General features: G+C 68.1%; 37 protein-coding genes and 1 pseudogene (1 of these 38 running past the window's edge). 20 read left to right on the top strand and 18 right to left on the bottom strand.

Annotated features, from left to right (window positions below):
• Positions 1-106: 106 nt before the first annotated feature.
• Together ACFYXB_RS35025 and ACFYXB_RS35030 are read right to left on the bottom strand one after the other, a co-directional pair.
• Positions 107-923 (bottom strand): annotated as a pseudogene (locus ACFYXB_RS35025) (IS5 family transposase).
• Positions 924-968: 45 nt separating this feature from the next.
• Positions 969-1,553 carry a DinB family protein gene (locus ACFYXB_RS35030; protein ID WP_389589086.1) on the bottom strand — a complete coding sequence of 195 codons (585 nt, stop codon included), beginning with the start codon at positions 1,551-1,553 and terminating at the stop codon, positions 969-971.
• Between the two features lie 5 nt (positions 1,554-1,558).
• Here ACFYXB_RS35030 and ACFYXB_RS35035 point away from each other — a divergent pair, with 5 nt between their 5' ends.
• The gene (locus ACFYXB_RS35035; RefSeq protein WP_257548903.1) at positions 1,559-1,687 is read left to right on the top strand and encodes a hypothetical protein; all 129 of its coding nucleotides are present in this window, start codon (positions 1,559-1,561) and stop codon (positions 1,685-1,687) included.
• 85 nt (positions 1,688-1,772) lie between these two features.
• On the opposite strand, the gene ACFYXB_RS35040 is transcribed toward ACFYXB_RS35035, so the two are convergent.
• The 3 genes from ACFYXB_RS35040 to ACFYXB_RS35050 form a co-directional block, all read right to left on the bottom strand.
• The gene (locus ACFYXB_RS35040) at positions 1,773-1,937 is read right to left on the bottom strand and encodes a hypothetical protein (RefSeq protein ID WP_389589087.1); all 165 of its coding nucleotides are present in this window, start codon (positions 1,935-1,937) and stop codon (positions 1,773-1,775) included.
• 869 nt (positions 1,938-2,806) lie between these two features.
• Positions 2,807-3,403: a DUF5959 family protein gene (locus ACFYXB_RS35045; protein WP_389589088.1), complete on the bottom strand. Its 597-nt coding sequence runs from the start codon at positions 3,401-3,403 to the stop codon at positions 2,807-2,809.
• Positions 3,357-3,890, bottom strand: a complete 534-nt coding sequence (locus ACFYXB_RS35050; protein ID WP_389589089.1) for a hypothetical protein — start codon at positions 3,888-3,890, stop codon at positions 3,357-3,359. The genes ACFYXB_RS35045 and ACFYXB_RS35050 overlap by 47 nt, the downstream gene beginning before the upstream one ends.
• 1,317 nt (positions 3,891-5,207) lie before the next feature.
• Here ACFYXB_RS35050 and ACFYXB_RS35055 point away from each other — a divergent pair.
• The 6 genes from ACFYXB_RS35055 (at position 5,208) to ACFYXB_RS35080 (ending at position 16,929) form a co-directional block, all read left to right on the top strand.
• Positions 5,208-12,863, top strand: a complete 7,656-nt coding sequence (locus ACFYXB_RS35055; protein ID WP_389589129.1) for a DNRLRE domain-containing protein — start codon at positions 5,208-5,210, stop codon at positions 12,861-12,863.
• Between the two features lie 14 nt (positions 12,864-12,877).
• Positions 12,878-13,297, top strand: a complete 420-nt coding sequence (locus tag ACFYXB_RS35060; RefSeq protein ID WP_389589090.1) for a hypothetical protein — start codon at positions 12,878-12,880, stop codon at positions 13,295-13,297.
• A 196-nt stretch (positions 13,298-13,493) separates the two neighbouring features.
• A complete protein-coding gene (locus ACFYXB_RS35065; protein WP_389589091.1) occupies positions 13,494-13,883 on the top strand; it encodes a helix-turn-helix domain-containing protein in 390 nt (129 codons plus the stop codon).
• A 118-nt stretch (positions 13,884-14,001) separates the two neighbouring features.
• Positions 14,002-14,568, top strand: coding sequence for an integrase core domain-containing protein (locus ACFYXB_RS35070; protein WP_389589092.1), 567 nt, complete (start codon positions 14,002-14,004; stop codon positions 14,566-14,568).
• Between the two features lie 655 nt (positions 14,569-15,223).
• Positions 15,224-15,460 carry a DUF5302 domain-containing protein gene (locus ACFYXB_RS35075; protein WP_351367559.1) on the top strand — a complete coding sequence of 79 codons (237 nt, stop codon included), beginning with the start codon at positions 15,224-15,226 and terminating at the stop codon, positions 15,458-15,460.
• Between the two features lie 542 nt (positions 15,461-16,002).
• Positions 16,003-16,929, top strand: a complete 927-nt coding sequence (locus tag ACFYXB_RS35080; protein WP_389589130.1) for a phosphorothioated DNA-binding restriction endonuclease — start codon at positions 16,003-16,005, stop codon at positions 16,927-16,929.
• A gap of 75 nt (positions 16,930-17,004) precedes the next feature.
• Here ACFYXB_RS35080 and ACFYXB_RS35085 read toward each other — a convergent pair whose 3' ends face one another.
• Together ACFYXB_RS35085 and ACFYXB_RS35090 are read right to left on the bottom strand one after the other, a co-directional pair.
• Positions 17,005-18,153 carry a hypothetical protein gene (locus ACFYXB_RS35085; RefSeq protein WP_389589093.1) on the bottom strand — a complete coding sequence of 383 codons (1,149 nt, stop codon included), beginning with the start codon at positions 18,151-18,153 and terminating at the stop codon, positions 17,005-17,007.
• 224 nt (positions 18,154-18,377) lie between these two features.
• A complete protein-coding gene (locus tag ACFYXB_RS35090; protein ID WP_389589094.1) occupies positions 18,378-19,031 on the bottom strand; it encodes a PASTA domain-containing protein in 654 nt (217 codons plus the stop codon).
• Between the two features lie 741 nt (positions 19,032-19,772).
• Here ACFYXB_RS35090 and ACFYXB_RS35095 point away from each other — a divergent pair.
• Together ACFYXB_RS35095 and ACFYXB_RS35100 are read left to right on the top strand one after the other, a co-directional pair.
• Positions 19,773-20,141: a hypothetical protein gene (locus tag ACFYXB_RS35095; RefSeq protein WP_389589095.1), complete on the top strand. Its 369-nt coding sequence runs from the start codon at positions 19,773-19,775 to the stop codon at positions 20,139-20,141.
• 128 nt (positions 20,142-20,269) lie between these two features.
• A complete protein-coding gene (locus ACFYXB_RS35100) occupies positions 20,270-21,811 on the top strand; it encodes a hypothetical protein (protein WP_389589096.1) in 1,542 nt (513 codons plus the stop codon).
• A gap of 1,707 nt (positions 21,812-23,518) precedes the next feature.
• Here the strand turns inward: ACFYXB_RS35100 and ACFYXB_RS35105 are convergent.
• The 3 genes from ACFYXB_RS35105 to ACFYXB_RS35115 form a co-directional block, all read right to left on the bottom strand.
• Positions 23,519-25,417: a transposase domain-containing protein gene (locus ACFYXB_RS35105; RefSeq protein WP_389589131.1), complete on the bottom strand. Its 1,899-nt coding sequence runs from the start codon at positions 25,415-25,417 to the stop codon at positions 23,519-23,521.
• A gap of 93 nt (positions 25,418-25,510) precedes the next feature.
• Entirely contained in the window at positions 25,511-26,440 is a 930-nt protein-coding gene (locus tag ACFYXB_RS35110; RefSeq protein WP_389589097.1) for a transposase family protein, read from the bottom strand.
• A gap of 64 nt (positions 26,441-26,504) precedes the next feature.
• Positions 26,505-26,951: a hypothetical protein gene (locus ACFYXB_RS35115; RefSeq protein ID WP_389589098.1), complete on the bottom strand. Its 447-nt coding sequence runs from the start codon at positions 26,949-26,951 to the stop codon at positions 26,505-26,507.
• A 292-nt stretch (positions 26,952-27,243) separates the two neighbouring features.
• On the opposite strand from ACFYXB_RS35115, the gene ACFYXB_RS35120 reads away from it, so the two are divergent.
• From ACFYXB_RS35120 to ACFYXB_RS35130, 3 genes are all read left to right on the top strand, one after another.
• Positions 27,244-28,496, top strand: a protein-coding gene (locus tag ACFYXB_RS35120; protein ID WP_389589099.1) for an IS3 family transposase whose coding sequence is annotated in 2 segments (ribosomal slippage) — positions 27,244-27,526 and positions 27,526-28,496 — 1,254 coding nt in all. Because the reading frame shifts where the segments join, the coding sequence is not laid out codon by codon here.
• 92 nt (positions 28,497-28,588) lie between these two features.
• Positions 28,589-29,005, top strand: a complete 417-nt coding sequence (locus tag ACFYXB_RS35125; RefSeq protein WP_389589100.1) for a hypothetical protein — start codon at positions 28,589-28,591, stop codon at positions 29,003-29,005.
• 134 nt (positions 29,006-29,139) lie between these two features.
• Positions 29,140-30,795, top strand: a complete 1,656-nt coding sequence (locus ACFYXB_RS35130) for a class I SAM-dependent DNA methyltransferase (RefSeq protein WP_389589101.1) — start codon at positions 29,140-29,142, stop codon at positions 30,793-30,795.
• Positions 30,796-30,847: 52 nt separating this feature from the next.
• Here the strand turns inward: ACFYXB_RS35130 and ACFYXB_RS35135 are convergent, their stop codons facing one another.
• Genes ACFYXB_RS35135 through ACFYXB_RS35145 form a run of 3 tightly spaced genes read right to left on the bottom strand, consistent with a single transcriptional unit; the run spans position 30,848 to position 36,090 of the window.
• Positions 30,848-32,983: a UvrD-helicase domain-containing protein gene (locus ACFYXB_RS35135; protein WP_389589102.1), complete on the bottom strand. Its 2,136-nt coding sequence runs from the start codon at positions 32,981-32,983 to the stop codon at positions 30,848-30,850.
• A gap of 15 nt (positions 32,984-32,998) precedes the next feature.
• The gene (locus tag ACFYXB_RS35140) at positions 32,999-34,261 is read right to left on the bottom strand and encodes an McrC family protein (RefSeq protein ID WP_389589132.1); all 1,263 of its coding nucleotides are present in this window, start codon (positions 34,259-34,261) and stop codon (positions 32,999-33,001) included.
• Positions 34,262-34,263: 2 nt separating this feature from the next.
• Positions 34,264-36,090: an AAA family ATPase gene (locus ACFYXB_RS35145; RefSeq protein WP_389589103.1), complete on the bottom strand. Its 1,827-nt coding sequence runs from the start codon at positions 36,088-36,090 to the stop codon at positions 34,264-34,266.
• 881 nt (positions 36,091-36,971) lie between these two features.
• On the opposite strand from ACFYXB_RS35145, the gene ACFYXB_RS35150 reads away from it, so the two are divergent.
• The 7 genes from ACFYXB_RS35150 to ACFYXB_RS35180 all read left to right on the top strand — a co-directional run bounded on the left by ACFYXB_RS35150 (position 36,972) and on the right by ACFYXB_RS35180 (position 50,460).
• Positions 36,972-38,156, top strand: coding sequence for an RNA polymerase sigma factor RpoD/SigA (locus ACFYXB_RS35150; protein ID WP_389589104.1), 1,185 nt, complete (start codon positions 36,972-36,974; stop codon positions 38,154-38,156).
• Positions 38,157-38,193: 37 nt separating this feature from the next.
• Positions 38,194-41,340, top strand: coding sequence for a helicase-related protein (locus tag ACFYXB_RS35155; protein WP_389589105.1), 3,147 nt, complete (start codon positions 38,194-38,196; stop codon positions 41,338-41,340).
• Positions 41,337-43,220: a DrmB family protein gene (gene drmB / locus ACFYXB_RS35160; protein WP_389589106.1), complete on the top strand. Its 1,884-nt coding sequence runs from the start codon at positions 41,337-41,339 to the stop codon at positions 43,218-43,220. The genes ACFYXB_RS35155 and drmB overlap by 4 nt, the downstream gene beginning before the upstream one ends.
• Positions 43,221-43,225: 5 nt before the next feature.
• Positions 43,226-44,338 carry a hypothetical protein gene (locus tag ACFYXB_RS35165; protein ID WP_389589107.1) on the top strand — a complete coding sequence of 371 codons (1,113 nt, stop codon included), beginning with the start codon at positions 43,226-43,228 and terminating at the stop codon, positions 44,336-44,338.
• 162 nt (positions 44,339-44,500) lie between these two features.
• Positions 44,501-45,814: a hypothetical protein gene (locus tag ACFYXB_RS35170; protein ID WP_389589108.1), complete on the top strand. Its 1,314-nt coding sequence runs from the start codon at positions 44,501-44,503 to the stop codon at positions 45,812-45,814.
• Positions 45,815-46,522: 708 nt separating this feature from the next.
• Positions 46,523-47,632 carry a hypothetical protein gene (locus ACFYXB_RS35175; protein WP_389589109.1) on the top strand — a complete coding sequence of 370 codons (1,110 nt, stop codon included), beginning with the start codon at positions 46,523-46,525 and terminating at the stop codon, positions 47,630-47,632.
• A gap of 269 nt (positions 47,633-47,901) precedes the next feature.
• The gene (locus ACFYXB_RS35180) at positions 47,902-50,460 is read left to right on the top strand and encodes a hypothetical protein (protein ID WP_389589110.1); all 2,559 of its coding nucleotides are present in this window, start codon (positions 47,902-47,904) and stop codon (positions 50,458-50,460) included.
• 186 nt (positions 50,461-50,646) lie between these two features.
• Here the strand turns inward: ACFYXB_RS35180 and ACFYXB_RS35185 are convergent, their stop codons facing one another.
• From ACFYXB_RS35185 to ACFYXB_RS35200, 4 genes are all read right to left on the bottom strand, one after another.
• The gene (locus tag ACFYXB_RS35185) at positions 50,647-53,148 is read right to left on the bottom strand and encodes an Hsp70 family protein (RefSeq protein WP_389589111.1); all 2,502 of its coding nucleotides are present in this window, start codon (positions 53,146-53,148) and stop codon (positions 50,647-50,649) included.
• A gap of 68 nt (positions 53,149-53,216) precedes the next feature.
• Positions 53,217-53,852: a nucleotide exchange factor GrpE gene (locus ACFYXB_RS35190; RefSeq protein WP_389589112.1), complete on the bottom strand. Its 636-nt coding sequence runs from the start codon at positions 53,850-53,852 to the stop codon at positions 53,217-53,219.
• Positions 53,849-54,133: a hypothetical protein gene (locus tag ACFYXB_RS35195; protein WP_389589113.1), complete on the bottom strand. Its 285-nt coding sequence runs from the start codon at positions 54,131-54,133 to the stop codon at positions 53,849-53,851. The genes ACFYXB_RS35190 and ACFYXB_RS35195 overlap by 4 nt, the downstream gene beginning before the upstream one ends.
• Positions 54,130-55,965 carry a hypothetical protein gene (locus ACFYXB_RS35200; protein WP_389589114.1) on the bottom strand — a complete coding sequence of 612 codons (1,836 nt, stop codon included), beginning with the start codon at positions 55,963-55,965 and terminating at the stop codon, positions 54,130-54,132. Before ACFYXB_RS35200 ends, ACFYXB_RS35195 begins: the two co-directional genes overlap by 4 nt.
• 194 nt (positions 55,966-56,159) lie before the next feature.
• On the opposite strand from ACFYXB_RS35200, the gene ACFYXB_RS35205 reads away from it, so the two are divergent.
• A complete protein-coding gene (locus ACFYXB_RS35205; protein WP_389589115.1) occupies positions 56,160-57,341 on the top strand; it encodes a restriction endonuclease in 1,182 nt (393 codons plus the stop codon).
• A 53-nt stretch (positions 57,342-57,394) separates the two neighbouring features.
• On the opposite strand, the gene ACFYXB_RS35210 is transcribed toward ACFYXB_RS35205, so the two are convergent.
• A protein-coding gene (locus ACFYXB_RS35210) for an ATP-binding protein (RefSeq protein ID WP_389589116.1) crosses the window boundary here: on the bottom strand, positions 57,395-57,671 show its 3' portion. The gene runs 173 nt beyond the window's last position; the window shows 277 of its 450 coding nt (coding positions 174-450); its start codon lies beyond the right edge, outside the window; it ends in the stop codon at positions 57,395-57,397.

The raw sequence follows: 57,671 nt of genomic DNA on the forward strand, positions 1-57,671 counted from the left end.
CGACATCTCGAAGCGTGGAGAACGGCCGCCTCCGCTGTCCCGGGAAGAACCGCAGATCAGCAGGTCGGGTGACGTGCGAGGTTAAACGTCAAGCTAAGAGGTTGTCTCACGTGGCAAGTTTCGCGAGCTTCTTGTAGCAGGTCAGGGCGGCGGCCAGGCCGAGGAAGGCGAGGAAGTGCGAGCCCTTTCGTTCGTATCGGACGGTGAGGCGGCGGTAGCCGAAGAGCCAGGCGATCGACCGTTCGATCTTCCAGCGGTGCCGACCGAGGCGTTCGCCGGACTCGATGCCGGGCCGCGCGATGCGCGCGACGAGCCCGCGCTCGCGCAGCCAGGCCAGGTGTTCGGCGGAGAAGTACGCCTTGTCCGCGCGGAGTTTGACGGGTCGGCGCCGCCGTGGTCCCCGGCGGGACCGGACGGCGGGTATGCCGCGGATGAGCGGCTTGAGGGCGAGGCTGTCGTGCATGTTCGCGCCGGACACGGCGGCGGCGAGCGGGATGCCCGGGCATCGGACAGCACGTGCAGCTTGCTGCCCTTCTTGCCGCGATCGACCGGGTTCGGCCCGGTCAGCGATCCCCCCTTTTGGCGCGAACGGACGCCGCGTCGACGATCGCCGAGGTCCAGTCCACCTCGCCCCGAGCCCCGAGTTCGTCCAGCACCGCCCGGTGCAGCCGACGCCACAGGCCGGCCTCGGTCCATACCGTGAAGCGGCGATGCGCGGTGGCGGGCGACGTGCCGAACGTCGGCAGCAGATGCCGCCAGGCACAGCCGCTGGTCAGCGCGTACACCACTGCCGTGAACACGGCCCGCTCGTCGCACGGAGCGGTCCCACCACCTTGCGGACGAGCAGCGAACGACGGCAGCAACGGGGCGGCCAGCTCCCAGAGTTCATCAGGAACCAGACGCTTCGATAGATCAGCACCCACGACCGGCAGCATGCCGCACGAACATCAAGTCACGTGAGACACCCTCTAAGCCTTGATTGGTGCGGCCGACCTGGCGGCCTGCTCGATCTTCGCGCAGTAGGCTGCACGGGCTTCCTCGTCGATCTGCTTCTCGTGTTCGGCGCGCACCCCGGTCCGGCCGTCGAGGCCCTCGCGCAGGATATCGGCGTGCCCGGCATGCCGGATGGACTCGCCGAGGACATGGACCATGATGGCGAACAGGTTCGTGTCGGCATAAGGCTCCGGCCACCACGGCACGTGGCCGGGGGCGTCGAGGGGAAGCTCGTTGATCGTCGCGTCCGAGTGTTCCCACGTGCGCCGGTAGAACCCGATGATCTGATCGCGGGTCTCGTCCTCGGTCGCCCACAGATCGCTGCCGTTGTAGTCTTGCCACCGGGGCAGCGGTTCCGGGGAAGGGCGGTCGAAGACCTCGCCGAAGTACCTGGCCTCGACGGTGGCCACGTGTTTGACCAGGCCGAGGAGGTTGGTCCCGGTCGCTGTCAAAGGTCGGCGGGCGTCGTATTCGGACAAGCCGTCGAGTTTCCAGAGCAGCGCCTTGCGGTCCCGCCGCAGTCTCCCGTGCAGGTTGTCTTTCGCGAATTCATCGATCATGCGGCATGAGCCTGCCATGGGCTGCTCGTGGTCTCAAGATCCCGTACGTGGTCCGCAATGACTGGCAGAGCCGAGGCCTGGCCATGGCCGCCGCCCTGACCTGCTACAAGAAGCTCGCGAAACTTGCCACGTGAGACAACCTCTAAGCCGGTGCGAGGTTCTCTATGCACTGGGTGATGTCGATCCTGAGTGGCGAGTGTCGCGGGTAGACGGTCGGGCTTAACCCCGATCGGGCAGAGGCGAGGACCTGGTATCGGCGCCCACCGGGTCGCCCGGCAGGAGCCCGAGCTGGACGACCAGGTCGAGCAGGGCGGCGCGGACAGCGGCGCCGTCCAGGGTGTGCTGGTCGAAGACGTGCCGGACGGCGACCCGTCCGACGACCAAGGGCAGCTCAGACTCAGCCCAACCCGAACACGGGCGATGAAGATGAGGATGGCGACACCAGAAGCTGATGCTTGATCCACAGCGGAACGGGCGTCGTTGTACGCAAACCGGGCGTCTGATCTCGGCTCCTTGAACGTTTCGGCGAATGGTGTGCGATGCCGAGGCGGGTTGGGGTGGGTGGGTTCGGCGCTGCTGGTCGGCGTCGGCGGTGGGGTCAGTTTTGACGGTTGGGTAGGGGGGCTGGAGCAGGTGGCGCGGCCGAAGGAGCCGGTGGCGGTGGCGCTTTGGGCGTGCCGGCCGCGGATGGCGAGGGCGCAGCGGGCGGTGCCGCCGTGCTCGTCGAGGACGAGGCTGATGAGGGGGTCCTGGCCGAGGGGTACCTGGACGGTTTTGCGTCAGGGCAGGCGGGTCTTGTGGACGGTGGCGGCTTTCCCGGCCTCGCTGCGGGCCTGGTAGGTGAGGTCGGCGGTGCCGGTGCCGGTGACTTCGTAGGTCACGGCGGCGGTGGGGGTGTGCTTCTTGTGGGCGCTCTCGTTGTCGCCGTCGGTGCCGAGGACGCCGTACAGGACGAGTCCGCCGCAGGCGGCGAGGACGGCGGCGGCGACGAGGAGGCCGGCGCGGTCGGGGCGCTTCAGTTGTTGCCGGGCCGATCGGCAGGGTCGGCTTCCGCAGCGGATTCCGAGTTTCTTTTCTCCTTGCTCATGAAGCTTCCTTTTGTCTCGGACGGCCCGTAAGTGGGGGCCGTGAATTGAGATGTCCGGGTTTTCTTTCTTTGTGTGTCCGCGGCGCTCCGGGCCGGAATCGGGCCCTTATACACGACGCCATGCCGTGGTTTCCAATGCCCGGACAAATCGGACGTCGAAATTGAGTCACCGATGAAATGCCGGAATTGTGTGATCGCTTGACGTGGCGTCATCAGGGCGACCACCGAGGCGGTACGCGTCGTCGAACCAGGCATCGGCCAGCGGCACGGTCACCGTCACCGCCGTCAGGGACGACGAGGCGTCTTTGATCGTGACATGAGCCCGTTCCACCTCCGCGTCACGCTCGATGAACACCTCGGGCCCGCGTGTGCCCTCGCGCCACGCGATGTCCTGCCCGGCATCGAGCGCGTCCATGGCCTCCTGCCAGTGCCGCAGATCGTCCGGGCACACCCAGGTCCTGAGGCTTCCTCGCACGAACGGCGTCTCGACCAGAAACTCTCCGGCCCGCGCCCCGGCCGCGCCCAGGCCCTGCGGATGCTGCCTTCCACCGAGCCGGAGGACGACGCTGTTGCCCTCGCCCCTCAGGCGGATCAGATCGATCGGTCCTCGGCCACCGGTGCCCCCTCCCTCTCGTCCTTCACAGCTGATCCCCTCGAAGCTGCACGTGAGTCCGCTCGCCGTATGCGTCCGTGATGTCGACGGTGATGTTCCCCCGTCAGGGCGAGGGAGAGACCGGCGGTGCGGTGGTCGGGGCCGGGGCACTGCAGGTTGCTCGGCCGAAGGTGCCCTCGGCGACGGAGCGGGAGGCCGGTCGGCCGTGGACCCTCAGCGTGCATTCGGCGTGGCCGCCTTTCTCGCCGAGGAGGATGTCCATGGTGGGGGGCGTGCCGTCGGCCGGCATGGAGATGTGCTTGGTCCAGGGCAGTTGGGCGGGTGTGAGCGTGCCGCCGCGTAGGGCGGGGCCGCTGCCCGTGCTGACAGAGACGCTGACTTTTGCTGTGCCGGTGACGGTGTAGGTGACGTCGTAGGTTGGGATCTTCGCTGCCTTTTCCGGCTCCTCGTCCTGCCCAAAGAGCGCGACCGCCAGGATGAGGACAACCGCTGTGACGGTGAGCAGAGCGATCCCGCCGATGAGGAGGCGTCTGGGCGTTGGGCGCCACGAGCCGGTCGAGGTGTCGGCTTCGGGATGCTCGCCGGGACCTTCGCCGTCCGCTTGCGTGGATGTCGGCGTCGACTCGGTGGGGGTCATGGCTTGTTCTCTCCCAAGGGTTCTGGTGAAGAAGTCGGCTGGTTATACCGGATTGCCGGGCGGGAAATCCACCGTGGTAGCAAATCCGTCTTATTGGCATAGCTGAATATCGGGGCTTGATATGCCCGAAGGATCAGATATCCCCTATGGGCATTCGCTTGACATGGGCTCGTCCAACCTCCAAGAATCTCGGCCGTTTGGCCTGTCGATCTCTCAACATGCCTCCGATGGGTGCGTGTTGGACTTCAGGAGGCCACGTACGGAAGCCATCCGGAGCAGGTACGGGATAGCTGTTTCGTTGCGCCGTCTGGGCGCGGCGGATGAGAACTGGAGGTTCTCTTCGTGGTATCGAGACACAGACGGTTGCTGGCCGTCGTGGTGGCGGGAGCGCTGTTCGCCCCGCTGCTGCAGACCCCGGCATTCGCTGCGGCGAAAGGGTCAGGAGGCGGCGGGCCAGGAATCGTCGACACGATCGCGGGCTGGTTCTCCGACGACGGCAAAGAAGAGCATAAACCCACACACTCCAAGGACCCCGACGTCCCGCAGCGCCAGCACCTCCCCAGGGGCAAGAAGGCGCCCAAGGCCACACGGGTGAAGGAGCTGACCGGCAAGCGCACAGCCAACGCGCGCTACTGGCGGCTCTCGGACGGACGTATCGAAGCCGAGATATCGTCGCGGGCGACGGCATACCGCGCGGGCACGGAGTGGAAGCCCATCGACACCACAGTGTCGGGGACCGGACGCAAGGGCTTTGACTACGCCAACACCAGTAACGCGGGGCGCAGTTACTTCGGTTCCGATCCGCGGCGGCTGATGCGGTACGAGGCGGAGTCGGGCGAGGCTGTCACCTTCGGACTAGTGGACGGTGGCCGCGACAGCGGGAAGCTGAAGCTCCAGGCGAGGGCCGCGACGGTCAGCTACCCCGATGCGCTGGGCGGAGCCGACCTCGTCTACAACGTTCGGGCGGGTGAGGTGAAGGAGGACATCGTCCTCAACGAGCGGCCCACCGCCGCCCAGCGCTTCACCTTCCGGATCACCACGAACGGGCTCACCCCCAAGCTGCGCAAGAGCGGCGCCATCGACCTGATCGGGGAGCTGTCCAAGAAACCCGTACTGACCATCCCGGCGCCCTTCATGACCGACGCCGAGAAGGCACGCAGCGGCGCGGTCAGCCAGCGGCTGGTGAAGGACGGCAAGGGCTGGCGGCTCACCGTCACACCCGACGCGAAGTGGCTGGCCGCTTCCGAGCGCCGGTATCCGGTCGCCATCGACCCCACGGTCGTGGTCGCCACGCAGGTGCCCGGTATGCAGGACACCATGATCGCGTCGCAGGCGCCGACGTTCAACTACAACGACAACGATGGCAACGGCACACGCTATCCGCTGAACGTCGGCACCAACGCCTTCGGCACCATCCGGTCTCTGGTGAAGTTCCCGCTCGGCGCCATACCGGCAAATACCAAGATCGACAACGCGCACCTCAGCCTGTACTACGACAAGACGCACACCACCAACGCCAACAGCGTGACCATCGAGGCCCACCGGGCCACCGCGGCCTGGGACGAGACCACCGCCACGTGGAACAGCGCCAACGGCATCACCGGTGAGCTGTCGGGCACCACCGTCACCGTCGACGACGGCGACGCCGGGACGACGGCCGCGGTGGGGGTGTGGCCGGTACAGGCCACCACCGGCGGGATCAACGTCGGCAACGACTACGCGTACAACAAGAACACCGCCACGGGTGAGTCGTACACCTGGCAGCCCAAGCTGCTCGAGTCCGGCCTCTACCGGGTCGACGTGCACCACGCCGGCACCGCCGACGCGACCACCGCAGCCCCGTACACGATGATGTACAACGGCGGAACCGAGGCGTACACGGTCAACCAGACCACGGGCACCTCCGGTGTGTGGACGACGCTGGATTCGCACACCTTCGCCGTCGGTACGGCGGGCAAGGTGGTGCTCGGCGACACGGGTGACTCCACCAAGCGCACCATCGCCGACGCCGTCCGGTTCACCAAGGCCGCGATCGCGACCAAGGGCGCCAACGCCGCGAACAGCGTGCGGCACTCCTTCTCGGTCACCGACACGGTCCAGTCCTGGATCAACGGCACCTACACCAACAACGGCTTCGTGCTGAAAGCGGCCGACGAGTCCGTGCTGGGCAAGGGCGGACCGAGCTATGTCTCGTCCGAGCTCAACAACAACGAAGTACCGGCTTCGTACAATCCCGGGCGGCTTGACGAGATCGTGGTCGCCCCCAAGCTGACGGTCGTCTACGGCCGTCCGGGTGTCACGCTCGCGGCGCCGACCACGATCCATGACACCGGTGCGGAGCTGTCCTGGTCCGCGTACGCCGACCCGTCCACCGCCACCGGCGACGACATCGTCGAGTACCAGGTGCACCGTGGTACGACACCGGACTTCAAGCCGTCGGCGGCCACGCTCGTCGCGCCCGTCTCCAAGAACACCACGAAGTACACCGACTCCTCCGCGGAACCCAGCACCACCTACGCCGAGGACGGTGTCCACTCCTATTACTACATGGTCGCGGTGAAGACCCAGGACGGGCAGCTGATCACCGCGCCGACCCAACGGGCCACAGTGCCCTCCGCCACCCGGACCACGCAGATCATTCAGACTGGAACCACCGACACGACCCTGTCCTCCACCGAGTCGACCACGGCTCATGACACCGTCAGCAACAACGGCGCGGCGCAGAAGTGGCTCGCCGTCGGCAACAACTCCTCCACGCTCGGTGTCACCAGAGCCCTGCTGAAGTTCCCGACGCCCACTCCACTGCCGCCGGGCGCCCGGCTGCTCGGTGCTTCGGTCAACCTCTGGGGTGCCTCCACCACCAGCCATGCGACCGGTGCGGCCTTCGATCTGCACGGTCTGGGCAAGGATTTCGACGCGGCCGCCGCCACCTGGACCAAGGCGAATGCCACCACCAACTGGACTGCACCGGGTGGCGACTTCGGCTCGTTGCAGTCGCAGCAGTCGAACGGGGCGACGACCGATGAGTCCGGCTGGCACAGCTTTGGCGTCACCTCCCTCGCGCAAAGCTGGCTGGACGATCCGGCGAGCAACAAGGGCGTCCTGCTCAAGCTCGACAACGAGACGACCACCGGGCCGCAGGAACAGACCATGTTCCTGTCCTCCGAGGCCAACGAGGCACAACTGAGGCCCCAGCTGTCGCTGACCTACACGGACACCACCCGGACGTACTCCGCGCCTGAGACGCCGGCCCGGATGATCCCCGGTGACACCATCTCCACACCGGTGACCGTCACCAACACCACCGACTCCCGCTGGAAGACCAGCGACTACGTCCTGTCGTACCACTGGTCGCTGCCCGACGGCACCGATGTCACCAACGGCGGCAACCAGATCCAGACGACAATCCCGGAGGGCATGGAGGGCGGCTACCTCCTGGCCGGGGAGACCGGGACATTGAACGCGCAGGTGAAGGCGCCAACCAACTCGGACTCCGGCAACAAGCGCACCGAGTACGACCTGACCTGGGACGTCTACAACAAGACGACCGGCCAGTGGCTCTCCCAGTCCGCGGGCATCACGGGTATCAGCCAGCGTGTCGCGGTGGAGGACCCGACCTCGGACCAGCTCGGCCTGGAGAAGTTCTACTCCTACACCGGCAAGAACACCGGCGCCGGTTCGACGCTGATGAACAACGTCCACGCCGGCAACAACGTGTGGTCCTACAACGTCTTCAGCAACCCGGGCCGTGGTCTGTCGACCTTCGCCCGGCTGAGCTACAACTCGCTGGACACCTCCGATACGGGGCTTGGCCAGGGCTGGTCGGGTCAGGCGGCGGCTCCGCTGCGGATGGGCGGCGCACTCGACTTCCACCCGAACCCGAATCCGACCGAGGTGATGCTCCCGGACGGCGACGGTACCTCGCACATCTTCCGCTGGGACTCGGCGACCAGCACCTGGAAGGCACCCGCCGGCGTGCACTACCTGCTGGAGCAGGTCGCCGGTGTCGACTGCAACCCGGACAAGGAAGCCGCTATGCGGGCGTGGAAGATGACCCGCCCGGACCGCACGCGGTTCTGGTACGACTGCGACGGCTACCTCACCTCGGTCGTGGACAAGAACGGCAACACCCAGACGTACACATACGAGAAGCTCACGTCCGGCAACAAGCGGGCCAAGCTGCTGCGGTACATCACCGACCCGGCGGGGCGCAAGTCGCTGACCATCGACTACTACGCGAAGGGTGACAGCTACCCGTACTTCGACGCGACCGGTGCGAGGCAGACGGGGTCCAATCTCACCAACCCGGAGATCATCGACCACGTCAAGTCGATGACCGATGTCTCGGACCGCACGGTCTCCTTCGTCTACAGCGACAAGGGCCTGCTGGGCGAGGTGACCGACGGCGCCGGCTCATCGCAGCCGAAGGTCTTCGGGTTCACCTACGACGCTACGCAGGGCAACAAGAACGTCAAGCTCGTCAAGGTCACCGACCCGCGTGGCCATGCGACCTCGCTGGACTACTACTACCCCCAGACCGACGACGACCCGAAGTTCCACTGGCGGGCCAAGAAGATCACGGACCGGCTCAGCGGAGAAACGCTCTTCGAGTACACGGACCCCGATGGCACGGCCGGTTCGACGATCCAGACGAAGGTCACGGACGCCGAGAACCACGCCACCACCTATGTGACGGACGGCTTCGGCCACGCAACGCAGATCACCAATGCCAAGTCCCAGGCAACGAACTTGGGTTGGGACGCCGACAACAACGTGACGCGTCTTGAGGAGGCCAACGGCGCGGTCACGACGTACGTCTACGACCAGAAGACCGGCTATCCGCTGGAGCAGAAGGACGCCGAGGCCAACAAGAACGGCACGGCCCCCGCGACCTTCACTTACCAAACGGGCCTGGGCGGTTACACCGCCGACCTGGACCAGAAGACGTCGCCAGAAGGCCGCGGCTGGCAGTTCGGCTACGACGCCTTCGGCAACCTGAAGACGGTCACCGACCCCAAGGGCGTCGCAACCCCGACGGCGGGCGACTACACCACGAAGTACGAGTACGACTCCTACGGTGAACTGACCAAGGCCACCGACGCCAACGGCCACGCCACGACGTACAGCGGGTTCGAGCCCACGGGCTATCCGAAGACGATCACGGATGCGAAGTCGAACGCGACGACGTTCGTCTACGACGAGCGGGGTCAGGTCACCAAGGTCACCGATGCCAACAGCAAGGTGTCTACGCAGACGTACGACGCCTACGGGCGTCCGCTGGTCAACACAGTCCCCAAGGACCAAGCCGCGGGAGTCTTGATCACGACCCCGGCACCGGAGTACGACGCCAACGACAACGTCACCAAGTCGACGGCGCCCAACGGCGCAGTCTCCACGGCGGTATACGACGACGCGGACCAGGTCACCTCGGCGACGGCGCCGGCGAACAACCAGACCAGCCCGCGCACCACGTCGTACGCCTATGACAAGGTCGGCAACCTGAGTTCGACGACCGAGCCGAAGGGCACGGCGACGACGGATGCGACCGACTTCGTCACGACGAATTACTACGACGAGATCTACCAGCTGACGTCCGTGGTCAACGCCGATCAGGACAAGGTCAGTTACGAGTACGACGACGTCGGCAACGTCACCAAGGTCATTGACCCGAAGAAGAACGCGACCGCCGACACCACCGACTACACCACGAAGACTGACTACGACTTTGACCACCGGGTCACACAGGTCACGGACGCGGCCGGCAAGACCACCAGACGGGGTTACGACAAGGACTCGCTGGTCACCTCCGCCACGGACGCGGAGAACAACACCACGCTCATCACCTATGACGAGCGGGGCAAACAGTCCGAGGTGAAGGTCCCGCACGACGGCACCTCGTCGATCACGTACCGGTCGACAAAGTACGAGTACGACCAGATCGGCAACACGACCAAAGTGATCACCCCGCGGGCCGTCGCCGCCGGTACGACCACGGCGTTCACCTCGCGTACCGAGTACGACGAGCTGAACCGGCCGGTCAAGCAGTACCAGCCCTACGACCCGGCGGACAGCCGCTACAACGACCCGAACGTCTACACCGAGACCACCTACGACAAGGTCGGCCGGGTCACGAAGACCTCCCTGCCGCCGTCGGACGGTGAGACGGTCCGCAACGACACCACCTACAGCTACTTCGACAACGGCTGGGCGAGATCGTCCACCGACCCGTGGGACATCGCCACCACGTACGACTACAACGAGCTGGGTCAGCAGGCCAAGCGGACCCTGACCTCGGCGGGCGGCTCCTCGGACCGCACGATGACCTGGGACTACTACCCGGACGGCTCGCTGAAGTCCCGCGCGGACGACGGCGTCCCGGCCGGCAAGTCCGTGGTCCTGGTGGACAACTCCGACACCCAGAACACCTCGAAGACCGGCACCTGGACGAAGGGAGACATACCCGGCCAGCAGGGCTACAACCACGAGACCCACGCGGCGGGCACTGGCATGGACGCCTTCACGTGGACGCTCAACATCCCCAAGGACGGCACGTACACCGCGTACGTGAAGTTCCCGAAGGTGACGGGCGCCGCGACGACGGCCAAGTACACGCTGACGTACGACGGCGGAACGATCGACAAGACGATCGACCAGAACGCCACCGCCAACCAGAACACCTGGGTCTCGCTGGGCTCCTACGCCTTCAAGCAGGGCAACGCCGCGAAGCTGCAGCTGTTCCAGAACAGCGGCGGCACGGTCGTCGCCGATGGCGTCAAGCTCGTCCGGGACACCAGCGGCGACCCGGCCGACACGGAGAAGGACAACTTCGCCTACACCTACGACCTCAACGGCAACCTGACCAAGATCGACGACACGTCATCGACCGCGAAGATCGACAATTACGGGATCGCCTACACGGGCCTCAACCAGGTCCAGAAGGTGACCGAGTCGCTGGCCGGGACGGAGAAGAAGTCGACGTCGTACACGTACGACGCGAACAGCCTGACCGACACGGTCACGCACCCCGACCAGTTCTCCAAGTACACCTACGACCTGCGCGACCTGGTGAAGACGGTCTCGGTCGGCAAGACCGCCACGGACTCCTCACCGAAGGTGACGTCGTACACGTACACCGACCGCGGCCAGACACTGAAGGAGACCAAGGCCAACGACAACACCGTCGACTACACCTACTACCTCGACGCAGCACTGAAGACGTCGACGGAGAAGAAGCCGAACGGCACCCTCGTCTCCTCGCACACCTACGCCTACGACCCGAACGGGAACAAGTCGCAGGACGTCGCGAAGAAGATGAACGCCGACAACCACGCGGCGTACCTCGAGTCGACCACGGACTACACCTACGACCCGGCCGACCGGCTGAAGCAGTCGGTGAAGACCGGCAACGGCGCGGGCACCGAGACGTACGTCCACGACGACAACGCCAACGTCATCAGCCAGACCGTCAAGAACGTCATCACCAACTACGACTACGACCGTAACCGCCTGCTGAGTGCCACGGCCACCGGCACTTCGAAGGCGAACTACAACTACGACCCGTTCGGCCGCCAGGAATCCGTCACCTCGGACGGGAAGATCGTTTCCCGGAGCGTGTACGACGGCTTCGACCACGTCATCGAGTCCCAGCAGGCGGACTCCACAGGCGCGTTGAAGTCGACGACGTACACCTTCGACCCGCTGGACCGGACCGCCTCCAAGACCGCCGACGGCAAGACGACGGACTTCGAGTACCTGGGCCTCTCGTCCGAGGTCCTGGACGAGAAGGTCGCCGGCACGCTGACCAAGTCGTACCAGTACAGCCCGTGGGGCGAGCGACTGTCGCAGGTCACGCACAACACGGACGGCACGACCGATGACGGCTACTACGGCTACAACAGCCACACCGACGTCGAGACCCTCACCGACAGCAACGGCGACACCAAGGCGACGTACGGCTACACCGCTTACGGCTCCGACGACACGTCCGAGTTCACGGGCATCGACAAGCCCGACGCGGCCGACCCGACGAAGGACGAGTACAACCCGTACCGCTTCAACGCCAAGCGCTGGGACGCCCAATCCGGCACCTACGACATGGGCTTCCGCGACTACAACCCGGGCCTCAACCGCTTCACCACCCGGGACATGTACAACGGCGCACTCGCCGACATGGGGCTCGGGATCGATCCGTACACCGGCAACCGGTACGCCTTCGGCGGCGGCAATCCCACCAGCTTCATAGAGGTGGATGGTCACACCAGCTGCGACATCACGGGTACCTGCGGCGGAGGAAAGCAGCGTGAAACCCCGCAGGTCAAGCAGGAAAAGGCCGAGGGGCAGTGGCTAAAATCGAACCTCGTCGGCGAGATTAAGATCGGCGTCTTCGCGCCGCCCGTCGCGCCGTTGGCAGAAGGAGCAGAGGCGGCCGAGGCGTGGGCGATTCCCCGAATCATCAGTCTCCTCAAGACAGATCCCATCAAGATCCGCTGGGGTGATATCTATGAGCGGCCCGAAGAACTGACAGACCCCCAGTGGGACACAGTTGTTGACAACTGTCAGGCAACGTACGGTCTGCGCGAATCACAATGCCGCGATCTGCCGGTCTACGTGGTCGACGGAAAGCAGACACCGAAGATCGCCATCAACGATGCGTCAGCAATCGCCACCGGCCACCCCTTCCTGCTGCACTATAACGGTGGCGGAAAGGAGAAAACGCTCAACCGTGAGCTTGCGGGCTGCAGTTCCTGGTGGAAAAGAGGTGGTGGTGTCCAGAGCTGTGACGAGTACCCCTTCGCCACATCCATGGAGGGAGGGGTAGGCTCCCAGCTTATGGGTGTGCCGTGGGCGGAGCAACAAACCCAGGGCACTACAATCTCAGCGTTCTACAGAACGAACAAGATCAAACGAGGGGATCCGTACCTGGTGGCCGTGATAAACGTGCGCCAAGTCAACGGAATCTACGTGGCGCCATGAGGGATGGTGACAGCATGAGCCAGCTCCTTTGGGCTGATGGGGTCAGCACGCAGTATTCGCTGATCTCGATTCGAGACTTCGGTACTGCCGACAACCCCGTGGCGGAGACGGGCGAAGAAGAGGTGATCTACTCGCCTGGCCAGATTTTCGTCGCTTCGCGTTCCGATGTCGACGGGGATGTCCGTGTCGAAGTCTGGCTCGGCACACCAGGTCCTGATAGCGGGCGCCGCGTGATGGATTCCGTGATGAATTTTTCGTCAGGAATCATGAGTGTCACCGATCCCGGAGATTTGGACGAAGAGTCGCTTCGGCTGCCCGAGCCTGGACCGTGGTGTGTCAGCGTGTGCGTGCAGGGCGAACCGAGGCCGCACACTGTGTCCCTGTTCCTTCAACCGGGAGAGCCGACGGAAATCGGCGCATCGGTCCGGTCCTAGCTGGAACGCTTGCTGCTCTGGCGGATCCAGCGTGGGCGCAGCGCCCCTTGTGAAAACGGCCGTGCCGGGATGCTCCGGCACGGCCGTGCTCTGTTGGTACGTGAAGGCCTGGGGCTCCTGTGGGGTGCGGAAACTCACGCATGGCTTGTGACCAGGCGCTTTGTGATGGACGGCCATCCTGGCACGCTCGGACTGCATGGCACTGCGCATGCTCTACCTGATCTTCCTCCGGCTCCTCGGGCTGCTCCTGCTGCTCTCACGCAGGGACAGCACCAAGGACGTCGAGCTCCTCGCGTTGCGCCATGAGAACGCGGTGCTGCGCCGCCGGCTCGGGGTACGACCGCGGCTGACCTGGCCGGAGCGTGCCGTGCTCGCCGCCCTCGGTCGGCACCTCCCAGGCCGCTTGCGCCAGCACCGCCTGGTCACCCCGGGCACTTTGCTCACCTGGCACCACCGGCTCGTCCGCTGGAAGGGGAAACAGCAGTCGGCGCGCACCGGACGGCCGCCGATCTCCGAGGAGCTCACCGCCCTGATCCTGCGGCTGGCCCGGGAGAACCCGACGTGGGGCTCGACGCATCCAGGGTGAGCTCAAGCGCCTGGGGCACCGCGTCGCCGCCTCCACCATCCGCCGCATCCGGCGCAGCGCCGGGCTCGGCCCAGCACCCCGACGTGGCCCGGGCACCGGACCGACCTGGCGTGAATTCGTGCGCGCCCAGGCCTCCGGCATCCTGGCCGCTGACTTCTTCCACATCGACACCACCGCGTTGACCCGGCTGTACGCGTTCGCGGTCATGGAGGTCGGCACCCGGACGGTCCACATCCTCGGCGTCACCGCGCACCCGACCGCAGCCTGGGCCACCCAGCTCGCCCGTAACCTCCTTGCCGACCTCGGCGATCGAGCCTCCGGCTTCCGCTACCTGGTACGCGACCGGGACAGCCGCTACACCCAGGCCTTCGACGCCGCCTTCACCAGCGAGAACATCAAGATCCTCAAAACGGCGCCGCAGGCGCCGAAGATGAACGCCCACGCGGAGCGGTTCATCTGCAGCGTCCGAGCCGAATGCACCGACCGGATCCTGATCTACAACGAGCCCCACGCCCGGCATGTCCTCGCCCAGTACGCCGCGCACCACAACCGCGGACGACCGCACCGCGCCCTGCAACTTCGAGCCCCCGCCGACGACTCGAACGTTATGCCCTTCCCCGCGCAGCGCATCCAGCGCCACGACACCCTCGGCGGACTGATCCACGAGTACCGCGACACAGCCTGACGCACATCAGATCTGGGCACGCGAACGTACAGCTCACAAGCCGTTCGAGACTATTGGCCCCCCACAGGCATCCTCCACGAGTACGAACATGCCGCTTGACCCGCACGGACGAGGTTTTCGGCAAGGGCACCGTCGACGCGGTCGCCCAACCCCCTCTGGATACAGCCCGATTGCGGGAGATCACCGATGTACTCGCCTCCTCCTGACCCGGACACCGAACAGCGCATGCGGGCCCATCATGCCCGCGCTGCGAAGGCCCTGGCGGTCCAGACCGAGCCGGGGGGCTGGGGGTGGCCGGGCACATTCGCCGCCTCCGACGGGGTGGTAGACCTCAGGGATCCAGTCCAGCGGTCGGCACAGCTCGCTGGCGCGGGTCGGCGGGTCTCGGCCATCGTGAGCTCATGCCCGGCCCGCAGCCGAGTAGCGGTCGGTCGGACGCCTTCTTCGGCAGCCGCCGCCCCCCATCTCGCTTCCGCAGTCCTCAGAAGATCCATGGCCGCGTCCGCCAGGCCGCGCAGATCGGCGGCGGGGAGTCCTCATCCATGTTCAGCGTCAACGACCCGCGATGGCGGTTGGCGGTGTAGGAAGCGGGTGCCTCGAGCGGTGCCCGCCATGACAAGCTGTGCTTTCCACTGCCCAGTCCCAGGAGGTCACCATGGCTACAGAGTCTCCATCGCCCGAAGAGCCGGTTGACGGCGAGAGCCGTTCCCTCTCGCCCGACGATGACGGCCAGTACGACTTGAAGCGCAAGTTTCGGGAGGCTTTGGCGCGCAAGCGTGGTATGCAGGCGGACGCCACTGACCTCACTGCGAGCACCAACACGTCGAAGGTCCACGGCGCGCACGGCCCGGCCGCGAGTCAGCGGTCGTTCCGTCGAAAGAGCGGCGGCTGAGTCCCATAACGGCCTCAAGACGGGACTCGGCAGCGTCAAGCGATGTCTGGCGCTGGCCGGTTGGGCCGCGACCAACGACGACATCGAGCGGTCCGCCCTGGACAACGACTCCGAACCGGCCGCCTCGCGGAACTCCTGCGCACGCAAGGACGGAAGAGGCGATGAGGCTGTCCACCGCCGCACTCGACGCCCTGGTCGAAGAGGCGATCGTCGATGCCTACGACGAGCACGAACAGCTCGCCGCCTTCCAGGCGGTCATCGAGGACCGCCTGGCCCTGCCGTTCACCACCGTCGTGCTCGGCATCCCCGTGACCGTCACCGCCCTCCAGGACCGGCCCGGCAGCCCCATCGCCGCCTGGTGCAGATACGGCCGGCACGCTCAGGCGATCGGCCTCCTCGACCTACCGCTGCCAGGCCCACGGCGGCCGCGCAGCCCTGGCAGAGCGTCGACCGCTCGGCCGGGCGGCAAAGGCGTTGGCGGCTGCAGCCCGCCTGCACCGGCGGCACGCCTCCTCGCGGATCATGGCAGGGTGGGCGTCGTGATGACCCGGGACGAACTGATGAGCACGCTGTCGGGTCTGCGACAGGCGCGGATCGGCGCGCATCGCGCGCCGCACAAGCCGCTGCTGGTGCTGTGGCTGCTGGGCCGGTTCGTCACCTCGGGGAGTACCGCGGTCACCTACGACGAAGCCGAAGGCCCCGTCAGCCGGCTGATCAACGACTTCGGTCCGGCGATGACCAACCCGTCACAGGCCAAGCAGCGTGCCGCGATGCCCTTCGTGCACCTGGAACGCACCCTGTGGGACCTGCGTGACAGCGTCGGCCAGCCGATACGTCCGACCGATCCGGATCGGGGAGCATGGCTGCGCGCCCAAGGCGCCCACGGCCGTATGCACCCCGAAGTGGAGAGGCTGCTCGCCGACCCGGGCACCGTGGCGGCGGCTGCCGGGCTCCTGCTCCAGCAGCACTTCACCCCAGCGCTGGAAGCACCCATCTGTGACGCCGTCAGCCTCGAGCCGGCCCGCTGGGCTGCGCAAGCGATCTCCGTCCCGGGACCAAGACAGCGGCGAGCACGGCGGCCCGGTTTCGTCGAGGACGTCCTGCACGCCTACGCCTACGCATGTGCCTTTTGCGGGTTCGATGGCGCCATCGGCCGCAATCCCGTGGGCCTGGAGGCCGCCCATGTGCGCTGGCACAGCCAAGACGGGCCGGACGAAGTGAACAACGGGCTGGCGCTCTGCTCCCTGCACCACACACTCTTCGACCTCGGCGTGCTGGGACTCGGGCCGGACCTGCGGATCCAGGTCTCCCGCTGGTACGTGGCCCGAAGCACGGCCGGGCAGGCTGTTGACGCCCTGCACGGCAAACGTGTTGCGACGCCTCGGCCTGGCCACTGGGCCATCGATGCGCAGTACGTCGACTGGCACCAGCGGCAGGTCTTCAAGCGCCCCGCAGCGCATGCTGCATGACCTGTACCAAGGAAGCTCGAGCACTCGCAGACAGCCGCACCGTCTGGTGACGAGGCACCAATCACCGCGGGCCGATCAGGCGGAGGTTTCCTGGCTGTCCATGAGGTGCTGGATCGCGGCCAGGATCCCTTCCACGGCGGCGGGCTGGTCGGCGAGGGTGCTCAGGGGGATCGAGGGCCAGCCTTTGTAGCCTTTCTGTCGTTGCACCTCCAGCTTCTTCTCCAACTCGGGAACGGCCGGCAGCGACTGCGCGAACGCGGCCGCACGATCCGGGCCGAGGTGGTGGGTGACCGATCCGAAGCTGAAAGCGAGTTCTTCCTTGGGAGGGTTGTCGTACAGGGACAGCGTCCAGATCGGCACCTGGCGGCCGGCGACGGGATAGTAGACGGACATGCTCGGGTAGGTGGCGTATCCGCCCTCCAACCGCCCCCTGGCTGCCGCGTGATCGAGCAGAGCGGTCGCGATCTGCCTCGGTAGTGGGGCCAGGCGCGTGCCAAGCGCCGCGTCCATGTCGGCGCGCGTGGTCCGGTGTGTGCTGCGGCGGCCGGCAGGGGACTTTGCTGCCGTGGCGACCTCCCCGTGGATGCGCGGGACGAGGACGCGGAGGTCTCCGTTGCCCCGGTACTGGGTCAGTTCGATGGCGTACACGTCGGTCTGCCGCATCTGCCGGTTCAGGAACTCGACGATCGCCCTCAGCTCCAGCGGGATCCGGTCCGCGACGAACAGCAGCCGCATCTGGCCGGCGGTCAGCCGTTCCTCGACTGTCGCCCAGAACTCTTGGCGGGAGCGGTCGCCGAGGAACTCCCCGTATGCCTCTTCCAGCGGCCGGCCGTCCGCGGCGCAGGTCTCCTCGAAGCAACGCTGAAGCAGTGCTCCAGGCCAGTAACGTGCTCCGTTCGCCGCGTAGTCCAGCATCTGGCCCACCACCTCGCGCCGGATACGTGTATCGCTTGCCCGCTTCACCTCCACCAGCGTCGGCACCCCGTCGGCGTCGACGAAGAGGTGGTCCAGCCAGTACGCCGGAGCACCATCCGCACTCGTTGCGACCCCCATCTCCCGCGCCACCAGCACGAGCCTGAGCGGCTGGCCGTCAGCCAGTGAGCCGAAATCCAGCATCCTCGGATGGCGCGCGAGAAGTTCTTGGAACTCCGCCTCGGTCTCGAACGCGGCCGGCTCCAGGGCCTGCAGATCCGCACCCAGAACAAATACCGGCTGATCACTCACTTGCTGCTCCCACCCGTGATCTCGCGGTCGTGGTCAATGATCGTTTCCGCATGGCCGCCCCCGGTGAGGAAAGCGGCAAGGGCCTGATCGTAGAGTCGGCTCCCGCCACAGACAGACGCATCCGGAAAGTTGGCAGGCGGTTCGTCCCGGCCATCGCCGCTGACCTCGTACAGCACCGTGCAGCAGGTCGGGACCGCAGGCGGCGGGCGCCGCGGGAATCGCCGCTAGGGACAGGATTCGCCGAATTTGACGGCCGTGAACGTCACGGGCTGTCCCTTCAGCTCGGCGCCGGCGCTCGGGGTTTGGCTACACACGTGCCAGTTGCTCTCCACCAGCACCCAACGATCCTCTGCCGAGGCGTCCTTGACGCTAATCGACGTGCTGCTGTCGAGGGCAGCGCGCGCCGCCTTTACCGACTTTCCCTTGAAGTTCGGCATCTTGCCTCCGGCCGCCGACGACACCGTCTGGTCCTTGGCCGGGCACGTCTCCTCCAGTTTGACCGCGCCGAAGTCCAGGGTGGTGTCGGTCGGCACTACCCTGCCGGTAGCGACGTTCTGGCTGCAGACCTTCCAGTTCCGGTCGAAGGCCTGCATCCGGCCGCGGCCCAGAGCATCGTGCGACGTCAGCGAGTAGAAGCCTTGGCTCTGGGCGGCATCCTGCGCGGACTGCAGTCCCATGCCGACGAAGTTCGGGACGGTCTTGGGAGTGGTGGCGGTCGGCTTGCTGTCCTGCGTGGGCTTGCCGGCGTCCGCAGCTGCGGTGGCCGAAGCCGACGGGGTGGTGCCGTGGGAGGCCGTGGTGCTGTTTGCCGGGTCGCAGGCCACGAGTACGCCGGTTGCGGCGCACGCGAGGACAACGCTGATGATGCGGGTGTGCATGGATTCCCCCGATTGGTGCCGGTACAGGCGGAACACGGTAGATCATCTGTGAAGAAGATGTGAACTACCGTCATCCGACCGTTACCTGGTGTGCATGTCGCTGAAGCGGCAGTGACCGGCGCTGCTGGGCGAGGGCGTTGCGGGGCGTCCCGGTGTTGACGGAGTGCGGCCCGGCGAGGGTACGGCTTCGACGCGTGTGATGTCCTCTTGATTGCCTGTCAGGCAAGATCACCGGTTGTGGTACGAGTGTCGATTATGTGCGGGCGGCATGGATAATCTGTGTTCCCCGGTCCCTTCTGCTGTGTGGTGCCGGTCAGCACCAGGAGGAGGCTGCCGTGGGGAACACCCCTGACGTCCTGCCGGACCAAAGACTCGACGAACCGGGGGACCCCGACGAAGCAGGAGTGGCAACGGAAGAAGCCGCTGCGGCTCATGTTCCTGTCCGCCGTCGCTTGCGCGCATGGTCTCGTTTCGCCACTTGGGGCTCCTTAGCCGTGGATGAGCCTCGCAATATCCTTTTTGTGTATCGACGGAGACCCAGTACGTGGCAAGCAAGAGTGGTAGTGAATCGGCGAAGAGCTGTGGCGGCCTGGTCGTCATTGCGGTGATCGCCGCCCTGATGACGCAGTGTGGGGCAAGGACGGCAACTCCCACACGAGTTCGAACTCTCCGGCCAGCCCGGCCGCGAGTGCGGCGAGTCATGCGGCGAAGCCCGCCGCGAGTCGGCCAAAGAAGGTGACGATGTCGCTTGCCGAGATCGTCACCACGCCTGGAACGCTCCAGCAGTTCAAGAAGTTCGTCGCCGAGTACGGCAACGCTGATCAGAAACAGGCGGTCCAGCACCTGACGAAATGGCGCGGGTACGGTCGCAAGGCCTACCCGGCCATCGAGGTGGACTCCGACTATCCGACGGTCGACTACGAGGCTTCGGACGCCACAAACGAGACTCTCGCTCTCGAAGAGCAGTCCCAGTACATCGCCGAGGCATTCGCCGCATGGTGGCAGACGGATGAAACATCGGTCATCCAGGTCTTCGACCGTGGCGGCAATACACCGCAGGTACGTCCTGCATCCGGCCCGACAGCGTCGAAGCGCACGGGTCGTGCCTGAACAGCTGACGTGAGCAGACCCTGAGCCCTGCCGGCGCCTCGGGCACGCGGCAGGCAGCCTGCCTGCCGGGCGGAAGCCGGTTCGTGCGTCCACCCCCAGGCCGCGCACCAGACAAGGAGACCGTGTACGTGTACGACGAGGAAGCGGCCAGGGCGCGGTTCCTTGAGGCGGGGTGCAGCCCCGAGGAGGCCGACACGCTGGTGAATGCAGGCATCGATCCTGACATCGTCGGAGCCCATGCCCGCGACGCCGTGGGCTTCGCCTCCGCCGCCGCCTTTCACGATCTGGCCGACCCCAACCATTATCTGCAGGCCGCGGGCGGCGATGCGGACGAGGCTTGGAGGCAGTGGGCGAAGGACTCCGTGGAGGGTTCCTTGTACGAAGGGCAGGACGAGGACGCAGAGGCGGACGAGGGAAACGACGGCGAAGGGAACGCCGCAGGGGATGACGACGATGGCGAGGACGCTCGCGGCGTCTACGGATGGGTGAGCGCCTACATCGCCAGCGTCGGCCCGGGGGAGTACACCATCGAGCTGTACGACGACCTGAGCATGCCGGGCAACGGCACCCACGTGGACACTCTGAGCTTCTCCCTGCCCCCCACGATTCCTGCCAGCTCGCCGGCCGAGCGGGGTGCCTGCGTCATCAAGGCGGCCACCGAAGAGCTCGCCGACTACGGATGCATACCAGCCTCCGACTTCCAGGGCAGCGGCGACAGTTTCAGCGTGCAGGTCCGCGCAAGCGGCCGCGCCCGGCAGTGGCTCGAGGACCAACGGCCGCCGATAGAAAAGTTCGAACTGCTGCTGGCCGGGCTGCAGGGCCTGCTGGACGAACTGGCGACCGTGCACTCAGATCGCGCCCATCCCCGCATCGGCGCCATTCCGCAACCGCACCCGGGCCGACCGGAGCCGGCTGTGCAGGGCGGTGCTGAGGGCTCGATCGTCGACTGGGATAACCGGGAAGCATTCCTGCAGGCTGTCGCTGCCGAACGGCCGGACATCGTCCAGGTCGAGCGGTACCAAGGTGGCTGGGGCAAGCGTCTTGACGGGGCAGAAGGCCTGAAGCATCCCAGTCTGCGCGGCCTGAAGCGGGTGCGGGCTGAAGCGGCGCAGCGTGATAGCGAAGTGAGCGGCTTCACCGCGGTGTTCCGCTCCGGCGACGTCGTGCACCGCTACCAGGTCCAGGCCGACTGGGTCGAGGACCTGGAAGAGCGTTTGGACGACTGGGACAAGCGCGTGAGGGTGGTGCGGGATGAGCAGGCCCGATTCCCCGACCTCAAGCAGTGGGGAAAGCAGCTCTACCAGGCCCTGCTCGGCGACGGTCAGTTCATGGCGGCTGAAACACCCCCAGCCCAAGACAGCCGGGGCGAGGATCTCGCCCGCAGTATGTTCGGCCCCGACTGCCCAGTGGAATCGCATGACATCCGGCGCGCCCTTGCCAAGGCGCGGGCCAAGCGGGTCGACATCCTCCTTGAGCGGCAGCGGGCGCAGTGGCAGACCGCCGTCCCAGCCTGGGCGGCACGACTGGCCGCCTCGCCGGACTTCCAAGAGGGCACGACGGCAGAACGCGCCATGCTGGCCAGCAACCTCCTGTACGCGCACCACCCCATGGCTGACACACCAGACCTTGTCCGCCTGCTCCGCACCGCGGCTGCCGACCTGCTGGCTTGAGACGACACGAGCGCAACGGATCGCCGGACAGCGCATCATCGCCTGTTGGCGGTGGGGGCGCCGTAGGTACAGCCTGGGATTCAGACACTGTCGAAGGAAGCGATCGTGGGGGGTGGGAGTGAACAAGGGGCAGTATCCGAAGGGGCGGTGCAGGGCGTGTGGTCGGACTCTGGGCCTGCACGAGGGCAAGGTCACCGTCCACCCCGCCCGTGGCAGCAGCGGACCGTGTCCGGGCAGTCGGCGTGGACCTGCGCAGACTGCGACGACGAGGCCCCTGAGGTCGACGCGCGGAGTCTGCGGGCGTTGAAGCCGATGGTCCGGGCGTACATGCCACGAAACGTGCCGCTGTGGTTTCCCGAATGGGAGGGCGTGGCGATGCCGTCCATAGCGCTTCCGGCCGGCCAAGAACGCATAGCGGTCTGGATACCTGAGCGGCGCCGGTCCACCCTCCGGCTGATCAACGAGATCCTGGCGGTGCGAGCGCGCCCGGACTGGGACGACGAGCTCGGGTGCTGGATGGTCTCGCGCGGGCACTTCACCGCACTGGCCGAGGGACTGCTGCGACGCTATCCGTGTGTGGCCGTGGCACGCGAGTTCAACCGTGCGGAAGTGTGCACTGCGTCGTGCAAGAACGCGTCGGGTCCGTATTGCACATGCTCCTGCCAGGCCCGCAACCACGGTGGCGGTGAGTGGATGGCCGGATGGCGCACCACATCTGGACCCGCCCGTGACGTCGGTGGGTTTTGGTGGACGTGGCTCCTTGCCGAGAAGGCGGCGTCGCGGCCCGCTGTGGAGGGGCAGACCGAACCAAAGCGGCGAGTGCAGGGTCACGCACAGGGAACGGTTGCCCCTAACCCGGCTGGTGGTGACTCGCGTGAAAGTGTCTCAGGCGGTTCGCGTGAAAGTGTCCAGCTGGAATGTGCTGTGACCCGCGATGATGCGGGGTCCGTGCTTTGAGGAGAGTGGACATCTAGGCACGAAATCGCAGGACAGTTTGACGCGAGTTCAGATAAAAAAGTTGGTATGGACCTGTTGTTTTCTATTATGGGCTGAGGAGCCCGGCGAGGGAGTGCGTGGCCGTGTCGCCCCTTGCGCTGATCTTCTGTAAGAGGGACTCCAGGCAGGCTTGGGTGGGCGCCGAGATTGTGGGGATGAGCAGGACAGATAGCCCCGGACATACCGACCTCGGCGAGGAGGGCAGACCCCCACGCGTGGGGACGGGACGTTGACGTCAGTTGCGCCACCAAGGACGGCCACGATAGACCCCCACGCGTGGGGACGGGACACCGCCCGCACCCCTGCCGAAGCAGCAGCCTGGGATAGACCCCCACGCGTGGGGACGGGACCTTGCTGACCTGTGCGGCTGGTCCTGCTTGCGCGGGATTTTACCGTCCTTTACTCAGGAGCGAAGGGGTTTCCAATCAGGCCTGACCGGGTCCTTGCACCCATGGCCCATCGGCTGGTCGCCTCCTGGGGCTGGAACGAGACGAACTGGGCCTCACGGTGGGCGGCTTCCGGAATGTTGGGTGCGTTGCTGCTTCGCGTCATTGAGGCCCGTGCATCATGAAAACTGCACGTCAGAGGGCCTGGTGTGCGTAGGCATCAGGAAGCTCGGGCAGGTCCGGAGCGGTAGTCCACCGACAAGATCATCCGTCAGCGGGCGACTTCCCGGTTCAATGCCAGAAAGTTATGATTCATGCCAGTTTGTCAAGCAGCCCTGGTGGTCGGCGTGTTCGTGGCGGCGAGTGGCTTTGCGGGGACGGTTGTCACAGGCTGTTCGGGGAGTCGGTAGGTTGCGGGCGCGGTCTTGATCAGCAGGTTCTTGCGTGCCCAGGCGCTGAGGTGTTGTGCGAGGGTGCTGTGTTTGACGGTGTTCAGCGCAGCGGTGATCTCACGGGCGTGCCAGGGGCGGTGAGGATCGGTGGCCATGACCGCGAGGACGTCTTCAGGGCGGACGGCGACCTTGGAGGGCCGCGGCGGTCCGTCCGGGATCTTGAAGGTGGCCGGCCCGGTCTTGATGAGGATCTGGCGCCTGGCCCACCGGATCAGCTCACCGGTCAGGTCGCTGCGGTCCAGCCGTAGCAGGGTGGCCAGTTCGATGGCGCGCCACTCACGCTCTGGGGCGGTGCCCATCGCGGCGAGCACATCTTCGAGCCTGCTGGTGTGCATCGGGACCGCAGGCGGCAACAGCGTCTGGGCCGTCACGGACGGGTCCTGCTGCGGGGCCGGGTTCTGGCCGGGCCGACCGGGCGGAGCTGCTGTCGGTGCGGGGACGGGAGTGTCCTGCTGAGGGAAGTGGACGATGATGTCGAGGGCGGTGACCGGCGTGCTGACGCAGGGGCGGTCCTCGTCGGACCGGCGGTGTCCGTAACGAGCGGAGACGCCCTTGACGGTGCGCGCGCTGATCCGTGGCCGTCGCGGTGGCAGCAGGGCGCCGGTGACTGCCTTGGTGATCGGGCCGGTCAGCTCGCTGCCGGCGTCGGGCACGATGGCGGCCCCACGGGTGACGCTGTCGCGGGCGGCGACCAAGGCTGCGGTGAAGCAGGCCCGGTCCGGATCACATCCGGACACGGCATCGGTGGCGTCCAGCATCGCCATGCGCAAAAGCTGGTGGACCGTCAGCAGCGCCCACATCTCCTGGCGCAGGCCCTGAGGGTCACCCGACCGCAGCACGCGGCCCTTGAGCATGGTGTGACGGATCGCCAGGAACGTCACCTCGATCTCCCACCGCTCATGGTAGAGGGCCAGCAGGTCTTTGGCCGGGTGGCGGCGCATATCGGTCAGCGTGGTCACCAGCCGGTACTCGCCCCGATGGGTGCTGCCGTCCGCGCAGGTGACGGTGACGGTCGCGGTGACGACACGGACCGGGACCCCGGCGATGACCGACAGGAAGGAACCGTCGGCCAGGACCTGCAGCACGGCGGGCCTGCGCGAGGAGCAGATCCGCAGCAGCAGCGCCGCCTTCGAGGCGTGCACGGCGCGGACGAAGGCGTTCGCGTCGAATCCGCGGTCGGCGAGCACCAGCATGTCCTGCCGCAGGTGGCCGACCAGCTGCAAGGCAGCCTCCACCTCGCCGCGATACGGGCCGACGACCGCACCGAGTAGAGATCGCGTCCCCGTCTCGGCCAAGGCCATCACTGCCAGCAGCGGGAAGGCGGCCACCCCGGCGGCGACTTTGTACCGGCCCAGCCAGGCCACGTTGTCGCCGGTCTCTGGGACGCGGGTGGACCGGCAGCCGTCGAACGCGACCGTGCGCAGACCCCGCCAGGACACGCCCCTCGTGCACGGGCGCCCCAGCGGACCTGCCACAACCTCGAACAACTCCCGCAACGGGTCCGGTCCCACCCGCCGACGCACACAGGCCAGACCCGCCGCAGTCACCGACGCCACGAGGCGTCCTGCCTGCCGCAACGCTCCGGCCAGGGTGTCCCACACCCGCCCGTAGGAAGCGTCGGGGAACAGGGCCAGCGCCAGCACGAAGTACACCGCCACCCGCGCTGGCACCGTCCGCGTCCGCCCCCGACGGCCTGGCCGGTCAAGGACATCGTCGACCAGTTCGAAGGGGAGATAACGGGTCAGAGCCCCGAGATGCCCCGGAGCGAACACCCCGCGGGCGGTCGTGAGGGCCTGAGTCAGCGTCGTCGTGCCACACTGGTCCGTCAATGGGACCCCCGGTGTTGGTCTGTCTTGGTCGACGACTCAACTTCCGGAGGTCCCGTCCCGTTCTCCCGGCCCACCGCTTCGACACACCGCCGCCGGGTGCTTGACAAGCGGCAACTTCACATAACTTTCTGGCATTGCTTCCCGGTTCGTCAGCACCAGCAGGGCCCGCACCAGCGCGGTCGCCCACCTCGGATCCGTGCGGACCTTGCCGAGAACTCTCCAGTTCTTCAGATGGGCGAAGCCGTGCTCGACCGGGGCCCGCACCGCGGCCAGCGCCTTGTTGGACAGTTTCTGACCTCGGGTCAGGGGCCGGTTCCGGGCCGCCTTGTAACCGGTGATCACCGCCGGGTCGGCGTCGGGAGGACCGTCGTCGAGGCCGACGAACCCCAGGTCAGCGATGGCGCCGAGCCCGGCGGCCCGCAACTTGGTGGTGAGCTTGTCGTGTCGGCAGGCGGTGATCTCCGACGTGCGTCCGGGCCGCACCGCGGAGATCCATACCAGTCGGCCGCGGTCGTCGGTGAGCGCGATCACGAGCAGGCCATGGCATTTGTGCTTGCCCGAGTAGTTCGGCCGGTTGTCCGCTCCGGTGCGGCGACGGGTGCGTATGAGGGAGCCGTCCAGCAGGACCACTCCGCCGCCCTTCCGGGCGATCTTCTTCAGGGCCCGGTCCAGGCGCGGGGCGCGGGCGGCCAGCAGGCCGACGACCTCCCTGACCCACCGCGCGACGGTGGTGCGGTGCACCCCGTTCCCGCCGGCCAGGTCGCCGGGCCGCTGGTCACAGCGCAGCACCGCCAGCACGATGGCGGCGATCTTCCCCGCGGGCAACGCCCGCCACCGCGAGCCGATCCTCTTCAGGTGGCCGCGTATCAGGTCGGCGAGATAGTTCAAGGTGGCGCTCGACAGCGGCAGGCGGGCGGTGTAGACAAGGTCGTCAGGGCCCTCGACGGTGTCGTTGTTTTTCTTCACACCAAACTCAACTACCGTCGGGGGCCCGCCAGTTACGGTCCTGACCGCCACGGCGTCCGCGCGGTCACGAGCGGGCGGTGAACCGCCCGTCGGGCCGCTTGTGCAGCCAGCCGCGGTCGGCGAGCTTGGTCATCTTCGCCCGCAAAGGTTCCAGCTTGCCGCGAACCGAGGCATCCAGGCCCAGCCGCTCACCGACCGCCCTGACCTGCACCGGGCCGTCGGCCTCCCGCACGATCGCCAGGATCTTGCGGTAGTCGCCGGGCAACGCGCCCTCGTCGGCCGCGTCGCTGCGGTGTGGGATGAGCAGTACCGCCCGCCCGGCCACCTTCGCCGATACCGGAGCGACAGCCTCGGCGTCGGCCTGGGCCTGCTCGGCCAAGCGGTTCAACACCCGCTCCGCGATCGCCAGTTCATCCCGCTCGACCTGGATCTCCTGGAGTTCCTTGGCCAACTCCTCGGCGAGAGCGTCCAGTTCACTCCGCCGGGCGGTGATCCACTGCCGCTCCTGCATCCCGCGCCCTCCCGCGTTCTCACGGCGTGCCGACCTGCTGACGGATCGTAGGCGGGGGTCGGTCGTGGGCGCAGCCGAACCCGGCATCCCGCCGGAGCCCCGGACCTGCCCGATGATCTACGCCATGGTCATCGGCCGCCGACCGGCACGAGCACCCAACTCGCCATTCACACCAGACCCGTGACCTGCGACTTCACGATGCACACCGCTCATTGGGCCGGGGCGCGTGTCCACGGTTGGACTGAACCGTTCCGGGTTCGGTAGGGACTCGATCGTTTGAGAGGATCGAGTTATGGCACGTCCTTCCCAGTACCCGCTTGAGCTGCGCCGTCGTGCGGTGCGGATGGTCGCCGAGGTGCGACCGGAGTACGACACCGAGTGGGCCGCGATGAAAGCAGTCGCCCAGAAACTGGGCATCGGCACGACCGAGACCTTGCGCAAGTGGGTCCGGCAGGACCAGATCGACGCCGGCGCCCGTCCGGGCACGACGACGGAGGAGTCGGCCGAGCTGAAGCGGCTGAAGAAGGAGAATGCCGAGCTGAAGCGGGCGAACGACATCCTGAAGGCTGCGGCGTCTTTCTTCGCGGCCGAGCTCGACCGGCCACACACACGCTCGTAGCGTTCATCGACGAGCACAAGGACCGCTTCGGCGGCGTCGAGCCGATCTGCCGGGTCCTCACCGACCACGACTGCAAGATCGCACCGTCCACCTACTACGCCCACCACAAACGCCAGGCCGCACCCGCAGCCCGCACCGTCCGCGACGCCGAGCTGAAGACCCTCATCACAGAGGCGTACGAGGCCAACTACCGTGTCTATGGCGCGCGGAAGATTTGGCGACACCTGAACAGGCACGACCACACCGTGGCCCGCTGCACCGTTGAACGCCTCATGCGCGAGCTCGGGATCACCGGCGCGTTCCGCGGCAAGCGGGTGATCACCACGATCCCCGACGCGAGCGCCGAACGGGCCCCGGATCTCATAGACCGCGACTTCGTCGCCCCGGCGCCGAACCGCTGCTGGGTCGCCGACTTCACCCACGTCGCCACGTTCGCCGGCGTCGTCTACGTCGCCTTCGTCGTGGACACCTTCTCCCGCCGTATCGTCGGCTGGTCAGCGGCCACTTCGAAGGAGACAAGGCTCGTCCTGGACGCCCTGGAGATGGCCCTGTGGCAGCGCGCCCGGGACCAACACCCCTACCAGCCGGGCGAGTTGATACATCATTCCGATGCCGGTTCGCAGTACACGTCGTTCGCGCTCGCCGAGCACCTCGACCGGGCAGGAATCGCCGCGTCGATCGGATCGGTCGGTGACGCGTACGACAACGCCCTGATGGAGTCCACGATCGGCCTGTTCAAGACCGAGTTGATCAAACCCCGCCGCCCCTGGAAGACACTCTCCGAGGTCGAGCTGGCCACCGCCGAGTGGGTCGACTGGTACTGCCACCGCCGACTACACGGTGAGATCGGGCACATCCCACCCGTCGAATACGAGACCAATCACTACCGCGCAACCACGAAACCCCAGGTCACAGTCACGACCTAGAGTCTCGATCAAACCCGGAACGGTTCACAGTCCGGAATGGTTCCCGCATGCCCGGGTGTAATGGGGATGAGAGGTAGTCTCAGGAGCGCACTATGGATATGGATGAACCTCAGGCCTGCGGTCCTCCTGCACGGCAGCTGCCGGACCAGCTGCGCGCGGTCGGGCCGGGCTGGCACTCCCTGCTCCTGCGGCTGCACGAGCAACTCCTTCTCCTCGACCCGGGCTATCAGCTGGACGACCTGAAGGAGAAGCTCGGCGGGGTTCGTATCCGGATCGTCGGCACCTCGGCACCTGCGTGCGCAGATGCACGAGCCCTGGTTGCTGCCGCCGAAGAGCAATCCGCGACCATCTGTGAGTTCTGTGGGGCATCCGGACGCCGAAGAACACGCAGTGACACCAAGGGGGGCTGGATCAAAGCAGTGTGCGACGACTGTCACCGTGCCTGGTCCAACCACACCATCGTGATCATCAACGGTTCCGTGCACAACCGGGAGACCGGTCGGCGATAGGGCCCCGCGTAGACGGCGGCCTGGAATACGTGAGCAATCAAGTACACACACGCTTAGGTGGAGATAGTGTGTGTGTATATTGCCAACATACTTCATCCCGGAAAAGGGGGTGGCGGTCCGTGTACGCTGGGAGTATGACGGACAACGCCGCTTCATCGGTTGGCCCTCTTGTCACTGGCTCCGAGATCGCTCGGTTGGCCGGAGTCACTCGGGCCGCTGTCTCCAATTGGCGTCGACGCTACGAGGACTTTCCCGCGCCAGCGGGAGGTGCCACGAACAGTCCGCTCTACGCGCTCACCGAGGTCCAGGAGTGGCTGGACAAACAGCGCAAAGGCCAGGAAGTATCACCCGAGGTCGAACTGTGGCAGGCCATGCGGGCCGCGTACGGGGAACAGATGGTCGCTGGGCTGGCGCAGGTGGCTGGGGTGCTGGCCGGCGAGCGTGAACCGAGACTGCCGGATGACATCACCACCCGTGTACACGAACTCGCCTCGACTGAAGCGCCCGTCGACCTCGTAAACGGACTGACTGAACGTTTCATGGACTCCGCTCGGCGGGCGGGATCGGACCAGGTAACTCCCGAGCGTGTGGTCCGTGCTATCTGCCACTTCGCTCCTGAGCTGCCAGCCGACGCCACAGTCTTCGATCCAGCCTGCGGAATCGGGGTGCTGCTCCTGTCTGTCGCTTCCAAACCGAAGATGCGTTGCTTCGGCCAGGAGATGGATGCTGACAGCGCTCGGTTCGCACAGCTTCGCGCCGACCTCCTGGGCCGATCAGGAGTGCGTATCGTGGCAGGCGATTCACTGCGCGCAGACGAATGGCCTGACCTCAAGGCGGATTTGGTCATCTGTGACCCACCGGCCGGCGTGACCGAGTGGGGACGAGAGGAGCTGCTACTCGACTCCCGCTGGGAACTCGGTACCCCGTCCAAGGCCGAAGGGGAGCTCGCGTGGCTCCAGCACGCCTATGCGCACACCGAGCCCGGCGGCCAGGTACTCATGGTCATGCCCGCCTCAGTCGCCTACCGCAAGGCAGGCCGCCGCATCCGAGCAGAACTCGTACGCCGGGGCATCGTGCGCCAAGTGGTCGCCCTGCCACCAGGGACGGCGACCTCTCACGCCCTGCCCGTCCACCTTTGGTGTTTGCAGCGTCCCGAGAACACGGGAGGTGCGGATACGAACCACACCGTGCGCATGGTCGACCTGACCGGCAACAGCCCCGATGGGAGCCTGGAACCACGCCCCGACCAGGTCGCCGACGTGCCGCTGATCGAACTCCTCGACGACACCGTCGACCTGACCCCCGGCAGCCATCTCCGGTCCCGGCACCGCGACTATCCCGGTGAATACACCGCCCTGCGCAAGGAACTCGAGGACCAAATCCGTCAACTCGCCGCCCTCCTGCCTGAGCTTGCGCCAGGCGGCGGACCGGGCTCACTGGAAAGCGCCACCACCAGTGTTGCAGATCTCGCCCGCGCCGGACTTGTCGAGTACGACGGCCCGGAACCCGTCTCGGCCAGCGAGCAGCTCGACACGGACTACCTTCAGGGATTCCTGCGCAGCTCCGTCAACACTCGCCGGACCACAAGTGCCAGCGGGACCTACCGCCTTGACAGCAGGAGCGCACGTATCCCCCGCATGGGCATCGACGCGCAGCGTCGATACGGTGCTGCTTTCCGATCCCTGTCCGCATTCGAGGAAGGAATGCGCAAGGTTGACGAGCTGAGCCGGCAGCTCGCCGACGTCGCCCGTGACGGCCTAGCCACGGGGGCCCTGGCGCCGGAGGAGTAAGGACTGTGCGGGACACCCCGGTGGGTGCCCCGCACCGGTCTGCGCCGGTCGGTCAGGCAGCGCGTGGCAGAAACGGGCTTGGAGTTCCACTCCACGTCACACTCAGGGCTTCGCGAGCGCGAGTGCAGGCGACGAAGAGGAGACAGCGCTCCCGGAGCAGGTCGGCGTCGTGCTGCAGCGAATCCACCTCGCGTGGGGTGATCTCACGGGCGAACGGGACGGAGCCCTCGTTGACACCGAGGACGGACACCGCCCGGAACTCCAGCCCCTTCATTGCGTGCATCGTTGCCAGCCGTACGCCCTCAGTCCCCTGCGCGACTTGCCCTTTGACCCGGAGCACCGGGACGCCGGCAGCCTTCAGTTTCTCCTCGGCCGCGTCCAGGGAGAGATTGAAGCGCGCGCACACACCGACCTCGTGCGGTGCGAGGCCCTCGGCGAGCAACGCCCGGACCCGGTCCACCAGGGCCTCAGTCTCCTCCTGCCGGGTCGCGTACCCCTGCACCTGGGGGCGGCGCCCGTGTAGCAGGGAGCGATACCCGGCCAGCGAGTCCATTCCCTCGCCCTCGAGGGCCTCAATGGTGACGGGCGCGAGGAGCCGCGCCGACCAGGCGAGGATCTCCTCGGTGGAGCGGTAATTGACCCGCAACCGGAAGCTGCGGCCGGCCGTAACGATGCCCAGCGAGCCGAGCGACACCCGAGAGTCGTAGATCCGCTGGTGCGGGTCGCCGGTGACGAACAGGTCGTCGGGGCCAGGGGAGACGGCGGCGCGCAGCACACGCCACTGCGCAGGATGCAGGTCCTGTGCCTCGTCCACGACGACATGGGCGTACACAGCCGGCTCGTCGGCGAGGAGTTCCGCCGCGCGGGCGCAGACCCGCAAGTGTGTGGTCTCGCCGCGATCGCGCAGGAACTGTTCGAACCGCTCTACGCCGTTCCACACCTCCCGGCGACGCGTGGGGCCGAGGCCTGTGCCGCGGCCGCGGCGGCTTGCACCGAGGTAGGAGTCGAGGTCACGGAGGTTCTGGCCGAGAACGACGTGACGGTACTCCTGGGCCAGGAACTGGGCGGTGAACGACAGATCGAGCTGTTTGACGGCCTTCTCCCACAACTGCCGCTGTTCCCGGTCCCCGATCGGTTTGGGCGGGGCCGCCGACTTCGCGCGCACGACGCCGTTCGCATAGGCGTCGACCGTCGTCACGTCGACCCGCGCCAGTAGCTTCTCGTCCTCGTCGAGGAGCAGACCGAGCATCTCGCGCAGTCCGGCGGCGAGCGCGTTCGTGTACGTGGTGAGCAGGATACGGCCGTCCTCGGAACGGCCGAGCAGGTGCTTGACCCGATGCAGGGCAGCCACCGTCTTGCCCGTCCCAGGGCCGCCGGTGACCTGGACGGGACCCCCGTACGAGGTGCGGTAGGCGACGCGCCGCTGGGAGGGGTGGAGGAAGACCCGCCAGGCCTCGAACGGCTTCTCCAGGATCTCCTCCAGCTCCTGCGGCCCGGTGACCAGGCGAATGCGTGCTGGAGTGTTGGCTATCACCGTGGCCAAGTCTTCGACCGGCTCGGCGGGCGCGTCGGCGGGCCGACGGACGGCCACGACGTCCCGGTAGACCTCTTCCGGGCTGAAGCCCTCGGCAAGGTACTGCAGCACCTCCAGCTGATCCTCCGGCAGGAGCGTGGCAAACGCCTCCAGTTGGGCCTTGTCCACCAATGAACGTGCGGCGCGCAGCACTTGGTCGTCGATGCCAAGCTCGCGCAGCGTGCCGTCGGAGACGTCCGCGAACAGCAGCCGAGGAGCCGTGCGTGCGGCCGTCTCGTACAGCGGCGTCAGCTCGTCCAAGGCGACAGCGTTGCGTACCTCCAGGGCCCGGGTCGCGGAGTTCGCGCTGTACAGACGCTTCGCCGCCCAGGTATAGGCGTCGTCGTGCGGCAGGACATTGACCAGGAGGAACATGTCGCTGCCGTCGTCGGGCGCGAGGACGACGCCGCGCCAGAAGTCGGTGATGCGAACGGTGCGCATCCGCGGGTCACGGGCATTCTCGACAGACTCCAGATGCAGTCCTTTATCCGCGTTGAGTGCGGCGACGCTCAGGGCCTGGAATTTCGCCATGGCCTTGCGCACTCCGGCTCGGACCGGCTTCTCCAGAGTGTCGTAGCCGTCCCAGAAGCTCTGGGCAAAGGCGAGCCGGGGCATGAGGTCTCTTCCTTTCTACCTGACGGGTATTTCATGATCGTCATCATGGGTTGCTCCGGCCAGCCGTCCGGCGATCTGCCGGAGAGCCAACAGAAGTTGTCCGGGCTCGCCGGAAAGGTCGAGGCTGTGCTGATACAGCCGCACTCCCCGCCCATCCGGCCCTGCCGACGTTCCGCGCACCTCATGAAAGCGCTCGGGCTGCCGTCCGGCCGCATACACCAGGTGCGCCTCGCGTAGGCCGAGCACGGTGGCGTACGCAAGCGCCTGGTACAGGTCGGCGTTGAGAAGTCCGTCGGCCTTCTCCACCTTGTACTTGGCGTCGACGACGGCGAGCGGAATGCGGCCATCGCCGGTGCGGACGACGAGATCTGGGCGCATCCCCACGAGACCCGCGGTGTCAAGGTGGTGGCGGTCTTGGAGGCGCGCGGTCAGGCCGTGCTCCCGAAGGGCCTCACGCAGGGCGACAGTCACGAAGTCCTCGAACAGCTTGTTCATGTCGAGCAGGAAGCCGTCCACGGCGAGTGGATCCGACCCGGCCGGCCGGTGTTCCGGTGAGGCGCCCCGCAGGACGGCCTCGGCGAGCCGCAGCGCAGGCTGGTAGCGGGAGTTCAGGCGCGACGGCTGCCAACGCGGCAGTTCCTGCCCCCGCACCAGGGGCAGCGCGTCGGCGAGACGCACGCGCTGATGGGCGAGGCGCCGCCGGACAAGCCCGGGAACACCCGGCAGCCGCAGCAACCGATCGGCGGCGGCGCGCAGAATGCGGTTCTCGGCAGTGTCGGCGGTGTAAGCGTCATAGGCGATCTCCACAGGCGGCGTACGGCCGAAGTGCCGCCGGATCTGCTCGGCCTCGCGCAGCCGCCCACGCACGACCAGCGCGGACTCCTCCACTTCCCGGTAGCCCTGGAGGACCCCCCGCCGCAGCGCCGCGTCGATCTGCCGCTCCACGGCGTACGCGAGCGCGGGAACGACATCGTCGTACGCTCCGGTGTCGACGGTGCCCTCCCGGCTGTCGCGCCAGGCTCGTGCCGGATCGAGGCTGAACCCGAGGAGGAAGAACAGCCGGCTCACGGGGGTCTTGGGCATGATCCGTACGACCGGGCCGCCGGGCGTGCGCACGGCGCCGACCCGGCTACCCGCCCGCAGCAGCCAGTGCCCGTCCCGGCCGGGATCGGGGGTTGCGCTCTGCAGGATGCCGGAGGCGGCCAGGGCCCGCCCGGCCTCGGAGCCCAGCGGAACGGAGACGGCAGGCCCGTACTCGCGCAGCGCCACCTCAAGCACGGTCACGGGAGCTGCTCGCGCAGCGAGTCGAGGCCGTAGCGGGCGGCGATGTCGAGACCCTCGCCGTAGTGGTGCTCCTCGAGCAGCGGCAGAATCTTCGTGCGCCAGGCCCGTTCAAGGCCGCCGTCGCGGTACACGCCCGGCTTCATCAAGTACGAAGGGCCGATGGCGAAGTCGGCGTCGTCGATGCGGGCGTTGAGGACGTCAAGGAGCCGGGCGGGCACCAGGTCCCTGCCCTCGCGCTTCAGCCAGCGTGCGAGCAGCCCGGCGGTCGGCTCGGTGCGCGGGGACAGCTCCACGAACGCGAAACGGCGCCGCATCGCCGCGTCGACCAGGGCGATCGACCGGTCGACGGTGTTCATCGTGCCGATCACGAAGAGATTCGGCGGCAGTGCGAAGTCGTCCCCGGAGTAGGTGAGACGGACAGATCTTGTCCGGTACTCCAGGAGGAAGTACAGCTCGCCGAAGACCTTCGCCAGATTGGCGCGGTTGATCTCGTCGATGATCAGGAAGTGGGGGACGTGCCGGTTGCCCTCGCGGGAGGCGAGATCGGCGAGTTCCCGCAGCGGGCCTGCCGTCAGCCGAAACGCCACCTCCCGCGTCTCAGGATCCTCCACGGGCCGGAACCCCTCGAAGAAATCCTCGTAGGCGTACGAAGGGTGGAACTGCACGATCTTGACCTGTTCCGGGCCGCCGCCGAAGTACTCGGCCAGCTTCATCGCTAGGTACGTCTTACCCGTGCCCGGCGGTCCATAGAGCACCAACTGCCGCTCATCCAGGAGAAGTTCACGTATCTCCTCCAACCAGGCGCGGTCGTGGACGATGAGGTCGGCGGCGAATTCCTCGGTGATGTCCGGCAGCGACAACTCCCGCTGCACCGGCCGTTCGGCAGAGGGGTACTCACCGGCGTCCTCGGTTGCTGTCGGGCCAATCCGCTCCGCACGCCCGGTGAGTGCGTCCAGTGCGTCCAGGACGCCGGTCAGGTCGACGACATCATGCTGAACGGACAGTTTCTGCTGCACTTCCTCCGGCAGCTCCTCGTACGCGTGACTCTGCGGCAACCAGGCGACGGTCCTCCGCAGATTGGACAGCCCGCCGGGCGACGCGGTCTGCACCACCTCCCCGGTGATGTGCCCGACGTTCAGCCGACCGTCGCCGATGGTGGCCACCGTATCGCCGACGCGCATCTGAGTCAGGAAGGCGTGCAACTCGTCGACGAGGCCCTGCTTCTGGTTGTACGAGGCCGCCCCCTCGTACCCCTCCTCGACGAAGCGACGTAGCGCGCTCTTGGTCGGATCGGTCTCCTCCAGAGGTGGCAGATGGGCGGCCGCGAGCGACACGAATCCCTCCTTCAACCACAGCTGCCGCACCAGGTTGTGCCCCGAGACATTGGAGCCGCGCACCAGCCACGCCTTGCGCGGGGCGCGCCAGCCGGTCGACAGATAGTCGGCGAGCGGGTGACCCTCGGCGGTGCGCCAGGACTCCGGGCCGGAAGCGTCGTAGCCGTACACCAGCGCGGCGGCGGCCGAGGAGGAGTTGCACACGATGTCCCGGGTCGCCACCCAACGCGGCGATTCCTGCGGCTGGCCGGGGTCGGCGGGGGCGTCGACGAACCCGCCGCTCGCGCGCAGCTCCGCACGGAACCGGCGCGCGTGGTCGCCGAGCCCGGGCCATGCCTCGGCGGCGACTATCGAACCCTCCTGCAGGAGGAACTTGTGCGTGCCGTTGCCGCCAAACTCTGCAAGCAGATACCCGCGCGCCTCACCGCCGTCCTTAGGGAGCTTGATGCGGAACTCGGGCGTGCCTGGGAGGCGGTCGAGCGGCGGCATGGGTGACCTTCCGACTGAGGCGAGGCCTTGCGCGAACACCGAATACTCTACCCGTTGACACTGTCAAGGGATTCGTGATGCGGACAGGTTGGTCACCCCGGCGATCGGTCCGCCATGTGGCGGGCGGACGAGAGCTCAACATGGCCGATCTTGCTGTGCCTGGCAAGGGTGTTGGCGCGGCCGGTGGCTCCCGTGACGGTGAGGAAGTGCGTGTTGCCGGAGTGGCCGCCGCTAGTCCGAAGCTGACCGGGCAGACCAGTCGCTTTGGTGCCGGATTCGAGCGTGCCTAGCCATGTGAGCAATGTGTTGACAATGTAAACAGGCTCACCCTAGAGTTTGGATTCATCCGGCCGACAACTGCGGGCGGAACTGGCGCTTGGTCGCCGGAGTCGGGGGGCGCTATGGGTGGGGAGCCGATGGCCGATGCCAGACGGCGCACGATTGAGGCGGAGTTGCCGTCCGTCATCGCAAGACTGAAACGCGGCGCATCTCGTACGGGCGTCGTCAGCCAGCGGGCCTTCGCCTTGGAAGCGGACCGACTTGGCCTCACGACCGACGAGCAGCAGCGAAGGCTCCGCAATGGCCTCGCCGCTGTCGGCATTCATGTGAGGCCCTCGCGCCAAGGACGGGTAAACCGTCGCTCCGCGGCCCCTTCCGACCTCGAGGCGCGAACTGCGGTCCCGCCATCGAAAGCGCCAGCGCCGCCGAGCCTGTCGCAGCCGCCGTCCCCGTCGCGACCGTACCGGATGCCTGCTGCGAGACCTGCCCCAATGCCAGTCTCGGGACCTTCCGAGGCCGAAGGCCCAGTAGATGCGCAGTCGCCTGTCGCTTCCGAACCAGGGCTCTCCGAGGCGGCTAGACGCCTGGCCCAGGCCCGGCGGATGCTGGCCCGTTACGCCGACGCCGCCGGCACCGTCAGCAAACTCGCCCACGACGGTGTTGTCCGGCTCCACGGGCTCAGACCTGCCGAAGCGCGCGAGCTGACTGCCGAATTTCCGATCACCCGCCCCCGCCCGCCCCAGGCGTCCGTCCAGATGATGGCAAGCGGTCCGGTCCGGCCCGCGGCGCCCGCATCCGCTTTGGCGTCGAAGGCGGCTCTCTCGAAGTCACCGATCGGTAAAACGCGCGCCGGCTCCGCTGTTTCTGCCACGGACGACAGACTGTCCGACGCCGTCCGCGCGGCCCGGGCCGTGCTGGAGGAGGACCGGTGGCGGCGAAATCTGGGCAAGGTGCTGCTCAAGGCGGAAGAGGAAGTGGGCCTCGCCGTTCTCCTCCGCGGTGGCATTGACCACCTCGGCCGCGATGTTCCGGCGGAGGAGATCAAGGCGCTGCCTCGCGACAGTGAGCGGTGGCATGCCTACGAATGCCTTGTCCTGCACAACCAGCGGCTCGTGTGGAAGATCGCACACGGCTACCAGGGGCACGGACTCGACATCGAGGACCTCGTCCAGCACGGAACCCTCGGACTGATGCGCGCGGTCCGCAAGTTCGACGCCACCAAGGGCTTCAAGCTGTCGACCTATGCGACGTGGTGGATCAAGCAGGCCATGACTCGGGCCATCGCCGACGAGGGCACCGTGATCCGGCTGCCTGTACACATGCACGAAAGGGTCAGCAAGGTCGCCGTCGCCGAGCGCAAGCTGCTGAGCGAGGGCCGCCCTCGGACCGTCGACAACGTGGCCTACGCGACCGGCCTCACCTTCGCCGAGGTGGAGGAGGTGCGCCGGATCAGTCGGCCCACCGACTCCCTGGACCGGATCATCGGCGACGATGCGGCCCTCGGCGACCTGATCATCGGGCCGAGCCGACTGCCCGGGCCCCCGGTCGTGCTGCTCCGCAAGGAGCTTCAGGAACGCCTGCGGCACGTCCTGGGGCACCTCTCCGAGCGTGAGCGGCACGTCCTCGTCCGGCGCACCGGACTCGACGGCGACGAGCCGGACACGCTCGAGGACATCGGAGTCGTCTTCGGCGTCACTCGCGAGCGCATCCGCCAGATCGGATCGAAGGCCAAGGCCAAGTTCCGTGGCCAGCTGATCCGCCATGGGCTGATCCCGTCGCACCTGTGAACCGGCCGCATCCCATCTGATCCGAAGGAACCCGCACATGGACCCGCGCCAGGAGCTGGTCGACTACCTCACCCGCCAGCTCGTCGGCCCTGTCGGCGAAGACGACGAGGTGCTCGACGCGCCGCCGGACCGGCAGTACTTGATGGGCACGCTCTACCCGCAACAGGCGGACCGCCAGCGCCGGCTCGACCTCGCCGCCGACGATCCCGAGGCACCCGGTGCCGAGCAGGATGCCCCCGACGTGGACCCGGCCCCCGACCCCGTGCCCGAGACCAACAGCTGGCTGCCCGCGTCCCTCGGCATCAGCTTCTACACCGATGCCGTAGACGTCGAGGTGAGCTGTGCCGCCGCCCGCTACGAGACGCAGCGGAACGAACCCGGGCGCGGGCGGCGCTGGAAGCGCGTCCCCCTCACGCCCGAGACACACACGGTCGGCCCCGACCGGGAGGAGGTGCCCGTCCTCGACGGCCGCGCGAAGATCCAGCTGACCCGCCGCTCCTACGGCGCGGGCACCCTCATCACCGTGGCCCTGGTCAACGAAAAACACCACGACGGTGCCGACGACAAGGCGCCGGACTGGGACGACATGCTGTTCCAGTGCCGGCTCACCGTCCGCCCCTCTGATGGCGCCGTGCTGCCGTATCCCAGCGTCCGGCTCGCCAGCCGCGATCCCGAAGAACGCGAACTGCGCCTGCAGTACCGGCACGTCGTCACCCATGCCGTCGGCCACGGCTGCGCCGTCCGCGAGGACCACGGCGAGGACGGCGGTGTCGAACTCCTCGCCTGCGAAGCCCTGCCACGCGCCGAGGTACCCGCCATCCGGGCCGGCGGCCCGCTCGACGCCCCCGCGCTCACGATCTCCCACCTGGCCGACCCGGCCGTCAGCAGGGACCAACTCCGCGAGGATCTAGCCGAGTTCGCTGCCTCGTACCACGCCTGGTACGTGGGCCAGCGATCCGTCGAGGTGCCGCCCTGGGGCCGGGAGGCCGCGGAGCGGATCCTCGACCGCGTCCGCCAGGCGGTCACCCGTATCGAGGCCGGCGTATGTACCCTGTGCGACCCCGACCGGCCCGAACTCCTCGACGCCTTCCGCATCGCCCAGCGCGCCATGCTGCTGCAGATGCGGCACTCCGCCCCCGACCAGGCCGGTCAGCGGCGCCACCGCGCGGACCCCGTGGCCCTCGACCCGCCCCTCGACCCCAAGGCCACCTGGCGCCCCTTCCAGCTCGCCTTCTTCCTCCTCGCCCTCGACGGCGTCGCCGACCCCGGACACCGCGACCGCGAGACCACCGACCTGATCTGGTTCCCCACCGGTGGCGGCAAGACCGAGGCGTATCTGCTCCTGGCCGCCTTCACCATCGCCCTGCGCCGGATCCGCGACGAAGGCGGCGGGACCACCGTGCTCAGCCGCTACACCCTCAGCCTGCTCACCACCCAGCAGTTCCAGCGCGCCGCCACCACGATCTGCGCCCTGGAACACCTCCGCCGTACCGAACCCGAGCTCGGCCTCGGCGGACCCATCACCATCGGCCTGTGGGTCGGCGACACCACCACCCCGAACAAGTTCCAGGCGGCCAAGGACGCCTTCGACGAGCAGCGCGAGGCCAGCCACCCCGAGGACGTCTTCATCCTCGACCGCTGCCCGTGGTGCGGCACCCGCATCCTGCCGCCGACCCGGTCCAGCGTCCGCTCCGACTACGGAGTCCGCGCCGAGACGGACGAGTTCGCCTTCTACTGCACCCGCGACGAGTGCGCCTTCCACGACGTCCTGCCCGTCGCCGTCGTCGACCAGCACCTCTACGAGGATCCGCCCACCTTCGTCCTCGGCACCGTCGACAAGTTCGCCCGGCTCGCCTGGGAGCCCGACTCCGGCAGCCTCTTCGGCGCCGGCACCGGCAACCGGCCCCCGTCCCTGATCATCCAGGACGAGCTGCACCTGCTCACCGGACCGCTCGGCACCACGGTCGGCCTCTACGAGGCGGCCATCCTGGAGCTGTGCACCGCCCCGGACGGCAGCCCGCCCAAGATCGTCGCAGCCACGGCCACCATCCGGCGCTCCGCCGAACAGGTCCGCGCCCTGCACCACCAGGACGTCCAGCTCTTCCCGCCGTCCGGACTCGACGCCCGCGACAGCTTCTTCGCCGTCCCCGACACCGGCCGCCCCGGCCGCCTCTACCTCGGTGTCATGGCACAGGGCCACACCGCGGGCCGCGGCGCCGTCGCCACCACGGCGGCCATGCTCCAGGGCGTCCACCACCTCCCCGAGGAACACCGCGACGACTACTGGACCCTCGTCGCCTACCACCACAGCCTGCGCGAACTCGGCCGTACCGTCACCGCGGCCGGAGACGACATCCCCGCCCAGCTCCGCGGCCTCGACGAGGGTGCGGGCACGCGCGAGCTGGTCGGCGAGCAGGTACAACAACTCGACAGCAGCGTGAAACGCGCCGATCAGCCCATCCTCCTCGACCGCCTCGAAAAGCCCTGGACGGACCCCCGGTCGGTGTCGTTCCTGCCGTGCACCAACATGCTCTCCGTCGGCGTCGACGTGAAACGACTCGCATACCTGCTCATGCAGGGCCAGCCCAAGACCACCGCCGAATACATCCAGGCCACCAGCCGCGTCGGCCGCCACCACGTGCCCGGACTCGTCGTCACCTACTTCAACGCCACGCGCCCGCGCGACCGGTCCCACTACGAGACCTTCATGGACTACCACCGGGCGCTCTACCGCTACGTCGAACCCGCCAGCGTCACCCCCTGGTCCCTGCCCGCGCGCCGCCGCGCCCTGCACGCCGCGCTCGTCATCCTGGTCCGCCACCGGCTCGGCCTGGCCGCCGAGAACCGGGCCGGACGGATCACCGACCACAAGGAAGAGGCAGGGCGGATCGCCGACGCCCTCGCCGAGCGTGCCGCGACCGCCGAGCGCGGCGCCACGGGAGCCGACGCCGACGCCGTACGCGCCGACGTACGAGCGGAACTCGGCTACCTCCTGGACGACTGGTACCTGCAGGCCGACACCGCCGCCGCCGAGGGCAAGGACCTCTACTACCGCAGCCAGGGCAAGGGCCAGCACAACCTGCTCAAGGCCTTCGAACAGCGTTACGGCCTGTGGGAGACCCTCAACTCCATGCGCAGCGTCGACCGCGAGTGCCAGATCACCGTGACGGGAGCAGGAAAGTGAAGCGCAAACTCCGGGTACGCCAGGCGCAGACCGTGCTGCCGTTCGGCGTGGGCGCCGTACTCGACGTCCAGGGCGAGTCCTTCGTCGCCGCGGGCATCGAGAACTGGCCAGGGCTGAAGACCCCCGTCCCCGCCGAACGACTCGCCGCCCGCCTCGGCGTGACGGGCTTCTTCGCCGCGCCCCACACCCTCAACGACCGCTACGACAAACCCGACCGCCCCGGCGTCCCCTATGTGCGCTTCCCCGGCTGGCTGTTCTGCGGCTCCTGCCGGGCCATGGTCCGCTTCCTGCGCGAGAACGAGAAGCCGGGCGAGCCGCCCGTCTGCACGTCCTGCGCCGCCGCACCCCGCCTCACCCCGATGCGGTTCGTCCGCATCTGCCCGGACGGACACCTCGACGACGTCGACTGGTGGTACTGGGCCCACTCCAAGCTCGCGCCCGAACTGCGGGAGGCCTGCTCCGAATCGAAGCACGCCTGGAAGGCGCGCCGGCTCAGCTTCCGCGTCGCCGACCGCGCCTCCGGACTCGAAGCGCTCTCGGTGCGCTGCGGAGCGACCAGGGAGGGCGGCAAGCCCTGCGACGCCGAACGCGACCTGCTCGACGTCCTCGGCCCCCAGGGCGGACGCTGCTCGGGCCGCAACCCCTGGCAGCACTGGGACGCGAGGGCTTCCTGCGGCCAGCAGGTGCACATCGTGCAGCGCACCGCCGGCAACGTCTACTACCCGGTCGTCTACTCGGCCCTCGACATCCCTCAGACCGCCGAAGCCCCGCGTGCGGAGCAGAACATGGCGGAGGCCGTCCTGGGCCACGGCTACTGGCCGATCCTGCTCAACGCACTCGGCACGTCCAGGGCCGACACCTTCCGCGGCATGATCAAGGAGGACACCGACGCCCCCGACAGCCTCATCGACCAGCTCGTCGCGGAGGCCACAGGCGCCCCCACGCCGCTGCCCCCCGACCGGCCGGAGCCCGGAAAGTCCGGAAAGATCGACCTGAGCCGCGACGAGTGGTACGCCTTCGACGCAACCCAACTCCCGGAACCCACCAAGGAATTCGCGATCCGCCGCAGCGGACTCGACCTCGACGGCGAGAAGGAGGAGCCCTGGGCCACCCTCGACGCGCACATCGACGGCGTAGTCCTCGTCGACCGCCTCCGCGAGGTGCGGGCGCTGACCGGCTTCCGCCGCCACTCGCCGGGCGGCACCCTCGTACCCGCCGACACCAGCGGCCGCCTGCGCTGGCTCCCCGCGACCGAGGTCTACGGCGAGGGCATCGTCCTCACCCTCGACGAACAGCGCCTCACCGCCTGGGAGAACGACCCCCGCGTGCGGGCCCACGTCCACGAAATCCGTACGGACCTCGACGCGTCGTTCCGCGACGAACAGCTCGCCGAGACGACCGGCAGCGAACTCTCGCCCCGCTTCCTGCTCCTGCACACCGTCGCCCACCTGCTCATCCGCCAGCTGTCCTTCGACTCCGGCTACACCACCGCCAGCCTGCGCGAACGCGTCTACGGCCGCCCCGAGTACGGCCAGCGCGGACTGCTGATCTACACGGCCGCCGGTGACGCGGAAGGCACCCTCGGCGGCCTGGTCCGGCAGGGCGAGACGCCGCACTTCGCCGAGACGCTCATCCGGATGCTGGAGGCGGCCGCCTGGTGCTCCGCCGACCCGCTGTGCGCCGAGCACACCGGCCAGGGCTTCGGCAACCTCAACCGGGCCGCCTGCCACGCCTGCACCCTGCTGCCCGAGACGAGCTGCCAGACCGGCAACACGCTCCTCGACCGAGCCCTGGTCGTCGGCTCGGCCCGCGTGCCCGGCTACTTCACCGACGTCCTCACCGCGAGCCGCGAATACGCGGCCGCCACCGCCCTGGGATGACACCCATGACCACTGCGAACGCCCCCGTTCTCCACCCCGACCTCACCCCCGCCCAGCGCGACTGCCTGGACGCACTGCCCCTGACGGGCAACCACGTCGTCAGCGGCCCGCCCGGTAGCGGCAAGAGCCTGCTCGCCGCGCACCGCGCCGTCCACCTCGCTCTCACCGGCCGTCCCACCTTCCTGATCTCGCGCTCCAACCTGTTGCGCCAGCTCCTGCGCGACACCCTCGCGGGTCTCGCGGTCCCCGCCGCACCTGTCGAGGCATCCACCGCCCACCTCTGGGTCTACAGCCGCTTCGGCCGTGACGCACCGCGGACGGAGGACAGCTGGTTCGACTGGCCGGCTCTCATGCACCAGGCCGCCGGCGCTGTCGGCGAGCACGATGCCGCCACACCCCACCTCGTCGTCGACGAGGGCCAGGACCTGCCGCCGGGCTTCTACCGAATGGCCCGCCTTGCCGCCGGCTCCGTGACGGTCTTCGCCGACGAGTGTCAGCGCCTCACCGAGACGAACTCCACCCTCACCGAGATCACCGATGCCCTTGGCCGCTCCACCGGACGCGTCGAGATTTTCGGCAACCACCGCAACACCCGCGAGATCGCTTCCCTCGCCGAACACTTCCGCACCGGCGGCACCCGCCCCGACGTCCCCTTCCGCAGCGGCGCCCTGCCCATGGTCCGTCACTACTCGGGCATCAAGGACCTCGCCGACGACATCACCACCCTGGCGGCCCGGCACCCGCGGGACCGCATCGGCGTCATCGTCAACTCACTGGGCACGGCGGCCGACCTGATGCGCCGCCTGGAGCGGTCCGGCCTCACCCACGAACCCCAGCTCTACAGCTCGGCGGCCCCCTCCGGACGCTACCGCGACCTCGACCTCGCCCGCCCCGGTGTCGTCCTCGTCCACCGTGCCAGCGCCAAGGGGCTCGACTTCGACACCGTCGTCATCGCCGACGCGGAGTCCGACTCGGGCATCGACCCCACGTCGGCGGCCCTCCGCATGGCCTACTACGTCATGATCACCCGAGCGTGTCAGCGGCTGGTGCTGGGCTGGCAGGGCAGCAGGTTGCCGCGGCACCTGGAGGGGCTCGATGGATGGGTGCGGATGTGGTGATGGGATCATTTCGGCTGCGGGCACGCGAGGGATCCGACGCGGTTCCGGAGCGGTCCGATGCGCGGCGTGCCACGCCAGGGCGCTGCGATCCGCGGAGCGCGGCCACGTGCCGTTCGCGTTCGATGTCAGACCTGAGCCACTGTCGGGAACAAGGGGGAGACGATGACTGACGACCGTAAGAAGACCGTGCCCGTGCTGACGCTGGCGACCGCTGACGTCCAAGTGCCGGGGGTGATGGCCGCGGGCGAGGTGATGACGGCTGAGCGCCTGGCCGAACTACGCGGAGTGCTGGCCGCCCTGGCCGACAACCCGATCGTCACCCTCGAGGTGCATCCGCTGCCCGACAAGATCGACCGCGGCCGTGGCGTCCCGCTCGACGCCGCGAGTCCTCTGGCGCAGAGCCTGTCGCAGCTCATCACGCAATCGGCGCGCGGTTCCCTTACGACGGCCAGAGCGACCGCTTCGGGCGAGAATCTGTATCGCATGGTGGTCCCGGCCAAGGTCGCCGCCCAGTTCGGGCAGGGCATCGTCCGCTCGCTGCCGTCGAAGGCCGCGGCAGGTGGCATCTACGGTTCTCTCGTGAACTCGACGGGGCGTTTCGTCGAACCGGCGACGTTCGTGCCGGTGGGCAAGGCTGCGGCAGCCGGTGCGGTCGGCGGAGCCGGTGCGACGGCCGGCGCCGCGGCCGCCGGCGGCGCGGCGCTCACCGTGGCTGCGCCGCTCGTGCTCATGGCCGTGGCGGTGGGGGTGAGCGCGCACGCCGACCGTAAGCGCCAGCAGGCCATCGAACACATTACGGAACTGCTGGAACAGCTTCAGCAGGACAAGCTCGACGACGAGCACAGCGCACTCAACGGCTGCCGTGCCGCCATCGACAAGGCCACGGCCATCCTGCTCGACCAGGGCAAGCTCGGAGTCTCACTGGGACTCGACTCCGCGGTGCACACCATCGACACGGCACTGGGTAAAGCCGACATCCGCCTGGGCCGATGGCAGAGTGCGCTCGACAGACTTCCCGAGGGCAAGGCCGTCGAACTCGAAACGCTGACCAAGGCGTTCCCCGGCGTCGACGACCACGGAGGCGCGTTCCGCACCCACCTCGAACTCGCTTCTTTGGCCATCGCCCTGATGCGGCGGGTCGTGGTCCTCCAGGCCGTCGAGAACGCCCAGAGCGACCCGGGCAATCCTTTCGAGAACTTCACCCGCGCGCTCAAGCGCGATCAGCAGCGCCTCGACGAACTGGAATCGGGCATCGCCGGTGTCCTGGTACGCCTGTCGACGCTGGAACTGGCACGCCCGAGCGGTTTGCTGCCCGTCTTCACGACCAGTGAAGTCGATCGCCTCCTGAGCGCGGCACACCGGATTCACAGGCTGGGCGACGGCGTCACGGTCAACGGCCGTACGACGGACGTGGCGATCGAGATCGCCCGCGACAAGGACGGCTCGGTGGTCGTGTTCCCTGCGCTGCCCGCGTAGGCGCAGGCGCGCTCGCACTCACTTGGTGAGTCAAGCGAGGTTGCCCGAAACCTCGAACGCGGTTTCTTCGCATTGTTCAGCACCGTGACCGACGGCAGGGCGGGCTGGGCTGTCCTCGCCGAGGGCCCGCGCGAGGATCTGGCGGCTTTCCTTCGCCACCGGCTGCTGGCGGAGCAGTGGCCCGTTCTGCGTCGCCTGGTCAGCCCCTCCATCCGCGAGGTCTGGGAGGACGCCTTCCCCGAGCTGCCCCGCCAACCGGTACACCAAGGACCTCATCAAGGCGCTGAAAGCGGCGCACAAGCTGACGGAGCGCGCGGACTCCCTCCTGACCAAGTCGCGGGCGGACTTCCAGTCCCATCGCGGGCGGAACCAACTCATAGCCATGGCTGACGAGAAGGCCCGCGAAGCCGCACTCAAGCTGGGGATGCGTGCCTGACGGGCCAGGCACGCACCTCGCGAGGCGTGGGATCCTCGCTGCCGCCGACGTGATCACGCGCCGGTGTCGACGGTGCCCTCCCGGCTGTCGCATCAGGGGCGCGCCGATGGGTGAGTTTTCGAGGAGGGGTGAAACTCGCGTGAACATCGCACACGCTCCAAGTCCACTGGCGCAACGGATGAGCGGGACAGAGCGCGTGCGTGGGGGAACGGTGGGCAGGAGAGCTTGCCATTCTGATGGCCGATCAGGAGCCACGTGCGTAGGGTCACGCCATGGTGAGGCTACAAACACTGCGGGGATACCTTCTCGAAGAGGTCCTCGCCTGGTTGCTGCGGTCCAGTGGATACCGTCTGCTGACAGAGAAGGACGACCCGGTCAGATCGCCGTGGAGGGTGTTGGAGAAACGCAAACACGGACTGGTGGTGCGGGGCCGCGGGGCCTGGCATCAGGCGGACACTCTGGGACAGTTCCAGTACGTGCCCCCGTTCTCGCTCCCGATCCGCCTGTTCGCCGAGGCAAAGTTCACACGCCTCAAGGTCGGTCTCGCCACCGTACGCAACGGCCACGGTGTCGTGCATGACCTCAACGAAAACGTCGTAACCACATTGGGTAACGGCTCCGGCCCGCACCGCCCGAGGGTGCGCTATCACTACAGCTACGCGATCTTCTCGACATCAGGGTTCACCCAGGATGCTCAGGAGTACGCGCTTGCCCATCAGATCTCTCTCATCGACCTGTCTCTGCCCGACTTCCAGCCACTGTGTGACTTGGTGAGGATAGCGGCCAAGTCGGTTTACGACGCCATGAAGTCGATGGTGCCGAGTCAGCGGCCCACCGTGTACGAGATACGCAACTACTTGCGTCGGCACCTGCTGGACCTGTCGGGCGAACCCGCAGCCGATGCTTCCTCGGTGACCGATCCGCTCGACACGTTGGCAGCGGGGCTGCACCGCCGGTCATCGCTGGGACTCATCCTGGCTTTTCCTGCCGCTCCTTTCGTCCTCGGGCTCATCTCCGACAACCTCAACGCCTTTGTCAGATACGCGCTCGAAGAGCCCACTCACGCTGTCCGCGTACGTAGGATCCACCGGTCTGTGGGGCATCCGCTGTGGCTGATCGAGCCGCGCGTAGGCCCTGCCTACAGGCTGGCCTTCAGCCTGCCGGAGCAGGTAGAGGCATGGATCCTGGACCAGGAGGAGGGAACGCGATCCCGCACTCACTGGATGACGCGGAACTTGCTCTCCGCCATCACCATGTACTGGGTTGACGAGAACCACACCCACACCTTCCAGCTTCAATACAGCTCGAGCGAGTTTCGGGAGGTCAGCGGGAGGCCGAGACCGTCCTTCAGTGACTTCGGTGAGACATCCGATCTCTTCTGATCCCAGAGGCGTGCCCATCTCGGCCCGGGCCGTCATCCCGTGGCTGATGCCGGGTGGTGGAGAAGGCATGGCCGATCCTTGCGTGCCGCAGTCGGCGTTCGACAGGGGAAGCGATGCGCGGCGAGTGACTTCCGAGCGCCTCGGCCTCTGTCCTGACCAGGGTTTCCGTATTCAGGGCATGTGGTGCAGTCGATGCATACATGCCAGAATTCGTTCCGCCCCTTGTCTCTCGAGGCGGTCGTCTCACGTATTCATTGGAGGACCCAGAGTTGGGGCAGATCGACACCCGTCTCATCCAGACCGCGGTCATCGGAGGCCGCGACTCGGATCAGCCGGTGATCCTCCCTGAACAGCCGCACAACCTTGACGAGTTCCTCCGTCAGTTCGGGAGGGACGACTTCTGGTGCGGCACGCTTCTCGGCGGCTGTGGAGAACCGCTGCGCCCCAAGCGGTATGTGACGAGGGTATGTCACTTCGCCCACGAAGCCGACCCCGGCCGTGGGGAATGCCACCGGACCACCCACAGCGCGGACGGCGCCGACCACTTGTTCATCAAGGCCCATGTCACTCGCTGGCTCGCGGCGCAGGGACATGCGGCCCAGGGCGAGCTGCGCAGCTTCGGGCACTGTCACGGTGATGCCGTGGACTTCTGGCTGCGTCGTACGAAAACGCACCTCCGGTTCGAGCTCCACCCGGAGGACTACCGGAGCTGGCGCAAGGCAGCGGACAGCCTGGGCGCGAAGGAAGGCCGTATCGAATGGGTCTTCGGCCGGGACGACGCGCTCGCCCGCGACACGGTGGCGCGCCGAGGCTACGCGCTGCTCGTGCGGTGCGAGACCGAGGGCAATGACCGTCGTGTGTTCATCGGCACCGTGACCGACGGCAAGAAGACCCCTTGGGCTCCCCTGGAGCACTGCCGGATGACCGAAAGCGGCCTCGTCACGCCCGCGCTCGAGGAGCTGCGTGCCGAGGGAGCGGTCCGCGACGACGGCATCGGCTGTGAGCCGTTTCCCAGCAGTGTGGCCCTTCCCAGCGGACAGGTCGTGTTCGCGGTGGACGCGGAAGCGGCACCCGTGTCCTCCCCGTCGTTGGACGTGCCCGGCAGGCGTCTGGTCCCTGGCTTCGTCAAGCCGGCGGGAAGCCGCATCGTCCGGGCCTGTCTGTCCCTGCCCGACACGGTGCCGGCTCCCACGGACCAGTACGTCTACCGCCTCGCGGGTTCGGTCCGGCTGTTGGTCACGGATGTCGTCGAGGGAAACGGTTCTTCGTGGGCGGTGCGGGCCGACGCCATGGTACGGCTCAATGGCCTGGACGCGGAGCGCACCGGTCTGTGGCGTCCCAGCGTCGCGCTCGACGAGAAGCACGTCCCGGCGCCTCGCGCCTCCAGCGCTTGTGAGCGAACCCCGCTCACCGAACCCGTGCCCAGCGGGCCGAAAGCATCGGAGACCGCACCGGGACGGACAGCCGACGCGCTCAGGAAGGTGCTGGAGGAGGTCGCGGCGAAGGGCGCCACGATCACGTGGAGCGAGCTGTCCGGGCGGCTCGGCCGGTGGGTCTACGACCTGCCGAACCCCAAGCGCCAGGAACTGCTGATCGAGGTGGACAAGCCTCGCGTACCCGATCGCGCGCTGCTGAGTGTCCTGGTCGTCACCCACTTGGGCAGGCCCCTTCCGTACCTGGGCCAGGTACTGAGCCGACTCGGGGCCGCCGAGCCGGCTTCGGAGTTCGCTCTGCAGCAGTGGGCAGCGGCCGAGGTCAAGAAGACGCATGAGGCGTACGGGAGCCGGGAGACACGCGTGTCGGCCGCTCCGCCGCCTGGTGCGAACCAGCCCGCCGTCAGGAAGCAAGCACCCTCCGAGAGCGACTTGCGTCAGGCACGTCAGTGGCGTGCGGAGATGCGGGAAAAGCTGGAGGAGGCGGCAAGGACCCGAGCTCGGACGAAGGGGACGCGTGCCCAGCGCCTGTCGGAGGCGATGCGACAAGGAGAGGCGCATCTCCGACGGTACGAAGAAGTTCGCGCCCACAAGCGGGACCTCCGTGTGTGGCTGGTGGAGGGTGACCGTGTTCTGGACCTCCTCGACCGTCTGATCGGGCGTCCGATCACCGTCACCCCGGCCAAGACGGAGCATCGGACCGTCTCTCCCGAATCGAAACCGGCCAAGGCCCTCGAACCCAAACCGGTCGAGAAGACGGATCCGAACCTCAGGAAGATCAGACGCCTGCTCGGTGAGCTGGGTCAGACCCATAGGCAACGGTCCACCCGGGACCTGCAGCGGGTGCTCGACGAGATCGGGAAGCAGTGCGACCAGTTCGCCCAGCCGCTACCGGTCGCGGAGGCCAAGCACCTCAGGCGGTGGCGGCGCGTACTGGAGGACCGGATGTCCGCCGAGCGATCCGCCCAGCCCGCGCCCGCCCCGCGGAACACGTCGTCGACGGCCGGCCGCACCGCCGAGCCACCGCAGGACGACCGCCTGCCGGCCGAGAGAATCGACAAGCTGGCCCTCACGGTCCGCGGCATCCTCGAGGAACTGGCCCGCGTCGACGGCACCCCCCTGAACTGGGGCGACCTCCGACTCAGGTCGGGCGGGCAGGTGCCGTTCCTGCACCCCGACGATCAGGTCGCATTGCTTGTCGCGGCTGACCGGGGCACACCTGCTGACGAGCCGCTTTTGTCCACGCTGGTCGACAGCTCCGTCGCCGCCCCGCACCGGCTCTATCGCCAGGTGCGCCTCGGTCTCGGCCGGGAGCCCGTCCCTGATACGGAGCTTGAGACCCATCGAGCCATGGAGGCTCTGCGGCTGCGGCAGATCTGGCGTTACCGACGGTGAGCAGCCCGCACGCTTCGACCGGCGTCGTGAGCACCGCCCGGACGGTCTTGCCGCTGCGCGGGCAGGGTGGTTCGGCGATGTGCCACCTGGAGGGCTGAGCGGGTGGGGCAGCAGGGCTTGTGGCCCCTCGGGGCGTGCGGTGCAGGGCCGAAACGTGCCCTGCACCGTGCCGCATCCCGCAGCCTGTCACCGCTTGGACGGCAGTACGCTCCCAGCGATGGGGGTGCTCACCTCCGCGAACTGGCCACTGCCTTGTTCGGCGAGGCGTACGAGGCGTACCAGCTGGGTGTCCTGCGCGGCCTGGTCACCACGTTCCACGGCACTGCGCAGGGCGTCGCGGGCGTCCAGGATCTCCTTGCGGAGGATCGTCGGGTAGGCGTCCTGTTCGGCGAAGCGGATGGTGAGGATCGAGGTGCGGACGGCGCGGTCGAGTCCGGTCCACAGCTCCTCGGCCCGCTCCGTGGCGGCCCGCATCGCGTCGGCGTCCATGGCCCTGCGTGCGTCCATGACCGCCTCCGCCGCTTTCCGCAGGTCCTCCAGGAGCGGCGGTGGCAGCAGTCCGCGTCCGCCCCGTGCGGCGACTGTCGCCCTGGCGGAGGCACTTCGGGCCTGTACGCACAGCTCCAGGGTGTCGCGGGCCGAGTCCAGCAGGCCATCCAGGGAACGGCCCACAGGCTCCCCCTTGCTGAGGGCCTCCAGGTCAGTCAGGACCTCGGTGAGGGCGTCACGCTCGGCGGGGGTGACCTCCTGGTCCCACGTGTGCAGGAAGTCGTCGTAGCGGGCGTGGAGTTCGGCCGCCTTCCGGCCGACGGCGGTGGAGACCATGCTGCGCCGCAGTCGGGCACCGCGCCAGTCGCCGGAGCCGATGCGGTACTTCAGTTCGATGGTCCGGTCGGCGTCGAGCCGTACCTGGAGGTCGAGTGGTACGTCTCCTCGGAGTCCATCGGTGCGCTCGTCGACGAAGCCGCCGCAGAACTCGTTGCGCTGCGCCGAGCCCAGGTGTGCCCCCTCCCAGACCTGGAACCGCACGGGTCTGCCGTTGCTGCCGCGCACCACAAGGTCATCCACCCGGCGCCATTCAGTCGGGTAGGGCGTACCGCCGGGGAAGAGTAGCTCCACGGTGCCGTCCTCGAGCTCGAGTCCGAGGTGCTGCGACGTGACCTGTTCGGCGGGGGCGGTGCCGAAGTCATCGCCGCAGAACGAGCAGGCGCTGAGACCGGTGGCGTTGACCATCCTGCACCCGGGGCACTTCAGGCCGCCCGCGTCCAGCGGCGCGTCGCAGTCGAGGCACACGGTAGCGGAGGCGGGGTTGTCGGCCCGGCCGCACTCTGGGCACTCCACGCGGGTGGCCACCGGAGCGGTCGCGCGCAGTCCGGACAGGTCTGCGCTGCACACGGGACAGGTGGCAGTGGGCTCGGGGGCGGGGACGTGGCAGACCGGGCAGTCCATGGTGGCCGTGCCGAGCAGCGAGGTGGCACAGTCCGGGCAGGCGTCGGCGGTGACGGGAATGCCCTCGGAGGTACAGGTCTCGGCGGGGCAGTCGAGGGTGCTGAGGAGACCGGCCTCCACGGCGGCGCCGTGCGCGACGGCCATCATGGGATCCACCGTGTGCGCCACCGTCTCCTCACCGAAGAGGTCCGCCAGTTCGCGCCGGACGGCCGGGATATGGGTGGAGCCGCCGACGAGCAGGACGTGCTGGACGTCCTCCGGCAGCGCCTCGCCTTCCTTCAGCACCGACTCGACCGTCTCCCGCATCCGGCGCAGGTGCGCGGTGAGGAGCCCCTCGAAGACCGTGCGCCGCACCGCCCCGGACCAGGATCCGCCCTGGCAGCCGAGCGGAGCGAGGGTCACCTCGGAGACGTCCCGCGCGGACAGTTCGATCTTCGCGCGCTCGCCGGCGGCCCGGATCCGGGAGGCGTCTCCTTCGCCGCCGTGGTCGCGTCCGGCGAGCTGCTCGCGCAGGTGCTCGTCGAGTAGTGCGTCGAAGTCGGCGCCGCCGAGGAGGTTGTCTCCGCCCAGTTCGCTCACCGAGAAATAACCCGGACCGATCGTCAGCAGCGACACGTCGAAGGTGCCGCCGCCCAGGTCGAAGACGAGCACGGTGGCGTAGTCCTTGGTGCCGTTCTCGCCAGCCCTGACGCCGAAGGCGTGCGCGGCGGCGGTCGGTTCCGCCACGATCCGCGCCACGTGGAAACCGGCCAGTCGTCCCGCCTCACGCACCGCGTGGATCTGTGGCTCGGCGAAGTACGCTGGCACGGTGATCACCGCACGCCGGAACGGCACCCCCGCGGTACTCTCTGCATCCTCCTTCAGCCGGCGCAGCAGGACGGCGGAGACCTGCACGGGGGAGAGGTAGTGCTCGCCGAGCCGGATCTCCACTGAGCTGTCGGCGCTCGCCCGGACGGGCGGCGCGTCGCGCGGCCGTGCCTTGAGCGCCTGCTGCACGAGTTCGTCGTCCCAGCGCCGCCCGATCAGCCGCTTGACCTCAGTGATCACGGAAGTGGGATCAGCGACACGCCAGTTGAGGGCTTCGTGCCCGACCAGCAGGGCACCCCGGGAGTCGAGCCCGACGGCTGAGGGGGTGGCCTGATCCCCGTGCCGGTTGGGCAGGACGACGGGGACGCCGTCGTGCAGCCAGGCCGTGACGGAGTTGGTGGTGCCGAGGTCGATGCCGAGAGTCCGGTGCATGGAAGGTTGCTTCCTGATCGTCGTGGGGCGTCGGACGTAAGGACGGGGGAGGTGCGGTGGCCGCCGGGTCAGCCGCGACGGGAGCGGCGTCTCCGCCCGGCCGAGGGCTTGCGCGGGAGCTTCCGCTGGGAGCGGGTGGTGCGCCGTGGCTGCGTCCGCCCGCCGCCTGCGGGGGGTACCTCGGACACCGCCGGATCCGGGCCGTCCTCGGCTGCCGGAGTCGGCTCGGATTCCGGTGCGGGGCCCGGCACCGCGATGACCACCTGTGCGGGGCGCAGGATGGACGCGCCCAGGCGGAAGCCGCTGACTACCTCCCTCAGGACCGTGCCGGCCGGGGCGGAGGCATGGGCTTCCGTGCCGACGACGCGCATCTCCGCCGGATCGACGGCCCTGCCCGCCGCGTCCATCGGGCTGACGTCGTGCCGGGCGAACTCACCGCGCAGCATCAGGTGTGCCGCGTCGATCTGCTCGCTCAGCGCGACGGCGGCCGAGGTCGCCTCGCGGGCGGATCGCGCCTCGTGTAGGCAGCCGGCCCGGCGGCGCGTGTCGGCGAGCAGGTCGTCCAGCAGCAGCAGGGAGCTCAGCAGAGTGCGCAGCCGTGTCTCGGCCTCGTCACGTTTGCGGGACAGCGCCTCGACCCGGCGCCGCAGTTTGTCGAGTTCGGACGGCGGACCGGTGGGAGCGGTCGGGGCGGGACCGTTCACGGAAGTTCCTCGGAGTTGTGGCGGGGCAGGGGCGGGGAGAGCATTTCGGCGACGAGGGCGGCGACGGCACCGCGGGAGGCATGGTCGGCCCGGCGGATGCGCTCCTGCCTGACCGGATCCTGCCGGGCCGCGGTGAGGGCCTGCCCCACCTGTCTGCGGAGGACCGGGGGCCGGGTACCCGGCGGGCTGTCGGGGACGAGTTCGTGGAGCGTGGGGCCGAACCAGGGAATCGGGGGTGCTTCGGCGCCCCCGGCGCCCGAGGCGGGCTTGTCGACGTTCAAAAAAGAGTGTCCTGTCCGAAGTCGTGGTGGTGGCGTGGGCGGATCCGGGGAGCGGGGCCGAACAGCAGTCCCTGATCCGGCAGTTCGGCACCGATCTGTTTCGCACACGCGCGGTCGCGCCGCGCTCCGCCGAGGTCGCCTTCCTTCTCGCGGGTCTGGGCGCGGCGCAGGTAGGCGGCTTGCACGGTCTGGTCGAAGCGGGCACTGACACCGGTTCGCATCAAGTCGCGCAGGAACAGCTCGATGACGTCCGACGGGGACGCCGTGGCCTCGAGGTGCTCGGCGAGGTCGAGCACCGCCGCCTCGTATGTCTCCCTGACGTGGTCACGGGCCGGGCCCGCGATGCCGATGGCCGTGTTCAGCAGGTCGACGCTGCGTTCCCGTCCGGCGCGAGTGCCTTCGGCTCCGGAGAACCCGGCCTCGTCGACCAGGAGGTCGACGAGCACGCTGCTGACGAGTTCCTCTCCGTGCGGGCCCTGGCCGCCGTCGTACTGGATCACGCGGCGCACGGCGGACCGAGCCGCTGCCATGTGCCCGCTGGACGCGGCGGCCACGGCCCACTCGGCATTACGATCTCTCAGCCACCTCCGGGCCGGTGCACAGTCCGGATCGCGCCGCAGCAGAGCCCGTACCGCCTCTGCGTGGATCTTCTTCTGAGGCTGCGCCCCGTCGAGCGCCCGGCGCAGGTCCCCTCTCAGATGGTCGTCGAGGCCGGACCTGGCGTCCCGGTCACCGGGCGACACGACCAGGGCCCGCGCGAAGCGGTTCCTGCTCTGCCGAGGGTCGCTGTCGAAGACCCTGCGGCCCTGCCGCACCAGCTCGGCGGTCAGCTCGGCTGCCAGCGAGCCGTCCCCGGGCAGCAGCGCGTGGGCCAGCTCCAGGCCCTGGATACGGGTGACGGGGGAGTAGTCGCGCCCGGTGCGGCTCCGCCCGACGTTGTTCCCCGCGTGGAGTACGGCCGCCCGGTCCTCGGTGCCGAGGGTGTGGCCGAGCCGCGCCGCCGTGCCGAAGTCCGCGAGCGCCCCGCTCCACTCTCCGGCCCGCACCTGGTTCCGGCCCCGTTCCGCGAGGGCCTGGGCGAGAGGGCCGGCGCACGCACGGTGGTCGGGCGAGTCCGCGGCCCAGGTGGCGGGGTCGGGGTGGCGTGCGGTGAAGGCGTCGAGGAGGGCCTCGCCGCGGTCGTGCGTCACGAGATGATGGGCGGCCTCTCCGAGCGGGATCAGGCCGTCGGGCCCGGCGTCCGAGAGGAGGACCGCAAGGACGGCACGCTCGGCCTCCCAGGCCGTCTCCCAGGCGGCGAGGGCGTCCCGGCCGCCCCGGACGTCCAGCGCGTGCAGCAGGTCGGTGATGCGTCCGAGCAGATGGCGTCGGGCCCCTTCCCAGAGATCGTCGGGCACGGGAGCGCCGCGCCGCTCGGTGAGGAGCGCGCGGAAGTCGCCCGGGTCGCCCTCGTCCAGGAGATGCGCCCACAACACGATCGCGAGCGCCGCGGTGCCGAAGTCGGTGCGCCGCCCACTCTCTTCACCCAGTCTGCGGAGGGCGCTCACCGCGAGGGCGTGCACGACCCCCGTCGCCGCCAGGTCCAGCTGAGTGTCCGGACACCGCCGAACAGCCTCCGGCCAGTTTCCGACCCGGGCGGCCAGGGCTGCGCGGAGGATGGCGTACCGTACCGCCACGTCCTCGGCTTCGGGTGTGCCGAACTCGTCTTGGACGCGGCGCAGAAGGGGCCTTACGACGGCGAACCTGCCGTACAGGAAAGCATGTTCAGCATCATTCAGCAGGAGGTCAACCGCGACGGCTCGGCCGGGTTCACCGGTGACGTCGACGCTCACTCGCCCGTTGCCCCCTGATCCCCCAAGTGTCAAAAGCCACCGTAGATAAGCCTGTTGGCGGTGTCAACGCGCTTTTGGCGTGCTGGCTGGCCCTGGCGTGACGTCCACCGCTCTGGCCGGCACGACCGCCGCCGGTCGCTCAAAGCCCGCATCGGGACCCCTACGTCCCGCATCGGGAGTTGATGCAAGATGGCATGGTGTCAAGTCTTCGCAGCGACCCTCGCACCTCCGCTGCCGCCCGCGGCAGCGGCTGGGTGGGCAACTCGCCCCAGGCCGAACGGTTACTGACGCATCTGGCGTCCGGTGAACGGGTCGAGCTGCTGTTCACCACCCTCCGGTTCCACGGCGCACTGACCCGTCGGCGACTCCTCCTGTGGCGGGGCACCTTCAAGGTGGAACACGTGGAACTGCGCCGCCCGCTCACCGTCCTGGGGAGTGGGAGTCAGTCCCGGTTTGGCGAGGCGGTCGTGCTCGACGGCCCCGAAGGCGCGATAGAGCTCAAGGCCCTTTCCGCGGCCGTGGCCCGTGCTTTGGTCGCCGCCGGCCGGCAGGGCGATGGCAGCGCCCCGGCTGATCCTCCGCACGTCGCGCAGGGCCGTCGCGGTGCCTCGGAGACGCCCGGCGCACACCGGGGGGCCCGCCGGGCGTCCACACCTCCGCGTGCGGAAGAAAGCGCCGGCTCACAGGAGAGGGGGTACCACGCGAGAACCATCCGCACATGGCAGGACGCCGAATTCGCCGCCGTCGACCACATGCGCAGCCTCGGCTTCACCGACGCGCGGGTGACGGGTGCCGGCGCGGACGGGGGTGTCGACGTGATCGCCCGGGACGCCATTGCGCAGGTGAAGTACTACAGCCAGCCGATCGGTGTCGGCCCCGTCCGAGAACTGCGAGGAGTGGCGGACTCGCACCACCACCTGCTGTTCTACGCGTCCGGCGGCTATACGGCCAGTGCCCGGCAGTTCGCCGACGAGAAAAAGGTCGCGCTCTTCTCGATCCAGGAGCTCGGGCACATCACTCCACTGAACGCGGTAGCGGCTCGCCTGTCCGCTCGCCCGGGCCCGACGCGCGCCCAGGCGCCGAACCCACGCGCGACTCAGCGTGCCGCCGAGCTGGAAGCCCAGCGGCAGACCGTGCTCCGCCTGATCACTCGCGTCCGTGCGCACACGAGTGAGGTCCACGCGCTGCCGTCCAACCGGTACACCAAGGAACTCATCAAGGCACTGAAAGCGGCGCACAAGCTGATCGAGCGGGCGGACTCCCTCCTGGCCATGTCCCGGACGGACTTCCAGACCCACGGTGGGCGGAAGCGGCTCATCGCCATGGCCGACGAGAAGGCCCGCGAAGCAGCCCTCAAACTGGGAATGCGTGCCTGACGGGCCAGGCACGCACCTCATGAGGCGCGGCATCGGCGCTCCCGCCGACGTGATCACGCGCCGGTGTCGATCAGCTCGGCCCGGACGGTCTTGCCGCTGGGTGGAAAGGGAAGCGTCTCCCAATGGTCGGCGACCGCAGCGACGATCGAGAGGCCGTACCCGTCGGGGTGGAGCGCGTTGCCGGGTGCGGCGCTCGTGGGGCGATCCTGCGGCCACCTGTCCCCACGCGCGTCGGTGACGTCGATGCGTAGGCGGCCGGGCGCGGCGTCGAACACGAGGGTCAGGCGAAAGCTGCGACCGGGCAGGTGGCCGTGGAGTACCGCGTTGGCT

It is taken from the genome of Streptomyces sp. NPDC002619 (assembly GCF_042889305.1).
In the GTDB taxonomy this organism is placed as follows: Bacteria; Actinomycetota; Actinomycetes; order Streptomycetales; family Streptomycetaceae; genus Streptomyces.

Excerpts from the sequence above, each read along its gene's own strand:
- ACFYXB_RS35030 (WP_389589086.1), bottom strand. The coding sequence starts at position 1,553 with ATGATCGATGAATTCGCGAAAGACAACCTGCACGGGAGACTGCGGCGG.
- ACFYXB_RS35035 (WP_257548903.1), top strand. The coding sequence starts at position 1,559 with ATGAGCCTGCCATGGGCTGCTCGTGGTCTCAAGATCCCGTACGTGGTC.
- ACFYXB_RS35050 (WP_389589089.1), bottom strand. The coding sequence starts at position 3,890 with ATGACCCCCACCGAGTCGACGCCGACATCCACGCAAGCGGACGGCGAA.
- ACFYXB_RS35055 (WP_389589129.1), top strand. The coding sequence starts at position 5,208 with ATGATCGCGTCGCAGGCGCCGACGTTCAACTACAACGACAACGATGGC.
- ACFYXB_RS35060 (WP_389589090.1), top strand. The coding sequence starts at position 12,878 with ATGAGCCAGCTCCTTTGGGCTGATGGGGTCAGCACGCAGTATTCGCTG.
- ACFYXB_RS35065 (WP_389589091.1), top strand. The coding sequence starts at position 13,494 with ATGGCACTGCGCATGCTCTACCTGATCTTCCTCCGGCTCCTCGGGCTG.
- ACFYXB_RS35075 (WP_351367559.1), top strand. The coding sequence starts at position 15,224 with ATGGCTACAGAGTCTCCATCGCCCGAAGAGCCGGTTGACGGCGAGAGC.
- ACFYXB_RS35080 (WP_389589130.1), top strand. The coding sequence starts at position 16,003 with ATGACCCGGGACGAACTGATGAGCACGCTGTCGGGTCTGCGACAGGCG.
- ACFYXB_RS35090 (WP_389589094.1), bottom strand. The coding sequence starts at position 19,031 with ATGCACACCCGCATCATCAGCGTTGTCCTCGCGTGCGCCGCAACCGGC.
- ACFYXB_RS35095 (WP_389589095.1), top strand. The coding sequence starts at position 19,773 with ATGTCGCTTGCCGAGATCGTCACCACGCCTGGAACGCTCCAGCAGTTC.
- ACFYXB_RS35115 (WP_389589098.1), bottom strand. The coding sequence starts at position 26,951 with ATGCAGGAGCGGCAGTGGATCACCGCCCGGCGGAGTGAACTGGACGCT.
- ACFYXB_RS35125 (WP_389589100.1), top strand. The coding sequence starts at position 28,589 with ATGGATATGGATGAACCTCAGGCCTGCGGTCCTCCTGCACGGCAGCTG.
- ACFYXB_RS35130 (WP_389589101.1), top strand. The coding sequence starts at position 29,140 with ATGACGGACAACGCCGCTTCATCGGTTGGCCCTCTTGTCACTGGCTCC.
- ACFYXB_RS35135 (WP_389589102.1), bottom strand. The coding sequence starts at position 32,983 with ATGCCCCGGCTCGCCTTTGCCCAGAGCTTCTGGGACGGCTACGACACT.
- ACFYXB_RS35145 (WP_389589103.1), bottom strand. The coding sequence starts at position 36,090 with ATGCCGCCGCTCGACCGCCTCCCAGGCACGCCCGAGTTCCGCATCAAG.
- ACFYXB_RS35150 (WP_389589104.1), top strand. The coding sequence starts at position 36,972 with ATGCTGGCCCGTTACGCCGACGCCGCCGGCACCGTCAGCAAACTCGCC.
- ACFYXB_RS35155 (WP_389589105.1), top strand. The coding sequence starts at position 38,194 with ATGGACCCGCGCCAGGAGCTGGTCGACTACCTCACCCGCCAGCTCGTC.
- ACFYXB_RS35165 (WP_389589107.1), top strand. The coding sequence starts at position 43,226 with ATGACCACTGCGAACGCCCCCGTTCTCCACCCCGACCTCACCCCCGCC.
- ACFYXB_RS35170 (WP_389589108.1), top strand. The coding sequence starts at position 44,501 with ATGACTGACGACCGTAAGAAGACCGTGCCCGTGCTGACGCTGGCGACC.
- ACFYXB_RS35175 (WP_389589109.1), top strand. The coding sequence starts at position 46,523 with ATGGTGAGGCTACAAACACTGCGGGGATACCTTCTCGAAGAGGTCCTC.
- ACFYXB_RS35185 (WP_389589111.1), bottom strand. The coding sequence starts at position 53,148 with ATGCACCGGACTCTCGGCATCGACCTCGGCACCACCAACTCCGTCACG.
- ACFYXB_RS35205 (WP_389589115.1), top strand. The coding sequence starts at position 56,160 with ATGGTGTCAAGTCTTCGCAGCGACCCTCGCACCTCCGCTGCCGCCCGC.